Origin of the sequence: Gordonibacter pamelaeae, assembly GCF_003340385.1 — a bacterium.
In the GTDB taxonomy this organism is placed as follows: domain Bacteria; phylum Actinomycetota; class Coriobacteriia; order Coriobacteriales; family Eggerthellaceae; genus Gordonibacter; species Gordonibacter pamelaeae.
Genome location: NZ_PPTS01000001.1, coordinates 173,015 through 230,212 on the forward strand (window position 1 = coordinate 173,015; position 57,198 = coordinate 230,212).

At 65.5% G+C, this 57,198-nt stretch carries 51 protein-coding genes and 2 pseudogenes (1 of these 53 running past the window's edge); 35 read left to right on the top strand and 18 right to left on the bottom strand.

Annotated features, from left to right (window positions below):
* The 7 genes from C1877_RS00715 to C1877_RS00750 form a co-directional block, all read right to left on the bottom strand.
* A protein-coding gene (locus C1877_RS00715; protein ID WP_114568091.1) for an Mbeg1-like protein crosses the window boundary here: on the bottom strand, positions 1-1,169 show its 5' portion. Its footprint begins 31 nt before the window's first position; 1,169 of the gene's 1,200 nt are visible here — the first part of the coding sequence; its start codon is at positions 1,167-1,169; its stop codon lies off the left edge, out of view.
* Between the two features lie 184 nt (positions 1,170-1,353).
* Positions 1,354-1,875 carry an Asp23/Gls24 family envelope stress response protein gene (locus C1877_RS00720; RefSeq protein WP_041239138.1) on the bottom strand — a complete coding sequence of 174 codons (522 nt, stop codon included), beginning with the start codon at positions 1,873-1,875 and terminating at the stop codon, positions 1,354-1,356.
* Positions 1,876-1,954: 79 nt separating this feature from the next.
* Positions 1,955-2,524 (bottom strand): DUF2273 domain-containing protein, encoded by a 570-nt coding sequence (locus C1877_RS15550; protein ID WP_049784019.1) that lies wholly within the window; start codon positions 2,522-2,524, stop codon positions 1,955-1,957.
* Between the two features lie 12 nt (positions 2,525-2,536).
* Entirely contained in the window at positions 2,537-3,160 is a 624-nt protein-coding gene (gene amaP / locus C1877_RS00730) for an alkaline shock response membrane anchor protein AmaP (RefSeq protein ID WP_015539170.1), read from the bottom strand.
* A 270-nt stretch (positions 3,161-3,430) separates the two neighbouring features.
* The gene (locus C1877_RS00735; RefSeq protein ID WP_114568092.1) at positions 3,431-4,663 is read right to left on the bottom strand and encodes a molybdopterin molybdotransferase MoeA; all 1,233 of its coding nucleotides are present in this window, start codon (positions 4,661-4,663) and stop codon (positions 3,431-3,433) included.
* Positions 4,664-5,097: 434 nt separating this feature from the next.
* Positions 5,098-5,493: a molybdenum cofactor biosynthesis protein MoaE gene (locus C1877_RS00745; RefSeq protein WP_015539168.1), complete on the bottom strand. Its 396-nt coding sequence runs from the start codon at positions 5,491-5,493 to the stop codon at positions 5,098-5,100.
* Positions 5,494-5,822: 329 nt separating this feature from the next.
* Positions 5,823-6,377 carry a TetR/AcrR family transcriptional regulator gene (locus C1877_RS00750; protein WP_015539167.1) on the bottom strand — a complete coding sequence of 185 codons (555 nt, stop codon included), beginning with the start codon at positions 6,375-6,377 and terminating at the stop codon, positions 5,823-5,825.
* A gap of 358 nt (positions 6,378-6,735) precedes the next feature.
* Here C1877_RS00750 and C1877_RS00755 point away from each other — a divergent pair, with 358 nt between their 5' ends.
* The 13 genes from C1877_RS00755 (at position 6,736) to C1877_RS00810 (ending at position 27,179) form a co-directional block, all read left to right on the top strand.
* Positions 6,736-8,829, top strand: a complete 2,094-nt coding sequence (locus C1877_RS00755) for an efflux RND transporter permease subunit (protein ID WP_114568094.1) — start codon at positions 6,736-6,738, stop codon at positions 8,827-8,829.
* A 104-nt stretch (positions 8,830-8,933) separates the two neighbouring features.
* The gene (locus tag C1877_RS15855) at positions 8,934-10,763 is read left to right on the top strand and encodes a hypothetical protein (protein ID WP_147274484.1); all 1,830 of its coding nucleotides are present in this window, start codon (positions 8,934-8,936) and stop codon (positions 10,761-10,763) included.
* A 433-nt stretch (positions 10,764-11,196) separates the two neighbouring features.
* Positions 11,197-11,346: a hypothetical protein gene (locus C1877_RS15230; RefSeq protein ID WP_015539166.1), complete on the top strand. Its 150-nt coding sequence runs from the start codon at positions 11,197-11,199 to the stop codon at positions 11,344-11,346.
* A gap of 376 nt (positions 11,347-11,722) precedes the next feature.
* Positions 11,723-13,078 (top strand): diaminopimelate decarboxylase, encoded by a 1,356-nt coding sequence (gene lysA / locus C1877_RS00765; RefSeq protein WP_114568096.1) that lies wholly within the window; start codon positions 11,723-11,725, stop codon positions 13,076-13,078.
* A 10-nt stretch (positions 13,079-13,088) separates the two neighbouring features.
* Positions 13,089-14,372, top strand: a complete 1,284-nt coding sequence (locus C1877_RS00770; protein ID WP_041239135.1) for a homoserine dehydrogenase — start codon at positions 13,089-13,091, stop codon at positions 14,370-14,372.
* Between the two features lie 253 nt (positions 14,373-14,625).
* Positions 14,626-19,392: an EAL domain-containing protein gene (locus tag C1877_RS00775; protein WP_114568097.1), complete on the top strand. Its 4,767-nt coding sequence runs from the start codon at positions 14,626-14,628 to the stop codon at positions 19,390-19,392.
* A gap of 218 nt (positions 19,393-19,610) precedes the next feature.
* Positions 19,611-20,027 (top strand): zinc ribbon domain-containing protein, encoded by a 417-nt coding sequence (locus tag C1877_RS00780; RefSeq protein WP_041239134.1) that lies wholly within the window; start codon positions 19,611-19,613, stop codon positions 20,025-20,027.
* A gap of 10 nt (positions 20,028-20,037) precedes the next feature.
* The gene (locus C1877_RS00785) at positions 20,038-20,478 is read left to right on the top strand and encodes a MarR family winged helix-turn-helix transcriptional regulator (protein ID WP_114568098.1); all 441 of its coding nucleotides are present in this window, start codon (positions 20,038-20,040) and stop codon (positions 20,476-20,478) included.
* A 1-nt stretch (position 20,479) separates the two neighbouring features.
* Complete coding sequence (locus C1877_RS00790) at positions 20,480-21,409, top strand: DUF5685 family protein (protein WP_114568099.1); 930 nt, start codon at positions 20,480-20,482, stop codon at positions 21,407-21,409.
* Entirely contained in the window at positions 21,402-22,217 is an 816-nt protein-coding gene (locus tag C1877_RS00795) for a J domain-containing protein (RefSeq protein ID WP_114568100.1), read from the top strand. Before C1877_RS00790 ends, C1877_RS00795 begins: the two co-directional genes overlap by 8 nt.
* Positions 22,218-22,244: 27 nt before the next feature.
* The gene (gene dnaK, locus C1877_RS00800) at positions 22,245-24,014 is read left to right on the top strand and encodes a molecular chaperone DnaK (protein WP_114568101.1); all 1,770 of its coding nucleotides are present in this window, start codon (positions 22,245-22,247) and stop codon (positions 24,012-24,014) included.
* Positions 24,015-24,231: 217 nt separating this feature from the next.
* A complete protein-coding gene (locus C1877_RS00805) occupies positions 24,232-26,346 on the top strand; it encodes a bifunctional diguanylate cyclase/phosphodiesterase (RefSeq protein ID WP_227114998.1) in 2,115 nt (704 codons plus the stop codon).
* Positions 26,347-26,501: 155 nt separating this feature from the next.
* Positions 26,502-27,179, top strand: coding sequence for an HAD family hydrolase (locus C1877_RS00810; protein WP_114568102.1), 678 nt, complete (start codon positions 26,502-26,504; stop codon positions 27,177-27,179).
* Positions 27,180-27,225: 46 nt separating this feature from the next.
* On the opposite strand, the gene C1877_RS00815 is transcribed toward C1877_RS00810, so the two are convergent.
* The 4 genes from C1877_RS00815 to metA all read right to left on the bottom strand — a co-directional run bounded on the left by C1877_RS00815 (position 27,226) and on the right by metA (position 29,069).
* Positions 27,226-27,612, bottom strand: coding sequence for a type II toxin-antitoxin system death-on-curing family toxin (locus tag C1877_RS00815; protein ID WP_015539161.1), 387 nt, complete (start codon positions 27,610-27,612; stop codon positions 27,226-27,228).
* Positions 27,609-27,833, bottom strand: a complete 225-nt coding sequence (locus C1877_RS00820; RefSeq protein WP_015539160.1) for a type II toxin-antitoxin system prevent-host-death family antitoxin — start codon at positions 27,831-27,833, stop codon at positions 27,609-27,611. Before C1877_RS00820 ends, C1877_RS00815 begins: the two co-directional genes overlap by 4 nt.
* Before the next feature lie 101 nt (positions 27,834-27,934).
* Positions 27,935-28,135 carry a hypothetical protein gene (locus C1877_RS00825; protein WP_041239132.1) on the bottom strand — a complete coding sequence of 67 codons (201 nt, stop codon included), beginning with the start codon at positions 28,133-28,135 and terminating at the stop codon, positions 27,935-27,937.
* Positions 28,128-29,069, bottom strand: a complete 942-nt coding sequence (gene metA, locus C1877_RS00830; protein WP_015539159.1) for a homoserine O-acetyltransferase MetA — start codon at positions 29,067-29,069, stop codon at positions 28,128-28,130. Before metA ends, C1877_RS00825 begins: the two co-directional genes overlap by 8 nt.
* Before the next feature lie 263 nt (positions 29,070-29,332).
* Between metA and C1877_RS00835 the strand changes: the two genes are divergently transcribed.
* The 4 genes from C1877_RS00835 (at position 29,333) to C1877_RS00850 (ending at position 33,907) form a co-directional block, all read left to right on the top strand.
* A complete protein-coding gene (locus C1877_RS00835; protein WP_114568103.1) occupies positions 29,333-30,463 on the top strand; it encodes a YkvI family membrane protein in 1,131 nt (376 codons plus the stop codon).
* Between the two features lie 16 nt (positions 30,464-30,479).
* Positions 30,480-31,841 (top strand): aspartate aminotransferase family protein, encoded by a 1,362-nt coding sequence (locus C1877_RS00840; RefSeq protein ID WP_015539156.1) that lies wholly within the window; start codon positions 30,480-30,482, stop codon positions 31,839-31,841.
* A 271-nt stretch (positions 31,842-32,112) separates the two neighbouring features.
* On the top strand, positions 32,113-33,393 hold the full coding sequence (locus tag C1877_RS00845) for an O-acetylhomoserine aminocarboxypropyltransferase/cysteine synthase family protein (protein ID WP_015539155.1): 1,281 nt from the start codon (positions 32,113-32,115) through the stop codon (positions 33,391-33,393).
* A gap of 79 nt (positions 33,394-33,472) precedes the next feature.
* The gene (locus C1877_RS00850; RefSeq protein WP_015539154.1) at positions 33,473-33,907 is read left to right on the top strand and encodes a hypothetical protein; all 435 of its coding nucleotides are present in this window, start codon (positions 33,473-33,475) and stop codon (positions 33,905-33,907) included.
* A 52-nt stretch (positions 33,908-33,959) separates the two neighbouring features.
* On the opposite strand, the gene C1877_RS00855 is transcribed toward C1877_RS00850, so the two are convergent.
* A complete protein-coding gene (locus C1877_RS00855; RefSeq protein WP_015539153.1) occupies positions 33,960-34,817 on the bottom strand; it encodes a ZIP family metal transporter in 858 nt (285 codons plus the stop codon).
* A 33-nt stretch (positions 34,818-34,850) separates the two neighbouring features.
* On the bottom strand, positions 34,851-35,633 hold the full coding sequence (locus tag C1877_RS00860) for a YbjC family protein (protein ID WP_147274485.1): 783 nt from the start codon (positions 35,631-35,633) through the stop codon (positions 34,851-34,853).
* A gap of 338 nt (positions 35,634-35,971) precedes the next feature.
* Here C1877_RS00860 and C1877_RS00865 point away from each other — a divergent pair, with 338 nt between their 5' ends.
* Positions 35,972-36,250, top strand: a complete 279-nt coding sequence (locus C1877_RS00865; RefSeq protein ID WP_015539152.1) for a hypothetical protein — start codon at positions 35,972-35,974, stop codon at positions 36,248-36,250.
* A 61-nt stretch (positions 36,251-36,311) separates the two neighbouring features.
* Here C1877_RS00865 and C1877_RS00870 read toward each other — a convergent pair whose 3' ends face one another.
* Positions 36,312-36,623 (bottom strand): type II toxin-antitoxin system RelE/ParE family toxin, encoded by a 312-nt coding sequence (locus C1877_RS00870; RefSeq protein ID WP_015539151.1) that lies wholly within the window; start codon positions 36,621-36,623, stop codon positions 36,312-36,314.
* Positions 36,620-36,904 (bottom strand): prevent-host-death family protein, encoded by a 285-nt coding sequence (locus C1877_RS00875; RefSeq protein ID WP_015539150.1) that lies wholly within the window; start codon positions 36,902-36,904, stop codon positions 36,620-36,622. Before C1877_RS00875 ends, C1877_RS00870 begins: the two co-directional genes overlap by 4 nt.
* Positions 36,905-37,376: 472 nt before the next feature.
* Between C1877_RS00875 and rplM the strand changes: the two genes are divergently transcribed.
* The 12 genes and pseudogenes from rplM to C1877_RS00935 all read left to right on the top strand — a co-directional run bounded on the left by rplM (position 37,377) and on the right by C1877_RS00935 (position 48,191).
* Positions 37,377-37,811, top strand: coding sequence for a 50S ribosomal protein L13 (rplM, locus tag C1877_RS00880; protein WP_041239130.1), 435 nt, complete (start codon positions 37,377-37,379; stop codon positions 37,809-37,811).
* A 3-nt stretch (positions 37,812-37,814) separates the two neighbouring features.
* Positions 37,815-38,207 carry a 30S ribosomal protein S9 gene (rpsI, locus tag C1877_RS00885; RefSeq protein ID WP_041239129.1) on the top strand — a complete coding sequence of 131 codons (393 nt, stop codon included), beginning with the start codon at positions 37,815-37,817 and terminating at the stop codon, positions 38,205-38,207.
* A 99-nt stretch (positions 38,208-38,306) separates the two neighbouring features.
* Positions 38,307-38,846 carry a GNAT family N-acetyltransferase gene (locus tag C1877_RS00890; protein ID WP_015539149.1) on the top strand — a complete coding sequence of 180 codons (540 nt, stop codon included), beginning with the start codon at positions 38,307-38,309 and terminating at the stop codon, positions 38,844-38,846.
* 254 nt (positions 38,847-39,100) lie between these two features.
* Positions 39,101-39,724, top strand: a pseudogene (locus tag C1877_RS15560) (MFS transporter); the annotation flags it as partial.
* 236 nt (positions 39,725-39,960) lie between these two features.
* Positions 39,961-40,542, top strand: a complete 582-nt coding sequence (locus tag C1877_RS15565; RefSeq protein ID WP_114568104.1) for an MFS transporter — start codon at positions 39,961-39,963, stop codon at positions 40,540-40,542.
* Between the two features lie 517 nt (positions 40,543-41,059).
* Positions 41,060-42,070, top strand: coding sequence for a radical SAM protein (locus C1877_RS00905; RefSeq protein ID WP_015539146.1), 1,011 nt, complete (start codon positions 41,060-41,062; stop codon positions 42,068-42,070).
* 102 nt (positions 42,071-42,172) lie between these two features.
* On the top strand, positions 42,173-43,102 hold the full coding sequence (locus tag C1877_RS00910; RefSeq protein ID WP_083809255.1) for an ABC transporter permease: 930 nt from the start codon (positions 42,173-42,175) through the stop codon (positions 43,100-43,102).
* A 4-nt stretch (positions 43,103-43,106) separates the two neighbouring features.
* Entirely contained in the window at positions 43,107-43,934 is an 828-nt protein-coding gene (locus C1877_RS00915) for an ABC transporter ATP-binding protein (protein ID WP_015539145.1), read from the top strand.
* Positions 43,935-43,991: 57 nt separating this feature from the next.
* Positions 43,992-45,050, top strand: coding sequence for an ABC transporter substrate-binding protein (locus C1877_RS00920; RefSeq protein ID WP_015539144.1), 1,059 nt, complete (start codon positions 43,992-43,994; stop codon positions 45,048-45,050).
* Positions 45,051-45,053: 3 nt separating this feature from the next.
* Complete coding sequence (locus C1877_RS00925; RefSeq protein ID WP_147274486.1) at positions 45,054-46,259, top strand: ABC transporter permease; 1,206 nt, start codon at positions 45,054-45,056, stop codon at positions 46,257-46,259.
* Position 46,260: 1 nt separating this feature from the next.
* The gene (locus C1877_RS00930) at positions 46,261-46,920 is read left to right on the top strand and encodes an ABC transporter ATP-binding protein (RefSeq protein WP_015539142.1); all 660 of its coding nucleotides are present in this window, start codon (positions 46,261-46,263) and stop codon (positions 46,918-46,920) included.
* A 32-nt stretch (positions 46,921-46,952) separates the two neighbouring features.
* A complete protein-coding gene (locus C1877_RS00935) occupies positions 46,953-48,191 on the top strand; it encodes an MFS transporter (RefSeq protein ID WP_114568106.1) in 1,239 nt (412 codons plus the stop codon).
* 3 nt (positions 48,192-48,194) lie between these two features.
* Here the strand turns inward: C1877_RS00935 and C1877_RS15240 are convergent.
* Positions 48,195-48,398, bottom strand: a pseudogene (locus tag C1877_RS15240) (DUF4418 family protein); the annotation flags it as partial.
* Between the two features lie 23 nt (positions 48,399-48,421).
* Between C1877_RS15240 and C1877_RS15415 the strand changes: the two are divergent.
* Both C1877_RS15415 and C1877_RS00950 read left to right on the top strand, forming a co-directional pair.
* Positions 48,422-48,682 carry a hypothetical protein gene (locus C1877_RS15415; protein ID WP_220149881.1) on the top strand — a complete coding sequence of 87 codons (261 nt, stop codon included), beginning with the start codon at positions 48,422-48,424 and terminating at the stop codon, positions 48,680-48,682.
* Between the two features lie 221 nt (positions 48,683-48,903).
* On the top strand, positions 48,904-50,991 hold the full coding sequence (locus tag C1877_RS00950) for a glutamine synthetase III family protein (protein WP_041239126.1): 2,088 nt from the start codon (positions 48,904-48,906) through the stop codon (positions 50,989-50,991).
* 56 nt (positions 50,992-51,047) lie between these two features.
* On the opposite strand, the gene C1877_RS00955 is transcribed toward C1877_RS00950, so the two are convergent.
* Both C1877_RS00955 and C1877_RS00960 read right to left on the bottom strand, forming a co-directional pair.
* Positions 51,048-52,349, bottom strand: a complete 1,302-nt coding sequence (locus C1877_RS00955; RefSeq protein WP_015539139.1) for a sensor histidine kinase — start codon at positions 52,347-52,349, stop codon at positions 51,048-51,050.
* A complete protein-coding gene (locus C1877_RS00960) occupies positions 52,343-53,035 on the bottom strand; it encodes a response regulator transcription factor (RefSeq protein ID WP_015539138.1) in 693 nt (230 codons plus the stop codon). Before C1877_RS00960 ends, C1877_RS00955 begins: the two co-directional genes overlap by 7 nt.
* Positions 53,036-53,208: 173 nt before the next feature.
* Between C1877_RS00960 and C1877_RS00965 the strand changes: the two genes are divergently transcribed.
* The 3 genes from C1877_RS00965 to C1877_RS00975 all read left to right on the top strand — a co-directional run bounded on the left by C1877_RS00965 (position 53,209) and on the right by C1877_RS00975 (position 56,901).
* Positions 53,209-54,138, top strand: coding sequence for a polyphosphate polymerase domain-containing protein (locus tag C1877_RS00965; RefSeq protein WP_015539137.1), 930 nt, complete (start codon positions 53,209-53,211; stop codon positions 54,136-54,138).
* Positions 54,131-54,826 carry a DUF4956 domain-containing protein gene (locus C1877_RS00970; RefSeq protein WP_114568108.1) on the top strand — a complete coding sequence of 232 codons (696 nt, stop codon included), beginning with the start codon at positions 54,131-54,133 and terminating at the stop codon, positions 54,824-54,826. Before C1877_RS00965 ends, C1877_RS00970 begins: the two co-directional genes overlap by 8 nt.
* Before the next feature lie 263 nt (positions 54,827-55,089).
* Complete coding sequence (locus C1877_RS00975) at positions 55,090-56,901, top strand: carbohydrate-binding domain-containing protein (protein WP_244909760.1); 1,812 nt, start codon at positions 55,090-55,092, stop codon at positions 56,899-56,901.
* Positions 56,902-57,198 lie beyond the last annotated feature (297 nt).

A 57,198-nucleotide genomic window follows, 5' to 3' on the forward strand; every position in this document is an offset into this window, starting at 1 on the left:
GGCTGCGATGGTGCCCGCGAGCCGGGCCAGAGCACGGAGACGCCCTGCGCGAGGCGCCGCGCGGCGATCTCGGTGAGGGGCTTCAGCGCGGCGAGCAGCGTGGCGCGGGCGCCGGGGTCCATGTTCTTGGCGGCCTCCGGCACGAGGGCGAGCGCCTTCGTGCCGCCGCAGAGCAGGTCGGAGGCGTCCCGCGCGCCCGACGCTTCCACGGCTTGGAAGAACGCGTCCACCACCACGGCCGCCTCTTCGTCGCTGAACTGCGCCAGCCATTCGGTGAGCACGGCGTCGGCGAGCTGCGCGCCGTCGGTGAGCCCCTCGAGGTAGAGGAAGTCGTCGCCGGCCACCTCCCACGAGAACACGCTGTGCTGGTCGATGCCCTTGGCGGTGCTCCTCACCACACGTGGCGGCACGTGCGACTCCATGAGCAGGCCCACGACCGAGTCCTGCGGCACGGTGCGGTGGATGCGGCCCTCGAGCGGCGCCCAATCGGCGGGTGCGAACGTGCCTGCCTTGAAGCCGGGCCCGTCGTGGCTGTACACCAGCTCGATGCGCCGCTGTACGGCGGGCGGCGCCTTGAGCGCCGCGTATACGGCCAGGTTGCCGCCCTTCGAGTGGCCGCCCACGTACACGCGCTTCGGTGCGCGCGGCGCGACGGCCTGCAGGTAGCGTGCAGCCTGCTCCTGTGCGGGGACGGGGGCGGTGTAGGCCATGTTGAAGTTCTCGCGCCAGCCGGTGAACGACGTGTCCGTGCCGCGGAAGCCCACGTAGGCGAAGTCCTTCCGATGGACGAACGTCATGGCGGCGAACTGCGTCTGGCGGTCGGTGTCGAACAGGCTCAGGTAATCGCGGACGCGCATGTCGCGGAAGCGCGGGCTTGCGGCCAGCGCCAGCAGGTTCTCCTTCACCCTATGGGGGTCCAGACCGGTGAACATGGAGGGGTACAGCTCGGCGCGCAGGGCGTCGGCGAAGCGCACGGCCGAGCGCGCGGGGGACAGCAGGTTCTCCACGATGGTGCCCAGGTCGAGGAACGACGAGCGCTCGCGGAGCGCCGGCACCACCCCCTCGGCGCGCACCATGCAGAACTGGGACAGCACGGCCGAGTCCACCGGGTTGAACGGCTTCTCGTCGAACGGGGCGAACTCCGTCGCCAGGTAGTCGAGCAGGTTCATGGGCGCCTTCCTCCGCACGTGGGCGTGTTCACCCCATTGTAGCGCTTCGGCTCGCAGCGGGGACGGGTGGGACGCGCGGAAGGGGCGGGGTGCCGGGCAGTACAAGGCCCGCCTACCCGAAGGAGAGGCGGGCCTTCGCCGCATGCGGACGGGGCGCGTGCGGCAACACGACGCGCGGGAGTCTCTACTGGTCGTTCGAGTAACCGCTCTGCCCGTCGTCGGTGTTGTTGCCGTTCTTCTGGTCGTACTCGTCCTGGGTCATGACGTCGACCACGTTCACGGTCATCTCGATGACGTTCAGCCCCGTCATGTCCTTGATATCCTGGCCGACAACCTTTTTGATCTGGTCGAACACATCGGTGGCGGACTTGCCGTATTCCAGTACGATGTCCAGGTCGAGCTTCGTGTTCTTGTCGTCGACGACGTCGGCGTCCACGCCCTTCGTCTTGTCGTTGCCGCCCAGGCCCTCCTGCACGCGGGAGAGCAGGTTGCCCTTCATGTCGATGATCCCGTCGATCTTCTGGGCGGCCTTCGAGGAGATCTTCTCCACGACGTTCTCGTCGATAACGAGCTTGTACTGCGGCTCGGCCGGCACGCTGTCGGCCTGGTAGGAGCTGGCGCTCGCGTCCTGCCCTTCCATCGACGCGTACGGGTCGTACGTGCTCTTGGCGGAGGAGGAGGGCTTGGTCATGGTTGCTTGGGACATGGTGGTTCCTTTCTATCGTCAGGTGGTTGAAACCGGTTAGGGTGGCGTGACGGACATGCGGCCGGGCACGCCAGGGCTGCTAGCTGCTGATGCGTTCCAGGATGCCCTTCATGCGCTCGCGGGTTTTCTGGTCGCCGTCGCGGTAGCGGCCGATGACCACGCCCACGGCGGCGAACACCGCGAGCAGCACCGTTGGCCAGAAGCCTACGATGAGGATGAGCGCCGCGGCGACGAAGCCCACGATGCCGTAGAGCACCGTATGGCTGTGCTTCTCCAGGTAGGGTGCCGTGGCAGCGCGCATGCTGGCGAACATGACGGTCTTCCCTTCCTGGGCCTTCGCGGCCGCGTTCGTGATGACGTCGGAGGGCGTCTGCGCCTCGGGGCCCGGCGTCTTGTCCGCGCTCATGGTGGTGCCGGCGCCGGGGACGCCCACCTTGCGGGCGTCGGGGTTCGGTTTGGCCGGGTCGCCCTTCGCCGCCTTGGCCTGCTGTTGGGGCTGGTAGGCCTTGGCCGCGCCCGAGGCGGTGGAGCCCTGCTGCGCCGCGCTCTGCTTGGGCCGGCTCTGCTTGGCGTTCGCCTTGCCCGCGCCCGCCTTGGACGGGTTCTTCGTCATCGGGGCCGGATGTATGCGTATGGCCGATTGCGTCATGGTCGCACCTCCTTACTTGCCCACGGCATGGGCCGGCACCGGCTGCGTCTGGTGCTGGCGGTGCGTGTCTTCCGAGTACTTCGTGGCCTGCTGCGTGAACGCGGGCGTCACCACGTCGGCGTCGCCGGCGAAGGTGATGCGCACGGAATCCACCGGGTAGCCGGTGAACGCCTCGAGGGTCGAGGAGATCTCGTTCTGCAGCTTCGCGCCCAGCTCGCCCAGCTCGGCGTTGCGGCCGGGATCGATCTTGGCATGGATGGCCATGCGCGGATCGTGCTTGTTGGTGATATCGACCTTCACGTTGTCGGTCGACAGGCCGTGGTGCGCCTCCACCACGTGCTTCACCGTGGACTGGATGGCGTTCTGCGTGATGGCGATGCTGCCGTTGTCGCGCTCGATCTCAAGCTGCGAGTTCTTGCCCGGCGCGGTGAGCGCGCGGATGAGCACCACGAGCAGGCCCACCGCCGTGATGCCCAGGAGCACGGCTTCCACGACGTAGAACCAGGGCATGGCCATGAGCCACGCGATGGCGGGGAACAGCGGTTCCCACGCGAACCACAGGGCCGCGAGCACACCGATGCCGAGTACGGCAGCGACGACGAACACGATCATGCAGAAGCGCTTGAACTTTCCCATATATGCCGCCTTTCTTTCTCGTGCGCGCATCGCGGTGAGCGGCGCGCGGTCGGATGGAGTGCGACTACTCTAGGGGAAAGGATGGATGGCGGTAACCGCTTGTACGGAAGTGCGGCCGGACGATTGCCGGGCCGTTAAGGCGGGGCGCAAGACGTTCGCGCCCCGTCGGAATCGACCTGCAGGCGGACCTTGCCGATGCGCGCTCTTTGCGCGTCGAGCGGAGGGACAGCGCTTTGTGCTTGCCGACGAGAGGGTCCGCTGCGGGGCTTCTTAGCCGATAAGCTCTTCGCCGCGCAGCAGCTCCACGTCCACGAGGCTGCCGGCCTCGAAGCCGCGCTCGCCGATGGGGGAGACGCGCTGGGCGTTGCTGGCCATGCAGGCGGCCAGGTCGCCGGCCTTGAAGTTGAGGAATTCGGCGGTGTAGCCGGTGGGGTTCGCCGGATCGCCGTCGCGGGTCAGGTTCACGCGGGCGATGTTCGCCATCTGGGGCGGCCCGCCCACCGCGGCGGCTGCGCGGGCCTGCACGACGGGCGCTTTGCGCACGGGCACGCCCAGGAAGCGCGCGACGACGGCCTGCAGGCACCATTGCGTGCCGTAGTAGGCGGCCATCGTGGGGCCGGGCAGGTCGATGATGGGCTTGCCGTCGGCCACGGCCATCATGAGCGGGCGGCCCGGCACGGCGGCGATGTAGTGGTGCACCACGCGGCCGCGCGCCTCGATCATGCGCACGTTGAAGTCCTCCTCGCCCACGGCGGACCCCCCGTTGACCACCACGGCATCGGCTACGGCCAGCGCTTCGGCGAACGCCCGCTCAAGGGCGGCCTCGTCGTCGTGGACGATGGGGAAGACGAGGGGATCGGCGCCGTACTCGATGAGCATGTGCTTCACCATCAGGCTGTTCGTGTCTACGTTCTGGCCGCGGTGCGGCGCGATGCCGGCCGGCACGAGCTCGCTGCCGGTGGGTATGAACGCGATGCGCGGCTTGCGGCGCACGGGCACGAGCGTGATGCCGCCCATGGCAAGCGCCGCCAGGTCGGTCGGGCGGATGGGCAGGCCGGCCTTCATGAGCGGCGTGCCGGCTTTGATGGTGTCGCCCGCCTGGCGCACGTTCGTGCCGGGCTCGACCTGCACGTCGTCATCGAGAACGACCGAGCCGTCCGGCTGGAGGGCGGCCTTCTCTATCATGATGACGGCGTCGTAGGCGTCGGGGAAGTCGTCGCCGGTGTCGGCGCGCACGTAGTCGCGGCCGAGCTCCCAGGTGCTCGTGTCCGGCCGCCCTCCCGCGAACGCCGCCGACCTCACGGCGATGCCGTCGCACGCCGACGCGCGCACCACCGGCAGCGTGTTCGCCGATACCAGGTCACGCGCCGTCACGCGCCCTATGGCCTCGTCCAAGCTCACCAGCTCGGTGGCCGTCGCAGCTGCCGGCGGCTCCCAAGCGGCGAAGAAGTCCGCGAGCGCCTCCTCCCGCGACGGAAACCCCTGCATGATCTTCTCTCCCATGATGGCTCTCCCTGCTCGTGTGGATGTACTGGCCTTTATTATAGTACGTAAGAAATATTTTGATATCAGGATATTTAATCAGGAAGGAGGAACGAGAAAAGGAAGGGGCCGGCGGGGAAGGAGACGGCAAGCGCGCGGATCGGCTTAAAGGCACGCGAAAAAACGGTCATGTGCGAAATGCACTTGCGCACGAAACGCGCTTGCGCACGAAACGCGCTTGCGCACGAAACGCGCTTGCGCACGAAACGCGCTTGCGCACGAAACGCGCTTGCGCACGAAACGCGCTTGCGCACGAAACGCGCTTGCGCACGAAACGCGCTTGCGCACGAAACGCGCTCGAACACGAAAAAACGCGCTTGCGCGCGTTCCTTCGCGAATGTTTCACGTGAAACATTCGTTCGTTATTTGGTTGGCGGAACCGTGGCGCGAGCGTCCTACGCGTAGATCTCCTTCTCCACCACGAGGTCGTTCTTGATCTTGCCGACGAGCTTCTGCAGCGCATCGATGCAGTTCGGGCGGATATCGGCGCCGATCAGCACGTACATGATGGAATCGCCCACGTTGAGCACGCCCTCGTTCAGCCACGTGCGCACGTAGTATACCCCGGGCCACGTGAGCGCTTCCTTCTCGGCCGCCGCGACGCCCTCGGCATCGTACGAGAACTCCACCTGCGCCACGTCGCCCAGGCCCTCCACGCCTTCGCGCACGAGCTTCTTCGGCGTGATGCGCACGATGCCGTTATGGGCGAGGAACATGCCGCACTGCGCGGCCTGCGGATCCTGCTTCGCCTCTTTGAGCCACTGGTCGATGGACGGTTCTTGCTGAGCCATGATTCCCCTTTCTCGGTTTCGATAGCGCCATTATACGCTATCGAGGGCAATAAAAACACAGCAATCTAGTAGGAATATGAAAAACGGAGCTAGGCGCCAATATACGAACGGATGTTTCACGTGAAACATCCGGGAAGGCTGTCGCCGACCTGCGCCACGTAAGGGGGCCGTCGGTTGTGGGGGGGGGCTCGGCCGCTCATGAGGGCGCGTCTCGTTACAAGAAGTCGAAGCGACGTCTGCGGCTCACAGCGGGTCGGGTGCAGCACTGGCGAGGGTGCTGCAGGGCGGCGAGGCTCGGCGCGGGATGCTATAGGGCGGCGAGGCCGTAGCTACAGGGCGGCGAGGCCGTAATCGGTCATCTTCTCTATGAAGCGGGCGATATCCTGAGGGCTGTCGGCCATGTCGTTGCGCACCCACGAGCGGATGACCGCGAGGCAGCCGTTCGCCATGAACGTGTACAGGCGGTCGAGCTCTGCCTCGGGCAGGTCGGGGCGCTGCTGGCGCCATAGGGCGATGCTGCTCTCGCGCAGGGTCTCCACCACGCGCAGGGGGAACTCGGGGTCGCCGTGCTCGCCGAAGATGGCCTGGCACGAGCGCTCGTTGTCAACGATTATGCGGCAGATCTCGTTGCTGAACGCGCTGAGCGACTGGCTGGGCAGCGTGGTGCTCAAGGAGCGCATGATGGTGTGCGCCAGGTCGCGCTCGATCTCCTCGTGCAGGTCGAAGAGGTCGCGGTAGTGCGCGTAGAACGTGGCGCGGTTGACGTTGGCCTGCTCGCACAGCTCCTTCACGGTGATCTTCGCCACCGGCTTCTCTACGAGCAGGTCGAGGAACGCTTCGCGCAGCAGCAGCTTCGTGAGCCGTACCCGATGGTCCTGCTTCATGATCGCCCGCCTTTCGCTCGCCCGGCCCGCCGGTTCCCTTGCCGCCCCGATCGCTCGTCGACCGCCTTACGCCCATTGCTTTCGACCAGTGCTTGCCTGCCCCTTGTCCGTCCGCCGCCCGATTGCTTGCCGGCCGCCTGTCTTTTCGCCGTCATTGTGCAATTTTTCGGTAACGTCCGACATCAGAGGCAAAAGTGTCGATTTGCCGACACATCTGAAAAGATCATCGGTTGAAGATTCGGCATAATGCAATATAACAGTATCAGCGAAAGATAATCAACATGGTGTTGCCAAGCCGGAGCGGTCGCGTCGACTGCTCTGATTGAAGGGTCGCACCGGTGGCAGGAAGGGCGCATCAGTGGAGCGGTTCAGCGCGTTCGTCACGGATCATCGCGCCCCTATCGTGGGGGTGGCGCTGGTGCTTGCCCTGCTGTCGGGCATCGCGGCACTGTTCGTTCCCATCAACTACGACCTGACGTCCTACCTGCCCAAGTCGGCGGAGTCCACGCGTGCGCTCGAGGAGATGGATGCCGAGTTCGACGCAGCCGTGCCCAACGCGCGCGTCATGGTGAACGGCGTAGACGTGGAGCAGGCCCTCGCGTTCAAGCAGCAGCTGGCGGATGCGCCCGGCATAGAGGGCGTGCTATGGCTGGACGACGTGGTTGACCTGGGCACGCCGCTTGAGATGCTGGACCCCGCCGCCGTGGATCAGTACTACCGCGACGGCCACGCGCTGTTCGACGTGACCGTGGCAAACGGCCAGGAGACCGAGGCGCTCCAAGCCATCTACGACATCGTGGGCGAAGACGGCAACGCCACCGGCCAGGCCGTGAACACGGCCGAGTCCAAGGCCATGGCCGGCGGCGAGGTGGCCAATGCGTTCGCCATCCTGGTGCCGCTCATCCTGCTGATCTTGGTGCTGTCCACCACCTCGTGGATCGAGCCGGTGTTCTTCCTGCTAGCCATCGGCGTGTCGGTGCTGCTCAACATGGGTACGAACATCTTCTTGGGCGAGGTGTCCTACATCGCGTTCACCATCGCGCCCATCTTGCAGCTGGCGGTGTCGCTGGACTACGCCATCTTCCTGCTGCACGCGTTCCAGCGGGCGCGCGAGGGAGAGCCCGACCCGGTGCGGGCTATGCGCACGGCCATGAGGCAAAGCTTCTCCGCCATTGCCGCCTCGGCCGCCACCACGCTGTTCGGCTTCGCGGCGCTCGGCTTCATGCAGTTCCGGATCGGCGCCGACCTGGGTATCACGCTGTGCAAGGGCATCGTGTTCTCGTTCTTGTGCGTGGTGGTGTTCCTGCCGGCGTTCACGCTGGTGGCCTACAAGCTTATCGACAAGACGAAGCACCGCCGGTTCCTTCCCACGTTCAAGGGTGTGGGGAAGGTGCTGGCGCCGCTGCGCATTCCCGTGTTCGCGCTCGTGCTGCTGCTGGTGGTGCCGTGCTTCCTGGCGCAGGCGAACACCTCGTTCACCTACGGCATGGGATCGACCGAGGGCAGCCAGACCCGTGTGGCGCGCGACACCGAGGCCATCAACGATGCGTTCGGCCAGTCCACGCCCGCCGTGGTGCTGGTGCCGAAGGGCGACATAGGCCGCGAGCTGGAGCTGGCCGAGCGGCTTGAGCAGATCCCGCACGTCACGAGCGTGCTGTCGTATCCCACCGCCGTGGGCGCGGCCATCCCCACCGGGTTCCTGGACCCCGCCGTCACCGAGCAGTTCTACTCGGAGCACGATGCGCGCATCGTGGTGTACGCGGACACGGAGTCAGAGGGGACGGAGGCCTTCGCCGTGGTGGAGCAGGTGCGCGCCGCGGTACACGACCTGTACGGGGATGCGGGCCTCGTCACCGGCATGGCGGCAAGCCTCTACGACATGCGCACTGTGGTGACGGAGGACAACCAGGTGACGAACCTCATCGCCATTGCGGCCATCCTGCTGGTGCTGGTGCTGACGTTCAAATCCGCCACGCTCCCCGTCATCCTCATCGCCACCATCGAGTCGGCCATCTTCCTGAACCTGGCCGTGCCGTACTTCACGGGCGATTCGCTGAACTACCTGGGCTTTTTGGTTATCAACACCGTGCAGCTGGGTGCCACGGTGGACTACGCCATCCTGTTCACCGACACGTACCGCAAGCATCGGCGCAGCATGCCGCCGCGTCAGGCGCTGGCGCGCACGCTGGGCACGTCGTTCCAGAGCATCCTGGTGTCGGCGAGCATCCTCACCTCGGCGGGGCTCGTGCTGTGGCTCACGTCCACGAACAACATCGTGTCGCTTTTGGGCTTGCTGCTGGCACGCGGGACGCTGCTGTCGTTCTTCCTCGTGGTCACGTTCCTGCCGGCCGCGTTGCTCATATTCGACAAGCTCATCGCAAAGACCACGTGGCATGCGGGCTTCTTCCGCGGCGGCGGGCATTTGGAAACGGAAAAGGAGGCTGGCTCATGAGGCTTCTGAAGAGAACGGCATCGGCGCTGCGTTCGGGGTCGGGCAAGACTGACGATACCGAGAGAAGAGACAGCGACGCGGCAGCTTCTGGCGAAGCGGTGCGTATGGCCGGGCCGCGGGAGGGGCGTTCGGCCCGCTGCGCGCGGAAGGCGCGGGCGCGTTTGGGCGCGGCGTTCTCGCTCGTGCTGGCGGGCACGTTGGCTATCGGGCTGTGCGGCGGCTCGCCTGCGACGATCGCGGCTTTAGCGGCGGAGGGCGGTGCGGCGGCGAGCGCTGCGGCGGCCGGGGCGGCCGTCAACGACACGCCCAAGGAAGAAGTGGTGTACGCGCGGTTGTCTGCGGCGGGAGCCGTGGACAACGTGTACGTGGTGAACGTGCTCAAGCCGAATGCGCCGGGGACGGTGGTCGATTACGGACCGTACACCGCCGTGCAGAACCTCACCGACGCGAGCGGCATCGAGCAGCAGGGCGATGCCGTGTCGGTGGACGTCGCCGAGGACTCGCTGAGCTACCAGGGAGACTTGGGCGCGGCAGCGCTGCCGTGGGACGTGTCGGTGACGTACGAGCTTGACGGCAAGCGCGTGGACGCGACCGACCTGGGCGGTGCGAGCGGCAAGCTGGCCATCATCGTGACTACGAAGAAGGACGCCTCGGTCGACCCGGCGTTCTTCGACAACTACCTGCTGCAGATCACCGTCCCGTTCGTGTCGGACCAGGTGAAGGAAGTGGCGACTGAGGACGGCCAGATCGCGCTCGCCGGCTCGAACACGCAGGTCACGTTCACGGGCATGCCCGGCAAGGACGGCACGTTCAGGGTCGAGGCCCAGGTGAGCGGCTTCACGATGAGCGGCATCACGTTCGCTGTCGTGCCGTTCTCCATGGGCATCGAGACACCGGACACGACGGAGCTCGTGTCCGGGTTCCGCCAGCTTGGCGACGGCGTGGGCGAGCTCAAGGCCGGCGCCGACGGCCTGGCGAGCGGGGCAAGCGACCTCGCGGCGGGCGTGGGCCAGGTAGCGGGCGGCGTGGACGGCCTCGCGGCAGGCGCCGGCCAGCTGGTCGGCGGCGCGAACGAGCTCACAGGAGGCGCGCAGGGCGTGGCTGCGGGAGCGCAGGGGCTTGCGGAAGGGGCTGCGGGACTGAGCGGCGGTTTGGGCGCATATCAAAATGGCTTGTTGGCCCAAGCGCAGGCGCAGCAAGACCAGGCCGAGGACATCGACACATTGCAGCAGGAGTTGCAGGTAGCTATTGGCACTTACACATTTACCTATCAGGCTGTTTACCAGACGTTAATTGATGCGCAGGTGCCGCCCGACCAGGCTAAGCAGCAGGCGCTCGTGGCGGACGCGGTTCGTGCGGCTGCGCAGGGCATTGGCGCCGTGGTCCAGCGCATTGGCACGGCTTCCGGTTCGCTGGGAGCTGCCGATGCGCTTAAGGGTGCTGCTTCGGGCCTTGGGTCCGGCGCTGACCCGCAGAGTTTGATGGGCGGCGCTGCGGCGCTTTCATCAGGCGCCTCTTCCCTCGCTTCCGGCGCCTCCCAGCTCGCCGCCGGCGCGGGCGCCCTTGCCTCGGGCACGTCCGAGCTCGCCTCCGGCGCGAACCAGGCGGCTTCGGGCGCGGGTCAGCTGTCGGCCGGTGCAGGCCAGCTGTCCTCGGGCGCTCGGCAGCTTGCCGACGGAACCGGCACGCTGTACGAGGAAGTGCAGGGCATTCCCGCCAAGGTGCAGGAAGAGATCGACGCCATGATGGCCGACTACGACAAGAGCGATTTCAAACCGGTGAGCTATGCCAGCGCGAAGAACACCAACGTCTCGCTCGTGCAGTTCGTCATGTCCACCGATCCCATCGAGGCCCCGTCGCACGAGGAGCCGGCAGTCGAAGAGCCCGAGCAGGGCATTTGGGACCGCCTGCTTGCCTTGTTCGGGTTGGCATAGGGCTTTCTCGGGTAAGGCCCGCAGCCGTCCTTTGGAAAGGTGCCAGGGCGCTGGAAAGGGCATGATCGAGCAGCGTTCGCCATGGTGGAAAACCCTGCTTGGGATTCGGATGGTTTGGTGGAGAAGCCAGGGCGCCGCGCCCTTACGTGCGGCGCCCTGGCTTTTTCGTGCCTGTTGCGCTGGTTCTTGCAGGTTTGCCGATGGCCAACCGTCCGAATCTTGCACGCCGACCGTCAGAACCTTGCCGATTCGCCGTCCGAACCTTGCGCGGATATCCCCAGAACGCCGTCCGAACCTTGCACGAAAGACGCTGCGAAAAATAATATCTGAACAGGAAATTTACCACCTTCCCACCACCTCTTCGTCAGCGTAGAATGCACGATGCCGGCGGTGTCCGTGTTCGGGTGGCGCTTCCTCGAAGGGAGTGGTGCCTATGAGCATCGTTCTTGAAATCCTTTACGCCATAGCGGCGGTGGCCACGATCGGGAGCTTCCTTCACGATCTGTGGACGGACTATAAAGAACACGGACGAAGCAGGGAGGGATCCAGCAAGGAAGCTGAGATAACAAAAGACCGGGACTAAGCCCGGTCTCCCGCAATACCTGCGCCGCCCGAGCTGGATGGTGTAGCTGCCTAAGTCTCGCCGTCCTGGGCACCGCCGGTAATCCGCATTATAAGGAGCAGCGAGCGTTTCTGCAATATGCTTGAGCAGCCAATTCGACGCACCGGCAAGCGCATCCGCGCGCATTCGCACGTTGCCTCCCCTGCGCGCCCCGGCCTCCGGCTTTCCGCTTCGTGCTCTTCGCCGAGCGCGTCTCGTCCGGCAGCTGCACGTCGCGAAACACGCTGCTCGCCGTGTAATATTCCTCTTTTTAGCCCATCTGAAAACCGCCTCTCCCACGGCAATGCTAGACTGGGTGAATTCTCTCTGCAACACGATGGACACGAAAGGAACGCGCATGTCCCTACCTGCGGCAGACACGAGCAAGCAGCCCGACAACCGCACCACCATGGAGCTGGGCGCGGTGCTTCCCCTCACGGCCGAAGTGCGCGACGAGCACCTGTTCGTCGGTGGCGTCGACATGGTGGAGCTCGCGCGCGAGCAGGGCACGGCGCTCTACGTCATGGACGAGCGCGACATGCGCACGCGCATGGAAACCTACCTCGAGGCATTTCGCAGCCGCTACGGCAACGCCGACGTCGTCTACGCCAGCAAGGCGTTTCTCAACAAGGAGGCCGCGCGCGTCGTGAACGAAGAGGGCCTGTGCCTCGACGTTTCGGGTGGCGGCGAGCTGGCGTGCGCGCTGGCCACGGGCTTCCCGGCCGAGCGCATCTTCATGCACGGCAACAACAAGACGCCGCAGGAGCTGCGCGAGGCCATCCAGGCCGGCGTGGGCCGCATCGTCATCGACAGCCGCATCGAGCTGCGCCGCATCTCGGAAATCGCCGGCGAGCTGGGCGTCGAGCAACCCGTCTATATGCGTATCACGCCTGGCGTGGAGGCCGACACGCACCAGTACATCCGCACGGGCTGCGAGGACTCGAAGTTCGGCTTCACCATGCGCGAGGACTTCGCGTTCAAATGCGTGAAGGACGTGCTCGCCGCGCCCAACGTGCGTCTGGCGGGCCTGCACTGCCATATCGGCTCGCAGATCTTCGCGCTGCACTCGTACCCGGAGGCCGTCGAGGTCATGGTGGACCTCATGGCGCGCATCCGCGAAGCGTACGGCATCGAGCTTTCCGAGCTGGACATGGGCGGCGGCCTGGGCGTGGCCTACACGGCCGACGACAAGCCCGCCTCCATCGACGAGTTCGCCGAAACCATCACCGCGGCCGTGCGCACCGCCTGCGCCAAGCACGGCATGCCCGAGCCGCGGCTGCTCGTGGAGCCGGGCCGCAGCCTGGTGGCCACGGCGGGCGTGACGCTGTACACGGTGGGCATCATCAAGACGCTGCCGAACATCCGCAAGTACGTGGCGGTGGACGGCGGCATGTCCGACAACATCCGCACGGCGCTCTACCACGCCGACTACGAGCCGGTCGTCGCCAACAAAGCGGCCCAGCCGCGCACCGAGATCGTCACCATCGCCGGCAAGCACTGCGAAAGCGGCGACGCCGTGGTCATCGACATGCCCATGCAGCGCCCCGACCTGGGCGATGTCGTGGCCGTGTTCGGCACGGGCGCGTACAACCACACCATGTCGAGCAACTACAACGGCCAGCCGCGCCCGGCCGTCGTGTTCGTGAAGGACGGCGAGGCTCGCGTGACCACGCGGCGCGAAACGTACGAGGACCTCTACAGTCGAGACATTTAGGAGCAGCAACATGACGGTTAAACTTGGACTCGTGGGAACCGGCACCGTGGGCGGCGGGTGCATCGACATCCTGAAGAACCACCGCGAGGAATTCAAGCGCCACTACGGCATTGACGTGGAGTTGGCGCGCGTGTGCTCGCGCAACCCCGAGCAGGCTATCGAGCACGGCGTGGAGGACATCTTCACGCAGGACTTCCACGACATCCTGGACGACTCGGACATCGACATCGTCATCGAGCTCATCGGCGGCACCACCGTGGCGCGCGACGTGGTGCTGGGCGCCCTCCGTGCCGGCAAGAACGTGGTCACGGCGAACAAGGCGCTCATGGCCACGCACGGCGAGGAGGTCATGCGCACCGCCGAGGAAGCGGGCAAGGAGATCGCGTTCGAGGCCAGCGTGGGCGGCGGCATCCCCATCATCGATCCGATGAAGCACTCGCTCATCGCGAACCGCATCGATTCCGTTATGGGCATCGTGAACGGCACGACGAACTACATGCTCACCCGCATGGCCGAGGACGACATGCCCTATGCCGACGTGCTGGCCGAGGCGCAGGCGAAGGGCTTCGCCGAGGCCGATCCCACGGCCGACGTCGACGGCCTGGATGCAGCGGCGAAGATCGCCATCCTAGCTTCCATCGCCTTCAACTCGCGCGTTACCATCGACGACGTGCACGCCGAGGGCATCCGCAACATCACGCCGCTCGACCTGGAGATAGCGAAGGACATGGGCTACTGCGTGAAGCTCCTGGCCCACGCGCACCGCACCGAGGAGGGCATCGACGTGCGCGTGCACCCCACCATGCTGCCGCTTTCGCACCAGCTGGCCACCGTGAACGGCGTGTACAACGCCATCTACGTGGTGGGCGACGCCGTGGGCGAGACGATGTTCTTCGGCGAGGGCGCGGGCTCCGGCCCGGCCGCGAGCGCCGTCATGGGCGACGTGCTGGAGGTAGCGCGCCACCTGCAGGCCGGCATCCCGCCGTTCGTGGGCTGCACCTGCACCGACAAGCTGCCGCTCGTGCCCATGGAAGAGCTCAAGACCAAGTATTACATCCGCTTCGCCGTGGCCGACCGCTCCGGCGTGCTGGCGGCCATGGCCGGCGTGTTCGCCAGCCACGACGTGAGCGTGCACTCGGTCATCCAGCGCGGCAAGAAGGACGGCAACAGCGTGGACATCACGTACGTCACCCACACCGCCCGCGAGAAGAGCGTGCGCGCCGTGCTCGCCGACATCGCCAAGCTCGACGACGTGCTGCGCGAGGAGCCGAGCGTCATCCGCGTGGAGGATTAGCGGCGTGCGGGCGAAACAGCCCGCAAAACCGAAGGTATGCACAAGGGCGGGGTCTGCAAAAGCGGGCCCCGCTTGCGTTGCGGCGCCGGCGCTTTGCCGCGGATTTTTCAGTCGTAAACCTCGTTATTCCTGATAGACGTTGATTTTATGTCTAAGAACGCCCAAAAAATGCTTACAATTGTAAAGAACGGCCCGCAAGCCTTCAAAGGGGAGCTGCCGCGGGCTTTGCTGCGACGGACGGGGAGAGGGGCCTATGGAGCCAGTGGTCGGCAAAGCGGGGACCGGCGTTTACGTTGTCGACAACGAGTACCGCATTGCCTATTTCAACGAGGTGCTGGAGCACTTCTACCCCGATTTGCAGCTGGGCAGCCCGTGCTACCGCGAGCTGTGCGGAAGGACCGCCCCGTGCCCCGGCTGCCCCTTGGGCGCGACCCTCGGAGACAAGACGCTCTTCTTCAACCGGTTGATCCAGACGTGGGTTGAAGTCGAGGCTGCCGACATCGAATGGCCCGGTTTGGGCGCGTGCCACCTCCTCTTGTGCCACGAGATCGACCAAAACGACAAGAGCCTGCCGTTCAAGCTTGCCGGCTCGGCCGGCTACGACGAGCTGTTCGAGCTCAACCTCACGGCCAATGCCTACCGCAGCCTCTACCATATCGAGGGCAAGCACGCCACGTCGGAGCGTACCGGCGTTTTGGACGGCATGCTCGAGGATGTGGGGCGCCGCATGATTCATCCCGATGACCTGGCGGCGTTCAACGAGTTCTGGAACTTGGATACCCTGCGCGCCCGCTTCGCCGACGCCGCGGCGAAGGACGCCAACGGCGGCATGCTGCGAGATCGTTTTCGCAGGAAACAGGCCGAGGGCGGATGGCGCTGGATCCAGCAGCTCGTGGTGCCGCTGCCGTGCAGTCCCGGCGAGGACGAGCTCGCCCTGTGCTTTATCCAGGATATCGAAGGCGAATTGTGGGACGATCCGGCCCTGTTCATGCGGTTCGCCCCTTCTCCCATCGACCCGATGACGGGCTTGCTCACGCGAGTCTCCTTCTTCAGCGCCGCTGCCGAGTTGCTTGCCGCGCATCCCGACCAACCGTATTGCCTCATGGCTATCGACGTCGAGCATTTCAAGCTGTTCAACCAATGGCACGGAGAGCAGGCGGGCGACAGCCTCCTCAAGGAAATCGCCGGGCTCTTGTCGCAGGCCGAACGTGACTACGGGGCGGTGGCGGGCTACCTTCTGGGTGACGATTTCTGCATTGCGATGCCCGATCGGCCCGCTCTGGTAGAGGAGCTGCAAGGCAAGATCACCGACTGCGTGCGCCGCGTCAGCAAGGAGATGGCCTTCCTTCCCTCCTTCGGCTTGTATGCCGTCGTCGACCCCGCGTTGCCGGTCAGCACCATGTATGACCGCGCGCTCGTGGCACTCGATTCGGTCAAGGGCAACTACGCCCAGTTCACGGGCTGGTACGAAGAGGACATGATGGAGAAGATGGAAGAGGACCACACCCTTCTCCTCGAGGTCCAGCGGGCGCTGTCCGAGGGCGAGTTCGTGTTCTATGCCCAGCCGAAGTGCAACATAGCCACCGGTAAGATAGTCGGCCTGGAGTCGCTCGCCCGCTGGATGCATCCCGAGCGTGGCGTGATCCCGCCGGCGCGGTTCATGCCCGTGCTCGAGCGCAACGGTTTGGTCACGGCGCTCGACCTGCATATATGGGAACAGGTATGCAGGGCTTTGCGCTCCTGGATCGACGCTGGGCGCACGGCCGTGCCCATATCGGTCAACGTGTCGCGGCGCGATGTTTACGCCGTCGACGTGGTGGACGCCCTCAAGGGGCTCGTTGCTAAGTACCGGATCGACCCGAAGCTGCTCTCCGTTGAAATCACCGAGAGCGCCTACGTCGAGGACTACCAGATTATCTCCCGGCTGGTGGACGAGTTGCGCGCAGCCGGGTTCGCGGTGCACATGGACGATTTTGGCAGCGGGTACTCGTCGCTCAACATGTTGAAGGACTTGAACGTCGACGTGCTCAAGCTGGACATGAAGCTGCTCGACGTGGAGGGGAGCCAAGCGCGCAAGGGCAAGAGCATCCTGGAGTCCATCATCACGATGGCGCGCTTGGTGGATCTGCGGGTCATTGCCGAAGGCGTGGAGACCGAGGAGCAGCGCGACTTCCTGATGAGGGCAGGCTGCCTGTACGCCCAAGGCTACTACTTCTACCGCCCGATGCCGCCCGAGGAGTTCGAGCCGATCATCGCCAATCCGGCGAACGTCGACTATCGCGGGCTCCAGGCCGACCGCATCGAGCAGCTTCAGCTGCGCCAGCTGTTGAGCGACAGCGTGCTAAGCGATGCCATGATGGACGACATCCTCGGGGCCATCGCCTTCTACGACGTGCACGACGGCGAGGTTGAGCTGGTGAGCGCCAACCAGCAGTACTGCCGCCTGACGGGGATCAACCCCATCGATCTGGAAGAGCGTCGCCACCGCATTACGCGCCTGGTGTACGAGGACGACTGGCTCGATTTCCTGGAAGCGTTCGAGGAGGCGTACCGGAAGGCGCCGGCCGGCGCGAAGGTCGACATGCGCCGCCTTAAGCCCGACGGCTCCACGGCCCATATTCATCTAAGAGTGTTCTACCTGCGTAAACGCGATGGTCACCGCTTCTATTACGGTTCGCTCGCCGACGTGACCGAGCAGGTGCGCCAGGCGCGGCAGCTTGAATCGTCCCAACGCGCGCTGTCGGCCGTAGTGGGGGTCTCGAACGCCGACAGGGCGTTCATGAGCTTGGCCGAGGAGAACCGCCGCACGGCTTCGGCCATCTTCGCGCAGATGTCGCCCGGCGGCATGATCGGCGGATACTGCGAGGACGGATTCCCCCTTTACTTCGCCAACGCGGCAATGGTGGAGCTGCTGGGGTACGAATCCTACGACGAACTGGCGGAGGCCATCGACTGGCACGTGGGCAACACCATCTACCCCGACGACCTGGCTGCCGTGCAGGAGGATATCGGGCCGGAGTACTATCCGGGGCTCGAGTACACCACCACCTACCGCATGCCGAAGAAGGACGGGACATGGTTCTGGACGCTCGACAAGGGCAAGGTGGTGGAGGCGGAAGACGGCCGCTTGGCCATTGTGAGCGCCTGCACGGACATCTCCGAGGTCATGGCGGCCCAGCAGCAGTTGGCCGAGCGCAACGAGCTGCTTCTGGGCCAGAACCGCGAACTCGCGTTCTTGAACGAGGATATGCCCGGCGGCTACCACCGCTGCGCCGACGCGCCCGGTTTCGAGTTCCTGTACGTGAGCGATCGTTTCGTGGAGATGTTCGGATACTCCCGCAAGGAGCTCAAGGAGGTCTTCGACGACAAGTTCCAGAACATGGTGCATCCCGATGATCGCGATGCCGTGGCAGCGGGAGTTGCCGCCATGCGCGAGGGTCGGGCCGACGATGCCGAGCAGCTGGAATACCGCATGAAGTCGAAGCATCGCGGATACCTGTGGGTGGTCGACCAGAGCCGTTACCTGCGCTACGAGGGCGTCTCGTTCTTGCAGGGCGTTGTCGTCGACGTGACCGAGACGGTTGAGCTGCGCAACGCCATGCGCATGCTCGTCGATCACACGCTCAACGACATCGTGCTCGTCAGCTGGACCGACCGCGCGCATGCGCGCTTCGAGGTTATCGCCGACGGCATCTCGCGCAAATGCGGCTATGCGGGCGATGCGCTGGCCCGCATGCTTGAGCAGCGCTTGTGCGCCGAAGATTCGCGCACGGGCCGCAGGATGTTCGACGAGGTTGCTGGCTCGATCGAGGCGGGCGCGGATTCCACCTTCGTCGTGGAGGCCGCTCACCCTGCCGTTCCCTCTATCTGGATCCGCTGCGAGGTACGGCGCGTGGAGGGTTGGGACAAGGGAAGATGCGGCGAAGAAGGCAGGGGCTACCAGGCGCTTTGCCTTATCACCGATGTGACCGCGCTCAAAAAACGCGAGCAGGAGCTCTGGCTTGCCCGCCGCAAGCTTGAGGGCGTGCTGCGCCTGGCCGGCATCAACAGCTGGGAGTGGGACCTCGGAAAGAATCGGCTGATCGTGATGGACAACGAGCTGTCGCGCCGTTCGTTCGGCCGAATAGGGCGGCGGCATGGGGGCTGCCTGGTGTTCGACGGTCCCTTCAACGAGGAGGCCGGCTGCAGCTGCATTCCCGAAGAGCACAGGGAGGAATTCTTCGCGTTTTTCGACCGTATCGAGGCGGCGGGCGACCACGAGCTCCTGGAATCCGAGATCCCGTTCATCCTCGACGACGGGTCGGTGGTGTGGTTCGAGACGAAGTGCGAGACGGTTCGCGACAGCCAGGGCGAGCTCGTAGAGGCGGTGGGCTACTACGCCGATGTGACCGACCGGGTAGATGCGCGCTGCAAAAGCGAGGCCGACAGCGAGGCTATCGAGAGCCTGCGCGAGCAACGGCTGAAGCTGGTCAAAATGGCCGAAACCGATGCGCTGACCGGGCTTTACAATCGCCAGACCGCCATACCGCGTATCGAGGAGCGCCTAAAGGCACGAGGGTGCGGGCACCAGGGCGAGCCGTGCGCCCTGATCATGTTGGACATGGATCGTTTCAAGCAGGCAAACGACGTGTTCGGGCATGCGTACGGCGACGAGGTGATAGCCACGATGTCCGCCGCGCTCAAGGCGTCGTTCCCCCGGGATATCGTGTGCCGCATGGGCGGCGACGAGTTCATGGTTTGGTGCGAGCACGCGAGCGTGCGTACCCTTGAGGAAACGCTGGAAAAAACGCTCGCCGCCATGGAGATCCAACGTATCTCGGGCGGACGGGAGTTCCTGTTCTCAGTGTCTGCCGGCTATGTGCTGGCCCCCCAAGACGGTATGACGTTCGACGAGCTGTACCAAAAGGCCGACGCCGCCCTGTTCGCGGCGAAGATGAGGGGCCGACGCTCGTTCGCCCGCTTCGAGGAGAGCATGAGCGGGGTGCGCTATGAGTTGGCCGAAGAGGGCGGCTTGGCGTAAGGGTCGTGCAAGGAGGCGGCGTGGACGGCACGGCGGCAGTCCGCCGCCGCCGGCTCCTGCCCGGCGTTGCAGACCTGTGGCCGTCTTGTGACCGTAACGTTTCGATTGGGTGACGGCGCGACGAATCGGCGCGAATAGTCTTATTTTATAACTAAATGGATTTCGCCGCCCGAGGGCGCCCGAGAGGCGGGCGGGGGAGGCGAAGGGAAAGGCTCAACGTGAGAGGTTTCTTCGAACGCCTGCAGTGGAAGATGGCCGCCTGGATGCAGGGTCGCAACGGCGTCGACGGATTGTCGAACTTCCTCATGGGCGTGGGTATCATACTGCTCATCGCCTCGGTGATTCCGGGGCTCGACTTGCTGTCGTGGCTGGTGCTGGCGGTTCTCGCGGTGGCGCTGTTCCGCAGCTTCTCGAAGAACATCGCGGCGCGCTCGAAGGAGAACGCGGCGTTCGAGCAGGCTGTTCAGAAGCCCAAGCGCTGGATTGCGCTTCAGCGCAAGGCGTGGGCGAACCGCAAGACCACGCGTTACTTCAAGTGCAAGGGCTGCGGTACCGTGCTGTCCGTGCCGCGCGGCAAGGGCACGCTGCGCGTGGTGTGCCCGAAGTGCAAGACCGAGACGACGAAGAAGTCGTAAGGGACCCCCGGTGGACATCAACGAGTTCAAGCGCGCGTTCTTCGACGTGGCCTGTGACATGCAGAAGCTGCTGCACGACCTGGTGGCCCCGGCATGCCAGCGAAACGGGCTCACGCTCCAGCAGATGCACGTGCTGGTTGAGCTGGTGAGCGCGCCGGGACAAACGTCCACCCAGCTTAGCGAGCGTGCGGGCATCCTGCGCACGAACTTCTCCAGCGTGTGCCACAAGCTGGAGGAGCGGGGCCTGGTGGAGCGCCGCCGCAGCGACCGCGACCGTCGCGCCTTCGAGCTGCGTGCCACCGACGAGGGCCGGGAGCTGCTGGCCCGTATCGACGCCGACATCAGGCGCTGCTACGGCCCGGCATTCGAGAACGAGCCGCCGGAGACGTTCGACGCCATCCTTGTCGGGTTCCGGGCGCTCAACTCGTTCGCTGCGAAGCTGGAGCGCTAGCATGTTCGGTTACGTGATGCCCCGCATGGAGGACCTGACGCAGGAGGAGCGCGAGCGCTACCATGCGGCGTACTGCGGCGTGTGCCGTGCGCTGGGCGAGCGGTTCGGCCAGCGCTGCCGGGTGGCGCTCACCTACGACATGACGTTCCTGGCGCTGCTGCTGGGCTCGCTCTACGAGCCGGAGGAGCGGCAGGGCAGCAAGCGCTGCGCGCCGCACCCGGTGCGCCCCCATGCGTACCTCGGCTCGGAATGCGTCGACTACGCGGCCGACATGACCGTGGCGCTGGTGTACCACAAGTGCCTGGACGACTGGCGCGACGACCGAAGCGGCTGGGCGCGCACCTACGCCTTCCTGCTGGAGAAGGCGTACCGCGAGGTGGGCGCGCGCCATCCGAAGGCGTGCGCGGCCATCGAGGAGGGGCTGGCCGACATCGGGCGCCTGGAGGAGACCGCCGCCGCGGCCGTATCTTCCGGCAACACGACCGCGGCGCCGCCGCCCGACGCGGCGGCCAACCGGTTCGGCGCGCTGCTGGGCGAGGTGTTCGCCTGGCGCGACGATTTCTGGGCCGCGGGCCTGCGCAGCCTGGGGGCGAAGCTGGGCAAGCTCGTGTACGTGATGGACGCGGCGCTGGATAGGGAGGACGACCGGGCATCGGGCAGCTACAACCCGCTCGTGGCGCTCGATGCGCAGCCGCAGGATGTGCGCGAGGACTTGGAGCTGCTGGCCGCCGACGCCGCCGCGGCGTTCGAGAAGCTGCCGCTCGAGCGCGATGTGCGCGTGCTGCGCAGCGTGCTGTACGCGGGAGTGTGGCAGAAGTACTACGCGAAAGAAGCGAAGGAAGCAAAGAAGGCGAAGAAGGCAGGGCAACCGGGCCAGGCGAAGGAGCCGACGCACGTGCAAGAAGAACATCAGGAGGCGTATCGTGGCTGAGAACCCCTACGACGTGTTGGGTGTGAGCCGCGACGCCTCGCTCGACGAGGTGAAGAAGGCATACCGCAAGAAGGCGCGCGAGAACCACCCCGACCTCAACCCGAACGACCCGGCGGCGGCCGAGCGCATGAACAAGATCAACGAGGCGTACGACCGCATCGTGAACCCGGAGAAGTACGCGGCGCGCGACCGGCGCGCGGCGGCGAGCAACCCGGGCGCCGGCTACGGCGCGGGCGGCGCAGCGGGAGGCGCAGGTTATGCCGGCGGCACGGGCACGGGAGGTGCCGGCGGTGCGGGCGGCACCGGGCAGAACCCCTATGGCTCCGAAGGTCCCTACGGCTGGACGGGCGGCTTCGGCTTCGACTTCGACGATCTGTTCGGGTTCGGCGGCCCGGGCGGCGGCGCCCGCGGGCCCATCCACCCCGAGGCGTCGGCTGCCGACGGGCCCGCTATCCGCAGCGTGATCGACGCCATCAACGCCGGCCGGTTCCAGCAGGCCATCGACCAGCTGAATGCCGTGACGAGCGATGGCCGCAACGCGCGCTGGTACTACCTAAGCGCTCTGGCCAACGACGGCGCCGGCAACTCGCTCATGGCACTGGAGCAGATACGCCGCGCCGTGCGCCTGGACCCGAACAATCCGGACTACCAGCGCGCCCAGCGCCAGTTCCAGCAGGCCGGGCAGACCTACCAGCAGGAGGGGCAGGCCCAGGGATTCAGCATGGGCATCGACCCCATGACCCTCTGCTGCGGCATCTGGTGCTGCGGCCCGGCCCTCTGCCGCCTGTGCGTGCCCTTCGGGTTTTAGAGTATAGCTAGCGAAAGGAAGCGAAGCATGACAGCGACGATAGGCATCGATCTGGGAACCACGAACAGCTGCGCGGCGACGGTGGAGGGCGGGCGTCCCGCCATCGTGCCCAACGCGGAAGGCGAGCGCACCACGCCGAGCGTGGTGGCGTTCTCGAAAGACGGCGAGCGCCTGGTGGGAGCTATTGCCGCCCGGCAGGCGGCCGTGAACCCCGACCGCACCATCGCGTCCGTGAAGCGCCGCATGGGCAGCGACTGGCGCGCTGCCATCGACGGCAAGGCGTTCACGCCGCAGGAGCTGTCGGCCATGATCCTGCGGAAGCTCCGCCGTGATGCCGAGGCCTTTCTCGGCCAGGACGTGACGCAGGCCGTCATCACCGTGCCCGCCTACTTCGATGACGCGCAGCGCCAGGCCACGAAGGACGCCGGCAAGATCGCGGGCCTCGACGTGCTGCGCATCATCAACGAGCCCACGGCCGCGGCGCTGGCCTACGGCCTGGACAACGGCACGCCGCAGAAGGTGATGGTGTATGACCTGGGCGGCGGCACGTTCGACGTGTCCATCATCGAGATCGGCGACGGCGTCATCGAGGTGCTGGCCACCTCCGGCGACAACCACCTGGGCGGCGACGACTTCGACGAGCGCGTGGCGAGCTACCTGCTGGACGCCTTCCAGCGCGAGCACGGCGAGGACCTGCGCCGCAACCCGATGGCCGTGCAGCGCGTGCGCGAGGCGGCCGAGCAGGCGAAGAAGGAGCTCTCCTCGCTCGATTCCGCTCACGTGAACCTGCCCTTCATCGCGCAGAACGCGGCCGGCCCCCTGCACCTCGATGCCGTGGTCACGCGCGCTGCGTTCGACGATATGACGCGCGACCTGGTAGAGCGCACGACCGGGCCCGTGCAGACCGCGCTCAACGATGCGGGCATCGCTGCCTCGGAGCTCGGCTGCGTGCTGCTGGTGGGCGGCTCCACGCGCGTGCCGGCCGTGCAGGCGCACGTGCGCAAGCTCACGGGCCAGGAGCCGTCGGCCTCCATCAACCCCGACGAGTGCGTGGCCACCGGCGCCGCCATCCAGGCCGCCACGCTCTCCGGCGCTTCCACCGGCCTGGTGCGCGCGAACAGCCTGCTGTTGCTGGACGTGACCCCCTTGAGCCTGTCCATCGAGACGGTGGGCGGCGTGGCCACGCGCCTCGTGGAGCGCAACACCACGCTGCCGGTGCACTACTCGCAGGTGTTCAGCACCGCCGCGGCGTTCCAGACGAGCGTGGAGGTGAAGGTGCTGCAGGGCGAGCGCCCCATGGCCGCCGACAACAAGGCCATCGGCACGTTCCGCCTCAAGGGCATCAAGCGGGCGCCTGCCGGCGTGCCGCAGATCGAGGTGACGTTCGACATCGACGCGAACGGCATCCTCACCGTGTCGGCGAAGGATCTGGACACCGGCAAGCAGCAGTCCATCACCATCGACGACTCGGGCCGCATGTCCGACGACGAGGTGGACCGCGCCATCCGCGACGCCGAGCAGTACGCCGAGCAAGACGAGGCGCGCCGCGACGCCATGCTGGCGCGCGAGGAGGCCCAGCGGCTGGCAAACGAGGCCGACCAGGCGCTCGCACAGAAGGGCAAGCAGCTGGAGAAAGACGAGAAGAAGCAGATCAAGGCCGATGTGGCCGCCGTCCGCAAGCTCTTGTCCAAGAAGGTGAACAAGGTGGACGAGGCCGATGTGGCCGCGCTGCGCGCCGCCGCCGCGCAGCTGGAGCGCTCGAGCGCCCGCGCCCGCGACCTGGCCCGGCAAGCCTAGCCATCCGCAGAGACGCTGCCGCGGCTCGCAAGCCAGGTTAAAAGCGTATAAGAGCAGGCCGCGCCTGACCGGTGCGGTCTGCCTTCCCGCCTTTCGCTGCCTTCTCGGTTTTCGCGAAACGCCTACCTCTATAATAGTAAATAGTGCGTTCTTTCTTCCCGTTGTATCGTGCGGGCAGGTAATACGCCTAACCGGATGCAGACTAGGGAGATGGATTTTGCGGCAAGAGGCTCTCCACACCATGCTCGATGGGCTTTCCGAGCTTATTTACGTGTGCGATACGGAAAACTACCAGCTGCTCTACCTCAACGAGGAGGGCCGCCGTATCTACGATATCGATGCGGCGGACGATGGGCGTCTGTGCTACCAGGTGCTGCAGGGACGCGAGGAGCCGTGCCCGTTCTGTACGAACGAGCAGCTGTCGCATGACTCCTTCTTCGAATGGGAATTCACAAACCCCTTGACCAAGCGCCATTATCTGCTGCGCGACCGTCTGATGAGCTGGGATGGGCGCCCAGCGCGCTTGGAAATCGCCTTCGACGTGACGGATCGAAAGCGCGAAAGCGAGGCGTTCAAGTTTCTGGCCGATGCCGGCACCATGGTGGTCGATTGCATCAGGGTGCTCGAGGGGGAGCACGTCTTGGAAGCCGCCCTCAACGATGTGCTGCGTATTCTCGGCACGTTTCTCGAAGCCGACCGCGCCTATGTTTTCATGCGCGAGGACGACTGCATGGTGCGCACGCACGAGTGGCGCAGCCTGGGGGTTGCGCTGCAGAAGCCGCTCATGCAAAACGTGCCCAGGAACCTTGCCGACGAATGGATCGAGCGGTTCACCGTGGGCGATGCCGTGATCATCGAAGATGTCGAAGCGCTCCTCCAAGCGCAGCGAACTGACGAATACGAGGTTTTGAAGAGTCGGGGCATCTTCTCGCTTGTGTCGGTGCCGCTTGAGGTGGACGGCGCCTTCGTGGGCTACCTCGGTGTCGACAACCCCCGTCGCGTTGGCGACCTCACCTTCGTCAAAGCGCCGCTCGTTGCGTTCGCGGGGTTCGTGTCTGCGCGCATGAAACGCGAGAGCGCGCAACGCTTGGTGGCCGAATTGACCTGGAACGATTACCTGACTTGTGCAAGTTCGCGCGCAGCGTTCTACCGCGACCTCGACCGCGGCACGTTCGAGCGTGTCGGCCTTGCGCTGGCTGACGCCGATTTGCTGGCGGTCGTCAATCGGGAGCAGGGGCGCTCCGTTGGTGACGAGATGCTGCGCCGCATGGCCGCATGCCTGCGGGAGGTGTTCGGCGACGCCGTGTACCGCATTGGCGACGACGAGTTTTGCGCCGTGTCGACCGCTATCGACTACGATCGCTTTGCCGAATTGACCGAACGTGCAATCCGGCGGTTTCTTGAAGAGAGCATTCCCGCATCGCTCGGCTCCGCCTGGCACGAGACGTGCACGGACATCGTCGGCTTGCTCGATGTGGCCGGCGACCGTATGCGCAGCGCGAAGCGCGGCCGCCACCGCGCCGTCGACCTGGGCATCGACCTGACGTCGGATGTGGTGGCAAGCAGCCTGCTTAGGCCGGGCGGTGCGCAAGAAGCCGTAGAGGCGGGCCTGTTCACAATCCACCTCATGCCGCAGGCGTCCGGCAAAACGGGCGAGGTTGTGGGCGCCGAGGCCCTCATCCGTTATCGCGACCCCGAACGCGGCAGGGAGGTGCTGCCTGCGTCGTTCATCCCCGCATTGGAGGACATGGACGAGATGGGGGCCCTCGACTTCTTCGCGCTGTCGAAGTCGTGCGAGACCGTGGCGCGCTGGCAGCAGGAAGGGCGCCCGGCGATGCCCTTGGCGGTGAACTTCTCGCGTCGCACGATCGATGACGAGGGCTTCGTGGATCGCGTGGCGAGTACGGTGGCATCGTATGGTATCGATCGGTCGCTCATCGAGATAGAGATCACCGAGTCGGCTCGCGAGGAGAACGAGGCGTTGCTGCGGGCCGTGACGGAAGGGCTGCACGACTTGGGTTTCCGGGTGGCCATCGACGATTTTGGCGTGGACAACGCCAGCTTCCAGCTGTTCTTCCAGCTTGGGTTCGACGTGCTGAAGTTGGACAAGTCGCTCGTATGGGGCCTCGACACCACCGATCGCACCATGCAGGTGATCTGCAGCCTGGTAAGGCTGTGCGACGATCTGGGCATCGAGACGGTTGCCGAGGGGATCGAGACCGGCGAGCAGCACCAGGCCTTGCAGGAGGCAGGCTGCACGCGCGTGCAGGGCTACCGGGTGGGACGGCCGCAGCCTATCGAGGAGTTCGAGCGACGGTTTCTCGCTACCTGAGCGACTCTGCGGCGCACTGACGCGGGTGCCGTGCCGTCCGTAAAGGTTCCGCAAATTCGCCGCAGGCCCTCTCTGCCCGGAGGGAGCCTTCTGCTAAGCTGGCACGCGACGGAAAACGCGACGGGGCCGCGGCCCCGGTACCTCGGGAGGCTTTCATGGAACCTGGACGCATCGGCGTCATCTTCGACTGCGACGGCACGCTGCTCGACTCGATGGACGTGTGGCGCGAGGTGGAGGACGAGCTGGCGCGCCGCGCAGGCGCCCAGCTGACGGATGCGGACAAAGACGAGCTCACCACGCTCAACATCCCCGAGGCAGGTGCGTTCTTCCATGACCGGTTCGGTTTGGGCGCCGCTGCGGACGACGTCGTGCGCATGATGGACGAGCTCATGCTGGACTACTACCGCAACCGCGCGCACGAGCGTCCTGGCGCCTTGGTCTTCGTGCGCGCTCTCGTGGAGCGCGGCGTGCGGGTGAGCGTGGCCTCGTCCAGCCCGCAGAAGTACCTGCAGGCGGGCCTTGAGCGGGCGGGCTTCGCGCCGTATGTGGGCCTGGTCGTCTCGGTGGACGACGTGAGCTCCTCGAAGCGCGAGCCGAAGGTGTACGACCATACGCGCCGTCTCATGGGAACGCCGCTGGAAACGACCTGGGGATTCGAGGACTCTGCCTACGCCCTGCGCACCCTGCGCGGCGCCGGCTACCGCACCGTCGGCATCTACGACCGCGACGACGCCGGCACCCACGAGGAGCTGCGGGCAAACGCCGACGCCGTCATCGACAGCTTCGAAGAACTGGACGCGGAAACGTTCATCAGCTGGAACGAAGTCCGCTAAGCTAGAGCGCTCCCGGCGCCTTCCGGGAAAAGCGCCGGAACGTCGACTAAAACTGTTTCTCGATCCAGGCAACCAGCTCTTCGTAGCCTAGGGTACCGTCGGCTACTCCATAAACCGTCCTCAACAGCTCGTCGTGGCGCGGTTTGAACTTGATATCGTTCAGCCTGAGAAACATGCCTATACAGGCACCACCCGTGCGTTTGTTGCCGTCGGCAAAAGGATGGTTGTTAACGATGCCATAAGCATAACGGGCAGCTTTTTCGGCTGCCGATGGGTAGAGGTCAACACCGTCGAAGGTTTGCCGAGGTTGCTCTATCGCGGCGTCGAAGAGTCCTTCGTCCCGAAGTCCGTCGAGGCCTCCGAACGTTGCGATCAGGTACGAGTGGATCGCTCTCACGTCTTCGTGCGTGAGATACTCCCAATGCGCGCTCATTTTGCAAGTTCGGCGAACACGTCGGCATATTCGTCGATGAACTCTTTCCCTAATCGTACGGCTTTGCTTTCCATAGCTTCCTCCTTCACCTCGTCGATCGGTATGATCTGGGCGATGGGGTGGCTGTTCTTGATGACGGTTACGCTTCCTGCCGCCCGGGCCTTCTCCATCACGCCGTTGAAGTTGCGGGCGACTTCCGTCGCGGTGACGCTGATGGGCATGGCGTCCTCCTCGGTCCGGCTTTCATTGTGGTCAGTATAACATGAATGCAAATAATTTTACAAATATAGATGCAAAATATTTTACATAAAATTATGCGTAGTTACCGCCACGGATCCTCCTGGTACGTTGGCTCCGGGTCTGCGGGGCGGTCGGAGTAGGGGTCGTAGCCGTCGTCGTCCTCGGCGGCGGGGCGCAGGAAGGGGTCGCTGGTGGGTTCCGGCTTCGACGGCTCCGCGGGGGCGACCGGCGTCGTCACCGGCCGCACGCGGTAGCGGGGTTGCGGCTCGCGCTCGTCAGCCACGGTCGTCGTCCTCCTCGGTTCCCACTTTTGCCAGGTCGTACGGCGTGGTCTGGTACACGTAGTAGTTCAACCAGTTCGTGTAGAGCAGCTGCGCGTGGGCGCGCCAGGTGGCGCGGGGCTCCTGCGCAGGATCGTCGCCCGGGAAATAGTGGCGCGGCAGGGGCATGTCCAGGCCCTTCGCGATGTCGCGCTCGTACTCCACCATGAGCGTTCCGGCATCGTACTCCGGATGCCCGAACACGAAGAAGTGACGGCTGTCGGTGCTCTTGGCCAGGTAGACGCCTGCCTCGTCGGACACGGCAATAAGCTCCAGGTCGGGATGCGCCTCGATATCGGACGCATGAACCTCGGTGTAACGCGAATGGGGCGCTCTGAAGAAGTCGTTGAAGCCGCGCACGAGCGGCGAAGACGGCTTCACCACCTCGTGCTCGAACACTCCGAACAGCTTCTCCGGCAGCTCGTACTTGGGAATGCCGTAGTGGTAGTAGATGCCAGCCTGCGCACCCCAGCAGATATGCAGCGTGGAGTGCACATTCGTAGCGGACCACGCCATGATCTTCGCAAGCTCGTCCCAGTAGTCCACGTCCTCGAAGTCCAGCAGCTCCACGGGCGCGCCGGTGATGATCATGCCATCGAAGTGCTGGCCTTTGATCTCGTCGAACGTGGTGTAGAACGTTTCCAAATGCTGCTCGGACACGTTTTTGGACTCATGGCTGGCCGTTTGCAGCAGGCTCACCTCTATCTGGAGCGGCGTGTTGGACAGCTTGCGCATGATCTGCGTCTCGGTGACGATCTTCGTGGGCATGAGGTTGAGCAGCAGCACTTTCAGGGGACGGATGTCCTGGTGCATGGCGCGGAACTCGGTCATCACGAAGATGTTCTCGCCTTCGAGGACGTCGGTCGCGGGCAACGCGTCGGGTATTTTGATAGGCATGGCAGGCCTCGCCTTCCGTGTCGGGGGCACCTGGAATGTTCGTACCATGATACCTGTTGCGCAGATGACCGGCCTATCTGAATTATCGGTAGCGCGTTATCGCCGCCACACGCGACGAGACCAGGAGACGTGGCTGGCGAAGGGCAGAGAAGCGATGGGAATATCGTCGTGCCTGATCGCGTGCTCGCGCGGTCGGGCATCTTGTACAAGAATCCTCAGGGCAAAAAGCAAAACGGGGTTCAGGCAAGGAGAGAGAGGGTTTTATGGCGTCAGAGCAGAAGGAGCGCGCGGTGCGGCCGATCACGGTCGTGAAGTTCGCCGGCGCGGTCATCGCCACGTTGATCGGGTCGGGGTTCGCCTCCGGGCAGGAGGCCATGCAGTTCTTCGCCGCGTACGGCACGAACGGCATCATCGGGTGCATCATCGCCATCCTGCTGTTCGCGGGCATGAGCGGCGTGCTCCTGGGTTACGGCTTCAAGCACAAGGGGGCGAGCGATTTCTCGGCGTTCCGCTACTTCTGCGGCAAGTACCTGGGCACGTTCCTGGAGTGGTTCACCATCCTGTTCTGCTTCCTCGTGGGCATCATCATGGTGTCGGGCGCGGGCGCCACGCTCAACCAGTACTTCGGCGTGCCGCAGATCGTGGGCAGCGGCCTCATGGCGGCCATCGTGCTGCTGAGTGCGCTCTTCGGCCTCAAGCGCATCGTGGACATTCTCGGCTCCATCGGGCCCGTGACCATCGCGTTCCTCATCATCCTGGCCATCTACACGCTCGTGGTGCACGGCGGCGGCCTGGCCGACGCCAACGCGGCTGTGGAGGCGGCAGGCGACAGCGTGGTGTACGGCGTGGGCTCCGGCAGCGCGTGGTTCGCGCTCGGCGCGTTCATGTACGTGGCTTACAACATCCTGGCGGGCGTGCCGTTCATGTCCGAGATGGGCACCGGTGCGCGCTCGCGCAAGGAGGCCGTGCTGGGCGGCGCGCTGGGCGGCGCGGCGCTCGGCGTGTGCGCGCTTTTGCTGAACCTGGCGCTGCTGTCGGTGTTCGGCGAGGCCGTGCAGTACGAGGTGCCGGTGTTGTTCCTGGCGCAGCAGATCTCGCCCGTCGTGGGCCTCTTGTTCGCCGTCATCCTGCTGGCCGAGATCTACAACACGGCCGTTCCCATGGTGTGGACCGTGGCCAACCAGTTCGTCGATGAGAAGCAGGACAAGCGCAAGTACCAGTTCCTCATCGCGCTTCTGTGCGCCGTCATCTTCATGGGTGGGCAGCTGCCGTTCGGTATGCTGGTGAACCTGATCTACCCGTTCGTGGGCTACTTCGGCGCGCTGTTCATCGTGGTGGTCATCGTGCAGATGATATGCTGGCGCATCGACCGTGCCCGCGGGATCACGCGCTAGGGCGAGGGAGGCGAAGATGGCTGAGACGAGCGAAACCCCCGCCCGCACGCAGGATTACGTGGAGCGCGACCGTGCCTGCATGGGCCCCACGGCGCGCATTCCCTACTACGACCTGGTGGTGGATCACGCGCGCGGCGCGCTGCTCTACGACGTGGACGGCAACGAGTACATAGACCTCCTGGCCGCCGCGACGTCGGCCAACGTGGGCCACTCGCACCCCGCGGTGGTCGAGGCCATCTGCGGGCAGGCGCAGAAGGTCATCCAGTGCTCGCCCGCCTACTTCTACCACGCGCCCGAGGTGGAGCTGGTGGAGAAGCTGGCCGCCATCGCGCCGGGCGACACGCCGAAGAAGGTGGTGTTCGGCACGTCGGGCTCCGACGCCAACGATGCCATCATCAAATTCGCGCGCGCCTACACGGGGCGGCCCTACGTGGTGTCGTTCCAGGGCGCCTACCACGGCTCCACCTACGGCTCGATGACCCTCTCGGCGCTCAGCCTGGGGATGCGCCGCAAGATGGGGCCGATGCTGCCGGGCATCTACCATATCCCGTACCCCGACGTGCAGCGCGCAGGTGTGGGGCACTTGAGCGAGCAGGAGCAGGCGGAGTTCTTCCTGCGCCCGCTGCGGGAGATGTGCGAGACGTACCTGCCGGCCGACGAGATCGCCTGCATCGTGATGGAGCCCATCGCGGGCGACGCCGGCATCATCGTGCCGCCGCAGGCCTACGTGGACGCGCTCACCGCGTTCTGCCGCGAGAACGGCATCCTGTTCGCCGTGGACGAGATCAACCAGGGCATGGGCCGCACGGGGAAGTGGTGGGGCATCGAGCAGTTCGGCGTGGAGCCCGACCTCATGTCGGTGGGGAAGTCGTTGGCCAGCGGGCTGCCGCTGTCGGCCATCGTGGGCAAGGCGGACATCATGGACAGCTTGAGCTTCCCGGCGCACATCTTCACCACCAGCGGCAACCCGGTGTGCTGCGCGGCGGCGCTCGCCACCATCGATGTCATCGAGCGCGAGGGCCTGCTGGCGCGCGGGGCCGAGCTGGGCGCGTACGCGAAGGAGCGCTTCGAGGACATGGCCGCGCGCCACGCCATCGTGGGCGGCGTGCATGGCATCGGGCTCAACCTGGGCATCGACATCGTGGACCCCGCGACGGGCGAGAAGTGCGCGCTCGACGCGCTCAAGGTGGTGTACCGCGCGTTCGAGGAGGGCGTGGTCATCATCTGCATGGCCGAGTCGGTGCTGCGCTTCCAGCCGCCGCTCGTCATCGAGCGCGAGCAGCTGGACCGCGCGCTCGACGTGCTCGACCGCGTGATCGGCGAGGTAGAGGCCGGGCTCGTGCCCGACAGCATCGTGCCCGAGGGCAAGGGCTGGTAGAGTGCCTGCGACGCCTGGATGTTTCACGTGAAACATCCAGGCGTTTGAGAACATGCGTGCTTGTCGTTGCTTCGGCCAACACGGCTCCAGGTGCCGAAGGGTGTTCTTAGGCTAGAGTTTTTTCGCTTTCATATCATGTCTGATACCGATAGCTCAATTATCGTAATATACGATAACGAACTATCGGAAACTCGTACCTACCGCGGGGCAACGCGCTGCCTCTATAATGTTCCGGACACAGCGACCCCCCCAGATCCAACGAGGAGCATCCATGAGCGAAACCATCGGCACCACCTGCGTGCAAGGCGGCTACCGTCCCGGCGGCGGCGAGCCGCGCCAGGTTCCCATCTACCAGTCCACCACCTGGAAGTTCGACACGAGCGAGCACATGGGCCGCCTGTTCGACCTCGAGGAGTCCGGCTACTTCTACACCCGTCTCGCCAATCCCACGAACGATGCCGTGGCCGCGAAGATCGCCGAGCTGGAGGGCGGCACGGCAGCCATGCTCACGTCGTCGGGCCAGGCGGCCAACTTCTTCGCCGTGTTCAACATCGCGGGCTGCGGCGACCACGTGGTGGCCAGCTCCGCCCTCTACGGCGGCACGTACAACCTGCTGGCCAACACCATGCGCCGCATGGGCCTCGAGTGCACGTTCGTCGCGCCCGACTGCACCGACGAGGAGCTGGAAGCCGCGTTCCGCCCCAACACGAAGGCCGTGTTCGGCGAGACCATCGCGAACCCGGCGCTCGCCGTGCTCGACATCGAGCGCTTCGCCGCCGCCGCGCATGCGCACGGCGTGCCGCTCATCGTGGACAACACGTTCCCCACGCCGGTGAACTGCCGTCCCATCGAATGGGGTGCGGATATCGTCACGCATTCCACCACCAAGTACATGGACGGCCACGGCGCGAGCGTGGGCGGGGCCATCGTGGACGCCGGCCGCTTCGACTGGCTGGCGCACGCGGACCGCTTCCCCGGCCTCACGCAGCCCGACGAGAGCTATCACGGCGTGGTGTACGCCGAGCGCTTCGGGCTGGAAGGCGCGTTCATCACGAAGGCGACGGCCCAGCTCATGCGCGACTTCGGCTGCTCGCAGTCGCCGCAGAGCGCCTACCTGGTGAACCTGGGGCTGGAGAGCCTGCACCTGCGCATGGCGCAGCACAACCGAAACGGCCTCGCGCTGGCCGAGCATCTGGCCGCGCACCCGAAGGTGGCGTGGGTGCGCTACCCGGGTCTGCCGGGCGACTCCCAGCACGAGCTGGCGCAGAAGTACCTGCCCGGTGGCGCGAGCGGCGTGGTGAGCTTCGGCGTGGCCGGCGGGCGCGCGGCGGCCGAGACGTTCATGGCCAACCTCAAGCTGGCGCAGATCGCCACGCACGTGGCCGACGCGCGCACCTGCGTGCTGCACCCGGCCAACGCCACGCACCGCCAGATGAACGACGAGGAGCTGGCCGCCGCCGGCATCACGCCCGACCTCATCCGCCTCTCGTGCGGCATCGAGGCCACCGAGGACCTGATCGCGGACGTCGATCAGGCGCTCGCGGCGGTGTGAGCGGAGGGCGTGGTACGATAGCGACCAAGGAAAGCCCGCGAGAAGAGTCGTAGCGAGAACTCGATCACGGAGGTGCCCTATGAGCCGCACGAAGCTGTACGCGCGTATCGGAATCGGCGTGGGGACGGTGGCGCTTCTGGCGTGCGTGTTCTTCGTCGCTGCGGCCATAGGCGACCTCGGCCGCCTGCGCCAGGGTATCGAGAAGGGCTTCGATCTGCGCGGCGCCTACCAGCTTCCCGAAAGCCGCGGCGAGTACCTCTCGTTCCAGGTGTTCGACGAGGAGCGCACGTGGGAGGCATGGAGCGGCGGCGATGCGACGGCGGTCAGGGGCACGATCGGTGCAACCAATGATCCGAACTGCTATCTTCTGCTCGACGAGGATGGCGTCGAGGTCGGGTGGGTGCACCTTGCCTTCGCCGACCGCGATGGCGCCGGCACGCTTTACGTGCGCTATGGCGACGATGGCCTCGTGGAGATGCGCAAGGTGAGCACCGTCCCGCTTTACTTCAAGTGAGAGCCAGGGGACAGCGGCGCTTAGGCGGCGGGATGTCTCGTGCGTTCGCCGCCTAGTAGTAGATGATGAGCAGTCCCAGCAGGATGCCCACGATGACGAAGAACGTGGGCAGCTTGCTGCGGTACATGAGCACCGACTGCGGGATGATCTCGCCGAACACCACGTACAGCATGGCGCCGCTCGCGAAGCCGAGCGACAGCGACAGCCCCAACGGCCCGATGTCGCCCAGCCAGTAGCCCAGCCAGGCGCCCAGCACGGTGGGAAGGCCGCAGGCGGCCGTGGCTGCGACGGCGCGCACGCGCGACATGCCGCCGTTGATGAGCGGCACCGACACGGCCATGCCCTCGGGGATGTTGTGCAGGCCGATGAGCACGGCCATGATCATGCCGGTGCCCAACAGCAGGTTGTCCGATGCCACGAAGCTCGCGCCGATGGTCATGCCCTCGGGCACGTTGTGCAGCGCAATAGCGCAGGCCATGACGATGCCGGCCACGAACAGGGCCATCTTCGAGTCATCGCGCTTGCGGTGCTCTGCCAGGTGGTCGGCATGGATGAGCTCGTCGAGGTCGTCATGCGTCTTCGGGTGCGACTTCCTCGCCACATGGGGCACCTCGTGCCGCGTGCGCCGGTCGATGACCAGGTTCAGCCCGTACACCACGGCCACGCCCGCGATGACGGCGCCCGCCGCCACGAGCACAGCCTGGCTGGTGAACGTCTCTGCCGCCTCGACGGATTCGGTGAGCAGGTCGAAGCATACGATGGAGAGCATGATGCCGCCTGCGAACGACAGCAGCAGGCTCACGGTGCGGTTCGATTCGCTTCTGAACAGCGCGCCCACGATGCCGCCCAACCCCGTGCCGCCCGCTCCGGCAACGAGCGTGACGACGGTGATGAACACGAACGGGTCCATGATTCCCCTCTACCCCTGAAGGCGCACCGGCGGTTATGCCGCCTTCGGCAGCTCTTCCTGCGCGCCGTTCTCGCCTTCGCCTGGCTCTTGCTCGCCGGGGCCGTCGGCGTTCGCGTCGTCGCCCACCCTTACGACGTTCGCCAGCGCTGCTGCGACGGCCGCGGGGTCGGCCTTCGACAGGACGTCGGTGCCGTCTTCGACCGTGCATCCCGAGCAGCCGCGCGTGCGCTTCGCATCGAGCGCGTCCTGCACGGTGCCGGAGTAGATGGTCCCCGAGTTCTTGAGGTACTGGCAGTCGGGGTTGAAATGGTACACCTCGCCGAACGGCGTCCAGTAGGCCAGCCCGTCGTCGGAGAGCACTGCCGCGCCCGCCTCGGCCTGGTCGAGGTCCTCCTGCGTGGCCGGATGGTAGTCGATGCCGCTCGCCACGGCGGCGACGAGCGCGATGGCCGCCACGATGGTGCCCACCTTCTTCGTGCCCTTGTCCAAGTCCTTGTTCGTCAGCATCAGCAGGATGACGGGAGCGAACGCAATGGCGGCGACGATCACGCCCAGGTCGGTCTGCACCCAGTAGGCCAGCTTGTTCTCCTTGGCGGCCGGCGCGAGGTGGTTCGCGTGCTTCCACAGCTGCGAGCCTATGACCACCAGAATCAGGTCGACCACGAGGAAGATGATGAGCCACGTGGCCGGCGTCGGGCCGGGCAGGAACAACGTGCCGTTCATCACGAGCACGGCCATGACCTCGCACACGATGCCCAGCACCCACAGCACCGCGGCGCCGATGCGGAAGGGAAGCGCCGACCCGTTGCGGGCCACGTGCATCTCCTCGCGCACGGCCTGGTTGGCCTCGGCGCCCGAGCCGCCTTGGTGCGGGTGCGCGATGGCCTTGCCGGTCTTGGCGTCGACGAACGTGCGCTCCTTCGGCTCCTTCTTGGCGGGATGCTCCGCCGCAGGTGTGCTCTTCGCGGTTTCCGCTTTTTCGGTACCTTCCCGGTCGTGCTTCCTCGTTGTTATAGATCCCCGTTTCCTTGTGTTTCAAGAGATGGTTGAACTGGGCCTTTGCCCGTATCCTTGCGTGCACCCCATTATAATTCCCACAGCGAGAGGGCAGGTTTTCCCCGTGGGGGTGCAAGCATTAGTTGAAAGAGGAAGCCATGGGCATGGACGTGCAGCAGATCGTGGGGCAACTGGTGAAATCGGCCGCAGAAGACCCGGACAGCCTCAAGCAGCTCGGCGTGGACCCGGCCGCCGCCATCAAGGGCGCCACGGGCCTCGATCTGAGCGACGAGGAGGTAACCGACGTGGTGAAGGCCGTCGAGCCGCTGCTGGAAGGCAAGGAGCTCAACCTGGACGCCGTCATGAAGGCCGCCGGCGACTTCCTCGGCGACGCCGATATCCTCGGCAAGCTAGGCGGCTTGTTCGGCGGGAAGTAGGGACTTGCCGCGGCCTGCTGTGCCGCAGCGCAGCGACGATGCCGCAGCTCAACAGGGCGGTTCAATTACCGAAGTGGATGCGGTTGAAGTCCGACTTAGCGTATACCACGCGTTCCTGCACAGTTCCGCTCTCTTCGTCTATCCAATAGAATACGACGTACTTCCCCGCGGGACAAAGGCGCCGAAGCGCGTCGGTGAAACCGTATGCCCGTTCCGCAAAACGCTCGGGAAGGGTTGACAGCTCGTAGACGATGTCGTCGATGATGTGATCGGCGCGCAAGCAAGCTTCGTCGACCGATTCGGCGTAGCGCATTTCGTAGAAGGAAATGTTGGCGAGGTCCTCGAGAGCGCTATTCTCAAAGCACCACTTCATAGGTCATGGTCGGCCACTTTCTCTGCAACGCGCTTGCGGATCTCCGTCTTGGCCTCCTCCGGCGTGTACGTGCGGGGGTGGCGCTTGTTGTGCTCGATGGCCTCGTCGATCATGAGGCCCACGTACTGGTCGTAGTCGAACGTGGCCGCGTCGATAACCACGAGCGACGCGCGGCCGTTCTTCGTGAGGTAGATGGGCTGGCCGGTCTCTTTTGCCAGCGCCTCGATGCCATTGTAGTCGCGGCGGATGTCGGTGGAAGAGCGGATGATCGGTGCTGCCATGCTGGTCTCCTAACGCGCGGATGCTCGAATAAGCATATTATAATATGATTTAAAGCAAAGAAAATATAACGTTTTATAAAACAATCAGCACGCAATGAAACAAGACGAACGTGAAGTTCGACCGAAAAACTTTTGAATCTTTCTGCAGATCGCGACGAATGCGGAGGTTTTCCGTTGACTTCGCGAAGGGCTCCGGCATACAATGCAAAGGTTCGCTTTCAAAAGCCCCGTGCATGCAGCGAAAACGGAGACGCAGACAAAGGAGTCCAGGCCCGAGTCGCGTGTCGGCGTAGGAACCCGACGGTCCGTCCCACCTGCACTTTTGAAAACCGACGTGCCGCTTCCGCACTGCGGACGACCACCGGAAAGGCCCGGCCTCGAAGGGAATCGCCCGGACGCGTGGAGAGCGGCGAACCCGGCGGGCGCGTTTGCGCGCGCACGGCGGAATGAAGGATTATTTGGAGGAAGCTAAGTGAAGACGTATTACGCGAAGCCCCAAGAAGTTGAGCGCGAATGGGTCTTGATCGACGCCACGGACCAGGTTCTGGGCCGCGTCGCCGTGAAGGCCGCGCACATCCTCAAGGGCAAGCACAAGCCGCAGTACACCCCGCATGTCGACACCGGCGACTTCGTTGTCATCATCAACGCGGACAAGATCCGCGTGACGGGCAACAAGGCCGAGGACAAGCGCTACTACCGCCACAGCGGTTTCCCGGGCGGCTTGAAGTCCGAGACCTTCAACGAGGCCATGGCCAAGCATCCCGAGCGCGTGATCGAGCATGCCGTGAAGGGCATGCTGCCGAAGAACACGCTGGGTCGCGCCATGGGCAAGAAGCTCAAGGTCTACACCGGTGCGGAGCATCCGCACATGGCTCAGCAGCCCCGCGAGATCAAGATGGAGGGTTAAACAATGGCAGGTGAAGCTTTGTACTACGGCACCGGCCGTCGTAAGAACGCCGTCGCTCGCGTGCGTCTCGTTCCCGGCACCGGCAAGGTTACCATCAACGGCCGCGAGGCCCTGCAGTACTTCGGCCGCGAGGCGCTGGTGAACTACGCGCTCACGCCGTTCAAGGTGACGGACACGATGGATCACTTCGACGTCATCGCCCGCATCGACGGCGGCGGCATCTCGGGCCAGTCCGGCGCCCTGCGCCACGGCATCGCCCGCGCCCTGCTTGCGGCCGGCGACTACCGCGCCGAGCTCAAGAAGGCCGGCTACCTCACGCGCGACGCCCGTATGGTGGAGCGCAAGAAGTACGGCCTGAAGAAGGCCCGCAAGCGCCCGCAGTTCAGCAAGCGCTAGGATCGCGCTGTCGAGCAGCACGTTTTCTGCAAGCCCGCTTCCCTTCGCTGGGAGGCGGGCTTTTTTACCTCACGGGGGCACGACGGAGAAGGATCGCGCATGGCAACGGTTCGAAAGGCGAGGGCCGACGAGGTCGGCCAGGTGCTGGATTTCTACACGCGCATGATCGACGCGATGCGCGGCACGGAGTTCGACGTGTGCTGGGAGCATGACGTGCATCCGACGCAGGCGTTCCTGCGCGCTTCGACCGAGGCGGGCGAGGTGCTGGCAGTCGTGGCGCCCGAGGGCGGGGCCGCCGGGTCGTGCTTCGCCGCCGCCCTGGTGCTGAACGCCGAGGCCGATCCCGGCTACGGCCAGGCGCGTTGGCAGGTGGATGCCGCGCCCGACGAGGTGCTGGTGGTTCACGTGTTGGCCACGCTGCCGGAGTTCCACGGGTGCGGCTTCGCGCGCCAGCTCTTGGAGGGCGCCATCGCGGCAGCACGCGAGGCGGGGGCGAGGGCGCTGCGGCTGGACACCTTCACCGACAACGTGCGCGCCCAGCGGCTCTACGAGTCGTGCGGCTTCGCGAACTGCGGCGTCTACGAGGACTTCTATCCCCACCTCGGCCGTGCCGGCGTGCTGTACGAGTTCGCGCTGTAGCGGCGGGCGCCTTCGAGCCGACGGGAGCCTCCGCCGTTTGCCTCGCCTTCGGTCAAAGCGCCCTGCGTAGCCGAATCCACGAACTTCACACTTACGAACGGGCCTCCCCATCTGCTAGGATGGGGAGCGATACGAACGTCTGCGCCTGTCTCTTTCGGAAAATTTTCCTCACACCTCGCGAAAACCAGCCATCCTCGGCCGCCTGCGGCCCTGCCTTCGCGCGCCGAGCCTTCCAGAAAGGGGTATGCAGCTTCATGTCGAACACACCTATCCGCCACGCCGGAGCCGTCCTGTTCGCGGTCGCGTTCGCCACGCTCCTTGCCACGTTCAACGAGACGTTCCTCAACGTGGCCCTCACGCCCATCATGGACGACCTGGCGGTGGGCGCCGGCACCGTGCAGTGGGTCACGACCGCCTACATGCTGGCCGCCGCCATCATGGTGCCCGTGACCGGGTTCCTCTACCGCAGCGTTCCCACGAAGCGCCTGACGATGGTCGCGCTTGCGCTGCTGCTTGCCGGAACCCTGATCGGGCTCGTGGCGGGAAGCTTCGCCGCGCTGCTCGCGGGGCGCGTGGTGCAGGCGCTCGGCACGGGCATGATCGTGCCCATCGGCATGAACCTGACGCTGGCCGTGGCGCCGAAGGGCAAGCCGGGCACGTACATGGGCGTGGTGAGCGCCATGACCACGCTCGGCCCGGCGTTCGGCCCGATTGTCGCAGGGCTCGTGCTGTCGGTGGGCGACTGGCACCAGCTGTTCGCAGTGTTCGCCGTCATGGTGCTGGCTGCGGCAGTGCTGTCGGCCGCCGTGGTGCCGAATGCGGCCGAGCTGACGAGTCCGCGGCTCGACGTGGCTTCCACCTGCCTGATCAGCCTTGCGCTCGTCGGCCTGCTATACGGCCTGTCCACGGTGTTCTCGGGCGGCTTCGCGATGGCGGCGGTCGCGCTTGCCGTGGGCGTGGGCTGCCTGGTTGCGTTCGTCGTGCGCCAGGGCCGCGTGGCCGAGCCGCTCGTCGACCTGCGTCCGTTCTCGAGCCGCGCGTTCGTCATGGGCCTGGCGGTGATCGTGATCGCGCTCATGACGGTGTTCTCCATGACATCATCCTGCCGTTGTTCATGCAGGGCTCGCTCGGGTTCTCGGCGTTCGACGCCGCGCTCACGTTGCTGCCGGCGTGCGTGCTGTCGTGCGTGCTGGCGCCGCTGGCGGGCAAGGTGTACGACCGTGCGGGATTGCGCGTCATGCTCCCGGTGGGCCTGGGCCTCATGGCCGTGTTCGCGTTCGCGTTGTCGCGCTGCACGGAGCAGGCTACGTCTCCCGTCATCGTGCTGTGCTACGCGCCCGTCATCGTGGGCTGTGCGCTTTCCATGGGCCCGGCCCAGAGCTATGCGCTGTCCAGCCTGAAGCCGCAGCTGTACCCGCACGGCGTGACCATCGTGTCCACGTCGTTCCAGATTGCGGGATGCGTGGGATCGTCCCTGTTCGTAGGCGTACTGTCCAGCGTTCAGGCCGCGCAGCTCGCGGGCGGCGCGGCGGACAGGCTCGCCACGGCCGCGGGCTTCCAGGCCGCCTGCCTCGTGGCCATGGCCGTCGCGGTGGCGGGCTTCGCGCTGTCGCTCGCGCTCGGGCGCCTCGAGAAGCGCCGCGTTGTCCAGCAGGCTGCCGCACCGACGGCCGCGCCCGCGGCGTCCGAGGCGTAGCGGCTCGTTGGCACTACTCCGCTGCCGCGCAATCCAGGGAGGCGTCTGCTGCCAAGTAGGCGCGTAAGAAGCGGAGAAACGGAAAGGACCCGACGCTGCGCAAGCTGCGCCGGGTCCTCTCGACAAGGAGGGAGGTTGGCTCGACAGGAGGGGTCGGCGAGCCTGCGTCTTCAAACTGCAGAGCCTCTCTTAGGGGGAGAGATCGAAGGCTCTGCAGTCGTGCTTCAGACAATATCTATTGTAAGACATAGTCTAGTACTAGTACATACCCATCTCAATCTCCACTGTTCGATCATAAGCGCAGACGGGGCTTGCTCGCTGCGCAGCCATCTCTCTCGCCTCCTCCTCAGGCTCCCACACTCTTGGATAGCCTAAATCTATTAGTAGATATTGTCTAATACTAATATATGTCTTACAATTGCGTAACGCTTATATAAACCGCAAACAGGGATTTGCGCTAGTCGGCGGGCGGCGCGAGGGGCGCCGGACTATCCGCCGCAGGCAAGAGGAGGCAGTCATGCAGGTGTTCGACCAGGAGATCTACGACATCGTCGAGAAGGGCCTCGAGGGCAACGGCCTGTCCGCCGAGAACGTGCTCGCGCTCTACGAGGTGGAGGAGACCAGCAAGGAGGCGGCCTATATCCGCTGGGCTGGCCAGGAGCTCTCGATGATCGCCGCCGACGGCGTGGCCGAGATCCACGCGCAGATCGGCCTCAACTCCACTGTGTGCCCGAAGAACTGCAAGTTCTGCTCGTTCGCTGCCTGCAACAACGTGCGCAAGGGCAAGTACGAGCTGCCGAAGGAGGACGTGCTGGAGTACGCGAAGCTCTACGTTGAGGAGGGCGCGAACCTCATCCTCATGCTCACCACGGCCAGCTACAGCTTCGACAAGCTGGTGGACATGGTGGGCAGCGTGCGCGAGGTCATCCCGGCCGACATGCCGCTGCTCGTGAACACTGACGACATGCAGCTCGACCAATGCCGCCAGCTCAAGGCCGCCGGCGCGAACGGCGCTTACCATGCCGTGCGCATGCGCGAGGGAGAGGATACCGAGATCCCTGTGGAGAAGCGCTTCGAGACGTTCGCCAATCTGCGCGAGGCCGGTCTCACGCTGTCCACCTGCGTAGAGCCGGTGGGCCCGGAGCACACGCCCGAGGAGCTCACCGAGGCCACCATGCGCTGCATCTCCACGAACCCGCTTTCGGCCGGCGTGGGCAAGCGCATCGGCGTGCCCGGCACGCTCGTGTACGACCGCGGCATGCTCACCGACGTGGCCAACGCGAACATGGTGGCCGTCTACCGCCTGGCCACGGGCCGCGACCTGCGTCTGAACTGCTCGGCGAACACGGTTATGACCGCTGCCTCCGGCGCGAACCTCGCCTGGGCCGAGGTGGGTACGAACCCGCGCGACACCGTGGAGCGCACCGAGCACGGCGGTCGCGGCAGCAACATCGCCCAGCTGCGCAAGATGTTCGCCGCCTCCGGCTGGCAGGTCCTCGACGGCCCCTCGAAGGGCTGGATGCGCTAAGTGTCCGCCGCCCTTGAACAGAGTTTCCATGAGCGGCAGCGGACGGCACCTACCCGCAAGACGGTGGAACGCCGCCTGGCAACAGGCCGTGAGTTCGTGAAGATGCTGCTGCCTGTTGGTGCCATCTGCATCGCCTACGGAGTGACGGGCACGTTGCCGAACGTGTACCCGGCCGACTACGTAGAGGGGTACTACCCGTTGTTCCTTCTGGTTATGCTGGGTGTCTACCTTGCGGTCATGGCGACGGCCTGTTTCGTTCCCAAATTACGGCGTTACGCGGTGCATTACGCATACCTTGTAGCAGCCGTGTTCTTGCTGGTGGAGTTACTGGACGTACTCACCCTCAAGACCGGCTATCTGCTGCTGCCGTTCGCCCCCAGCCCCGATCGCATCCTCGAAGCGGTGCCGAAGAACATTGAGGCGTACGCGACGAATCTGACGGCTTCGATGATGCTGCTAGCCGAAGGGGTGGTCATCGGCTTGGTCACGGGGTTCGCCACCGGGTTGCTTATGGGCTGGTCGAAGATCGCGAACTATTGGTTCGCACCGTTGCTGAAGGTGATCGGCCCCGTGCCCTCGGCGGCGTGGCTGCCCATCGCCGTGGTGCTCATGCCCTCGGCGCACTTGGCGGGCGTGTTCCTCATCTCGGTGGCCATCTGGTTTCCCTTATCGCTCATGCTCTCGTCGGCAATCCGCTCCACCGACAAGCGAAAGATCGAGGCCGCCCGCGTCATGGGTGCGAGCGAGCCGTACATCCTGTTCCACGTGGCGCTGCCCGCCGCGGTGCCCGATATCTTCACGGCGCTGTTCATGGGCTTGTCGTCGAGCTTCGGCGCGCTCATCATCTCCGAGCAGCTGGGCGTGAAGGCCGGCTTGGGATGGTACATCAACTGGGCCACCCAATGGGGCGAGTATTACAAGGTGTTCGCATCCGTGGGCATCTTCATCATCATATTCTACCTTCTCATCAACGTGCTGTTCAAAGTGCGCGATCGCGTGATGACCTGGCAGAAGTCTGTGGTGAGATGGTGAGGGCATGAGAAAGGGAAAGCACATCGACCCGCGGCCCGAGCTGCCGTTGTTCGCCTCGTCGGGTTCGCACGAGCTGGTGGCCGAAGGGGTGACGCAGACGTTCCTGGACGAGGGCGGCAACGAGGTGTGGGCGCTCGATGACTTCTCGCTCACGGTTTCGGGACCAGAGATCGTGGGCATCATCGGCCCCTCGGGCTGCGGGAAGTCGACCTTCCTTCGCTTGGTGGTGGGGCTGGACGAACCGTTGGCCGGCAGCATCTCGTTCGATAGTGAAAACATAGCCGGCCCTTCGGCATCGCGCTCGATGGTGTTTCAGAACGCGAACCTTTTCGAGTGGCTCACCGTGGAGGAGAACATCGCATTCGGTCTGCGGGCCACGCGCACCTATGACGAGTGCAAGTACAAGATCCCACGTCTGGTGAGGATGATGGGCCTGGACGGGTTCGAGCGGTCGTATCCGCCCCAGATATCCGGCGGCATGACGAGCCGGTGCGCGCTGGCGCGGTCGTTCGTGCAGAACCCTGCGCTCATCTGCTTCGACGAGCCTCTTTCAGCGCTCGACGCCTTCACTCGCGCCGCGCTGCAGGACGAGATACTGGCCATGCAGGCCATCGCGCATACATCCATGATCCTCGTGACGCACGACATCGAGGAGGCCGTGTACCTGTGCGACCGCGTGGTCGTTATGACGCCGCGGCCGGGGCGGCTGCAGGGGGAGCTGGTCATCGACCTGCCGCATCCCCGCGACCGCGTGTCCCCGGAATTCGTGGAAAAGCGACGCCAGCTGCTCGCGATGCTCGACGGTTCCACCTCGGCCCCGCCAGGCGCTTGAGAAAGCTTCAGGCCATTGAGATGGCGTACCTAGATAGAGCAAAGGAAGGGAAGCGATATGAGCTTGACCAGAAGGAACTTCGTGAAGCTGAGCGGCGTGGCCGCCGGAACCGCCGCGCTCGGCGGCCTGCTCTCCGGCTGCGGCCAAGTGACGAGCGCGGGCGACGGGGCAAAAGAAGGAAAGGGCAGCGCCAAGCCCGACAACCATGTGGTCTTGGGCTATTGGGGCGGCACGTGCGAGGCTCCCATCTACATCGGCATCGAGAAGGGCTACTTCAAGGAAGCTGGCCTGGAGCCGGAGGCGCTGCTCATCACGTCTGATGTGACGGCCCTCATGGCCAACGACGAGCTGGATTGCTTCGAGCTGACCCCGGACAAGTTCAAGCCCATGGAGCAGGGGCTGGAGCTGGCTATCATCGACTCGCTGCACAAAGGCTGCATCCAAGGCGCAGCCTCGCCGGAATCGGGCATCAAGACGGTGGAGGATCTGGAAGGGAAGAAGGTCGCCGCCGCCATGGGCTCCATCCCGCAGATCCAGATAGCCTCGCAGATGGTGCTGGCTGGCAAGGATCCCAGCAAGGTGGAGTGGCTCACGTACCCGTCTGCGCAGATGGAGGCCGCTATGAACGCAGGCGAGGTAGACGCGTTCGCCCAGTACGACCCATGGGCCGACATCGCGGTGTCAAACGGCGCCACGAAGTTCTTCTCCGACACGTTCGACGAGGGCCTGAAGGACTATCTGTGCTGCTTCGTGGGCATGTCCACGAAGACGCTCAATGCCCGTCCCGAGATCGGCCCCATGTTGTCCGAGGGCTTCGCGAAGGCAGCCGAGTTCCTCGCGAACAATCCGGAAGAGGCGGCCGACATCATCGTCAAGGGCGGCTATGTGCCCGTGAACACCGATGCCGGCTTCACGCGCGACATCATGTTGGAGGAGATCAAGGCCTACACATGGAGCTCGGGCGACCGCAAGCTCATCGACGATAGCTTCCACGAGATATGGATGCAGATAAACCGCGCCGGTGCCATGGAGGATGCGCCGACCGATCCGGAAGAGCTGAACAGGTACATCGACGAGACGCTGTACAACAAAATGGTGAAGTACCAAGGGAAATAGCACGTGAGAAGGCTCATTGCACACAGTTTGAAGATGCGCAAGGTGCTCACTGCGTCCGTCGTGCTGGCGGTTGCGGTGAGCGTCATGGCGCTGTTCGCGCTCGGGCTCACGTACGGCGGCGTGCAACAGGGCGTGAGGGCTTCTGCCGAACGCGGGGGTGCGCAGATCATGGTGGTTCCCCGCGATGCCGCGGCCGATGTGTCCGACACGGCGCTGCTGTTCACGGGCGCGCCTGCACCCGTATACTTTCCGGTCTCGACGGCGGAGGCCATCGGAGAGGTGGAAGGCGTGGGCCGTGCTACCACCCAGTTCTTCAGCCAGACGCTCAACGAGAGCTGTTGCTCCACGGCAGGTGCGACGCGCCTTATCGGCGTGGACTTCGCCAGGGATTGGACGGTGCAGCCGTTCTCGGGACGCGACCTCTCGGTTGGGTTGGCCGACGACGAGGTTATCCTGGGCGCGGATGTGGGCGGCGACGTGGGGGATCGGCTCTCGCTGCTGGGGCGCACGTTCACCATCGTAGAGAAGCTCGAGCCGAGCGGGGCCGATCTCGACGATTCCCTGCTCCTCGCCATCGACACGGCGCGCTCTCTTTCAGAGGAGAACCTGGGATTGTCCTATCTGTGGGATAAGTACGGGGCCCCGGGCGACCTCGTATCGTGCGTGTTGGCAGACCTGGACGGCACTGCCGACGCGAGTGTTGTGCTCAACCGCATCAACGCGTTGGACGGCGTGTACGCCTTCCAACGGTCTGAGGTGGTCGAGGCGTCGCAGAAGCAGTTGGAGACGGTGTTCCTTATCCTGCTGGGCGCGGGCGTGCTCATGCTGGCTTCCACCTTGGTGCAGCTGTTCGCACGCTTCTACTCGTGTGTGTGGGAGCGCAAGAGCGAGCTGGCGCTGTACCGCGCCATGGGGGCGAGCAAGGGGCAGTTGCGCGCGCTCATTGGGGGAGAGGTCGCTGCCATCGTGGGTGCGGGGCTGGTATCGGGGCTTGCGTGCGGCGCCGGGCTGTACGTCGTGCTGATGGATTTGCTGCAGGACGGCTCGGCCTTCCCGTTCATCTCGCCGGACCCAGGCGAAACCGGGGCGCTTGCTGCAGTGCTTGCGGCGGCGTTTGCGCTGCTGGCCTTGGCGGCCATCGCGGCGCCGCTTGCGCAGATCGGCCGGCTTGATCCGTCGCTCGCCATGCAGCAGGGGGATATCGATTAACATGAGCAAGCTGAAAGTGGAGGACCTGGGCAAGTCCTACGACGGCAACGTCATCTTGGAGAACATCTCGTTCGCGGCGGAGCCGGGCGATTCCATCGCCTTCGTGTCGCCCTCTGGGTCGGGCAAGTCGACGCTGCTGTCCATGCTGGGGCTGCTGCTGTCGTCCACCACGGGCACCGTTGTCGTGGACGGGCAGGACAGCGATGCGCTGGGCGACAAGGAGCTGTCGCGCCTGCGCCGCGAGACGTTCGGCTTCGTGTTCCAGCATACCCAGCTGGTAGGTTCGCTGCGTGCCGTGGAGAACGTCATGGCGCCCGCCAACTTCGCCGGCAAGCTGCCGTTCGACGCCCGCGAGCGCGCCGAGCAGCTGCTGGGCGGCCTGGGGTTGGCCGACCGCCTCATGCACTACCCCTACCAGCTGAGCATCGGGCAGAAGCGCCGCGTGTCCGTGGCGCGCGCCCTGCTCTTGGACCCGCCCATCGTCATTGCCGACGAGCCCACGAACGACCTTGATGCCGACAGTTCCTCCAGCGTTGCCGACACGCTGTTCGAGCGCGCCGCAAACGGTGGTATCCTGCTGTTCGCGACGCACGACCGCGAGCTGGCCTCGCGCGCCTCGCGCGTCATGCATCTGGAAGGGAAGACGTTCGTGGAGCGGTAGCGCCCGGCGTCGGGTTCAGGGGGACGGTGCCGGTGAAGAATTTCGACCGCGGGGTGTACCGCGCGGTTCTCAAGGTGAGGGAGGCCTACGCGTTCGACGCGGGCGGCATCCTCATGCGCGTGTACGCCTACATGGCCACCATCGGGTCCATCTCCATGTTGACGCTGGCGGGGTATTCGTTCTTCCTCGCGGGCACGGTGTCGTCCACCATCGCGCTGGCCACGTTCCTCATCTCGCCGCGCGTCTCCAAGCTGGTGGACGAGCGCGGCCAGCACGCGGTGGTGCCGAAGGCGGCGGTGGTCACGCTCGTGGGGCTTGCCCTCATGCTGGCAACCGTGAGCCTGGGCGGGCCCATCGCGCTGTGCTACGTGGCCGCCGTGCTCATGGGGTTCATCCCCAACGCCCAGGCGCTCACGCGCGCCCGCTGGACGTACCTGGTACGCGCGGGACGGCTGGGCGAGGACGCCCCCACGCTGAAGACCGTGTTCTCCTACGAGGGCATCATCGACGACGTTGCCTTCATGGTGGGGCCGGCGGCCTCCATCGCCCTGGCCGCGGCCCTCTTTCCGGCGGCCGGCATGCTGGCGGGCGGCGTGTGCTTCGCCGTGGGCGTCGTGGTGCTCACGCTCTCCCGATCGACCGAGCCCACGGTGGGAAGCGTCGGCGCCGGGGAGCCCCCGAAGCACCGTCGCAGCATCATCGCCACCTCGTCGGTCGTGCGCGTGCTGTTTGCGCTCATGTTCTTCCTCGGCGCGTTCTACGGGGTGTTCGACACGGCCACCGTGTCGCTGGCCGAGGACGTGGGGAACCCGTCGGCCGCCAGCGTCATCCTCATCGTGGCCGCGTGCGTGTCCATTGCGTCCGGGTTCCTGTTCGGCATGATCCGCCTGACCATTCCGCAGTACGCCCAGCTCGCGGCCGTGAGCTTGCTGGTGGGGTGCGCCTACGGCACCATGGTGTTCATCGGGTCCATCGAGTCGCTGTTCGTGGTGTCCACCGTGGCGGCGATGTTCTACGCGCCGTTCTTCATCACGGCGAACGCCACCTGCGAGCGCATGGTGCCGGGCGACCGCCTGACCGAGGCCATCACCTGGATGAACTCCGGGAGCATCTGCGGCCTGGCGTTCGGGCCCACCCTGGGCGGCGCGCTCATCGACCAGCTGGGAACCACGGCCAGCTTCGGCTTCGGCGCCGTGCTGGCCGTGATGGTGCCCGTCATCGCGTTCGCGTGCCTGCCCCTGCTGAAGCGGCACGAGCGGCAGCCTCGCTAGCCGCTACAGCTTCATCTTTGGCAGCTCGGCGCCCTTTGGGTCCGCCTTGGCTGCCTGCACGATGCCCACGACGAGGGCGATGCCGGCGGCAACCCACAGCACGAGCCCCGTCTGGTGGCAGGACATGTCGGGGTTGGCGCACAGGCCGATGCCCGCGGGGGTGGTCAACAGCACGGTCGCCGCGGCCACGGCGACCGTGGCGATGCCGGCGAAGCGGCGCCCCCTCCTTCGTGCGGCCTGCCAGCGCCAGCAGCGCCGTGACCACGCCCGCCGCGCCCACGAGCGTCGTGGCGACGAACGTCCAGTGGCACTTCATGGGCACGGTCCCTCCGGCTGCCGTCTCCACCGGCTTCGCGCAGCCGCCCATGAGCACCGACACCGCGACGACGGCCGCCATGGCCATCACCCCCACCACCGCCAAAAGCATCCATGCCCGCCTGCCCATGTCGCAGCCTCGCTTCCCTATTGTTTTCGAGCACTTATTATCATAACGCAAATAGTTGACTGACACTACGATAAACGGCGAAGTGCAGGCGGGAGGCGCCCACGCCCGTAACCTCTCCGAAACAATGAGCCGTTAGTTTGATGACGGCATGCTGAAAGTGCGTTTCCCCTGCGAAGCATGGTATCGTATACGGCGATTGAATCCGCGCGCACGCGGCGCGACGGCCCCGGTAGACGCCGGGCCGGCAAGGTGAGGAGCTAAAGCCCTATGGCACGAGTTTCGGATACGTACGGCTCGATGGTGTTCAACGAGCACACGATGCAGGAGCGTCTGCCCTCGGCGACGTACAAGAGCCTGCTCAAGACCATGAAGCAAGGCGAGCCGCTGGAGATAGAGGTGGCCAACGTCGTGGCCCACGCCATGAAGGAGTGGGCCATCGAGAAGGGCGCCACGCACTTCACGCACTGGTTCCAGCCGCTCTCCGGCATCACGTCCGAGAAGCACGACAGCTTCCTCGACCCGGTGAGCGACGGCCGCGCCATCATGAGCTTCTCCGGCAAGGAGCTCATCTCGGGCGAGTCCGATGCGTCGTCGTTCCCGTCCGGCGGCCTGCGCGCCACGTTCGAGGCCCGCGGCTACACGGCGTGGGACCCCACCTCCTACGCGTTCGTGAAGGACGAGGTGCTGTGCATCCCCACCGCCTTCTGCTCCTACACCGGCGAGGCGCTCGACAAGAAGACGCCGCTTCTGCGCTCCATGAGCGCCATCGAGGAGCAGGCGAACCGCGTGCTCGCGCTGTTCGGCTGGGAGCCGCAGCGCGTCGTGCCCACGGTGGGCGCCGAGCAGGAGTACTTCCTCATCTCCGAGAAGGACTACGCCAAGCGGCAGGACCTCGTGATGTGCGGCCGCACGCTGTTCGGCTACGCCCCGTGCAAGGGCCAGGAGCTGGAGGAGCACTACTTCGGCGCCATCCGCCCCACGGTGAACGAGTTCATGAAGGAGCTCGACGACGAGCTGTGGGCCCTCGGCGTGCCGGCGCGCACGAAGCACAACGAGGTGGCCCCCGCGCAGCACGAGCTGGCGCCCATCTTCACGAACGCGAACCGTGGTGTGGACGAGAACCTGCTCACCATGGAGAAGATGCGCCTTCTGGCGTCGCACTACGGCCTGGTGTGCCTGCTGCACGAGAAGCCGTTCGAGGGCATCAACGGCTCCGGCAAGCACAACAACTGGTCGCTGTCGGCCAGCAAGAACCTGTTCGACCCGGGCGAGAGCCCCATGGACAACCTGCGCTTCCTCGTGTTCCTCACCGCGGTGATCCAGGCGGTGGACGACTATCAGGAGCTGCTGCGCATGTCGGTGGCCTCCGCCGGCAACGACCATCGACTCGGCGCCGACGAGGCGCCCCCGGCCATCGTGTCCATCTTCCTGGGCGACGAGCTGGACGCCATCGTGGATGCGCTCGTGGACGACCACGAGTACGAGAGCGCCGAGAAAGTGGCCATGGACCTGGGCGTGGACGTGCTGCCGAACTTCCTGAAGGACAACACCGACCGCAACCGCACCTCGCCGTTCGCGTTCACGGGCAACAAGTTCGAGTTCCGCATGCCCGGCTCGAACGTGAACCTGTCCGACGCGAACATGATCTTGAACACCGCCGTGGCGAAGAGCTTCAAGGACTTCGCCGACGCCATGGAGGGCAAGGAGGGCGACGAGTTCGAGACGGCAACCATCGCCTACATCCGCAAGACGCTCAAGGCCCACCGGCGCATCATCTTCAACGGCAACGGCTATGCGGAAGAATGGGAGCGCGAGGCCGAGCGCCGCGGGCTGGCGAACCACCGCACCACGGCCGATGCGCTGCCGTGCTTCGTGGACCCGAAGAGCATCGCGCTGTTCGAAGGGCTCGGGGTGCTTTCCGAGGCCGAGGTCCGCAGCCGCTACGAGGTGAAGCTGGAGAAGTACAACAAGCTGCTGAACATCGAGGCCCGTACCATGAAGCGCATGGTGCGCCGCGCCTACCTCCCCGCCATCAACGACTACGCCGCCGAGGTGGCGCGCGGCATCACGGCCGTCCGCGCCGCGGCCGCCGATGCCGAGGTGGGCCAGCAGGAGGCCCTGCTGCACAAGCTGCTCGCCGGCGTGAAGGAGATCGACGCCCAGCTGCAGGCGCTCGACGCCGCGCACCACGCCGCCCTTGGGCTGCCCGACCAGCAGCAGCGCGCGAACAAGTACGCCCACGAGATCGTGCCCATCATGGAGAAGCTGCGCGCCGCCGTGGACGAGATGGAGGTCGTCACCGACCGCGACCACTGGCCGGTGCCCACCTACAACGACATGCTGTTCTACGTGTAGGGTTCCGCGGGTCGAGCTGCAAGCAGGTGCCGCGCCCATCGGACGGGCGAGCGCGATCAGCTTTCCGCTGTTGGCAGCGTGAGCGTGAACGTCGTGCCGCTCGTCTCGTCGCTCTCGGCGGAAAGCGTGCCGCCATGTTCCTCGGCGATGGCGCGAGCGATGGCCAGGCCCAGGCCGTGCCCGCTATCGTCGCACGTGCGGGCCTTGTCGGCACGGTAGAAGCGGTCGAACACATGCGGCAGGTCCTCGGGCGCGATGGCGGAGCCGGTGTTGCGCACGGCGAGCTCTACCTGGCGCGCGGTGCGGCGCAGCTCGGTGTCCACGCTTCCGCCCTCGTCGGCGTACTTGCAGGCGTTGTCCAAGAGCGTGCCCGCGAGCTTGCGCAAAAGGGGCGCGTTGCCGCAGACGGCCACGCCCGGCTCCAGCTGGGAGCGCAGCTCCACCTTGCGCTCGAACGCCACGGACTCGAACTGCAGCAACTCGCCTTCCACAAGGTCGGTCAGGTCGAGGCGCTCCATGGGAGGCTTCTCCGCGCCTTCGTCCGTCTGGGCGAGCAGCAGCAGGTCGCCCACCAGGCTCTGCATCTGCTCGGCTTCGTGCTGGGTGCTCTCCACCCACTGGCTTTGGCTGGCCACGCTGCGCTCGGGACGCTCGAGGAGGATAGACGTGTTCGCCAAGATCACCGTGAGCGGCGTCTTCAGGTCATGGGACGCGTCGGCCACGAATCGGCGCTGTTGAACCCATGCGCGCTCCACCGGCCGCAGCGCCCAGCGCGAGAAGAACACGCTTATCACGAGGAACGCTGCGAGCGCCGCCACGCCAACGCCCGCAAGCGTGAGGGCGAGCGTCTGCCAGCCGTTCGCCGCGCTCATGTCGGCGAACGCAAGATAGACCGTCCCGGCTGCGGCGCGCTTTTCGTAGAACAGCCCGAGGCCGTCCAAGCTGCCGAATCCTTCAGGCGCGTCGGCTAGCTGCTCGGCGGCTTGGGCAAGCACGCCATCGGCGAGCGAGGCTGTCGTGCGCGTCTGCACGGCCTCGAGCGCGTTGCCGTTGCTCACCGAGAACACGGCTACGGGGGTTGCCGGGTCCGACCCGCCCCGCTTGCCGCCGATCTCGGGCGGGGTCGCGCCTTCGCTCGCCGTGCCAGCGGGAGCCTGCCCGCCCAAGTCGTCTCCGCCGCCGAACGGCCCGCCAGCCGTCTCGCCTGCGTGCGCAACGGCCGCGTCGAGCGCCTCCTGCACGCGGGCGACGCTTTGCTGGTGGTCGATCACGCAGATGGCAGTGAACACCACGGCCAGCACCACGGCCACGGTGGCCATGTTGAGTGCGACGAACTTGAGGCGCAGCTTCTTCAGCATGATGTGTCCTCCTCCGCGTTGACGGAGAAGCGGTAACCGGCGCGCCGCAGCGTCTCGATGCGTGCCGATGATCCCAAGAACTTCATCTTCTTGCGCAGAAACGACACGTATGCCTCCACGTTGTTGTCCTCCGCAGTGGATTCGACGCCCCACACCTTCTCGATGATCAGGTCTTTCGATACCACGGCCCCAGCGTTGGCTATGAGCACCTTCGCGAGGCAGAACTCCTTGTAGCTAAGGTGGATGGACTTCGCGCCGCACGAGAGGTCGTGGCTTTCCAGATTGAGTTCGAGGTCGCCGGCGGACAGCTTCTCGAACAGCACCTCGCCCTGGCGCCGGGTGAGCGCGCGCAGATGCGCGAGTAGCTCTGCGGGGGCGAAGGGCTTGGTCATGTAGTCGTCTGCGCCGCTGTCGAGGCCCGTGATCTTGTCGGGTACCGCGTCGCGCGCGGTGAGCAGCAGCACGGGCGTGCTCACGCCCGTGCGACGCAGGTCGGCCACCACGGAAAATCCGTCTTTCTTCGGCAGCATGACGTCCAGCACGATCACGTCGTACCTTCCGACTTCGGCCCAGGCCAGACCCGTCGCGCCGTCATGCACGACATCGGTGCCATAGCCGTTTTCCTCAAGGATGTGGGCGAGCGCCCGCGCCAGCCGCACGTCGTCCTCGACGATGAGAATCTGCATGCCCGGAACCGCCTTCCTCGCGCTGTGTTCCCTCCATTGTATCGCCGTTGCTGAAACCTCCCTGAAAGAACCGGGGGATCATCTCATGCCCTGAAGGGTGCAGGCAGCCTTTCAGGGTTCTTTCAGCGTGGGCGGCTAGGATGATCGGCATGCTTGAAGGAAAGGAACCCTAAATGACTGCATTCACCGATGTGTTCGAGCGGAAGGAAGTCAAGTACCGCCTGGACGCCCGCCAAGCCGAGACGATGCGTCGTGCGCTCGAAGGGCACATGGAGCCTGACGCGTACGGCCGCACGACCGTGCGCAGCCTCTACCTCGACACGCCCGAGCGCACCCTTATAGAACGCTCGCTCGACAAGCCGCTCTACAAAGAGAAGCTGCGCCTGCGCTGCTACGGCGCGCTGGCCGACGACGGGCTCGTGTTCGTCGAGATCAAGAAGAAGTTCGAGGGTATCGTGTACAAGCGCCGCGTGGGGTGCTCCTATGCGGCGGCGCGCGCCTACTTGGGCGGCATGCCGTACGAGGACGCATGCGCCCGCTTCCCCCTGGCCGATCCGGTTGCGGCGGCCGAGTCGTGCGCGCCGCGCAGCCAGCAGATTGCCGCCGAGATCGACCAGCTCATCGCGCGTCACGCACCCCTTGCGCCCTCTATGCTCATAAGGTGCGAGCGCGTCGCCTACGCCCCGGCGCCCTTGCCTCCTGCCGACGTGCCTCGGGATCTGCGCATCACGTTCGATGAGCGCATCGCCTACCGAGACCTGTTCGCTCCGGGCTCCTCCATGACCCCGCTTTTGCGCGCGGGTGAGGCTGTCATGGAGGTCAAGGCCTCGGGTCCGTTTCCGCTGTGGCTCGTGGAGGCGCTCGATGCGAGCCGTGCGTACCCGACGTCGTTCTCCAAGTACGGCGCCGCGTACTGCGCGTGCGAGCCGACCCAACGGCCTGTGGCGGAGGTGCTTGAGGCCAAATGCAGGGACGTGCGCGCGGCGCAAGCAGCCGTCGGCCAGCAAGCCGAGCGGCTTGCGGCGTCTCTTCATGGCAGCCGTCCGCGACGCTTCCGCGCACCGATCATGACCTCTGCGAAGAAGGGAGGTCGCTGTGCTTGATTCGGCTTTGACCTCAATATTCGGAACAGCCGAATCGCTCGTGGCGGGCGTGTCGACCATCGACTTCCTGCTGTGCTGCGCCGCTTCCATCGTGCTGGGCGCGGCGGTGGCGGCCATCTACATGTTCCGCCACACGTACTCGAAGAACTTCGTGGTGACGCTCGCGCTGCTGCCGCTCATCGTGCAGATGGTCATCACGCTGGTGAACGGCAACCTGGGCGCGGGCATCGCGGTGATGGGCGTGTTCAACCTCGTGCGCTTCCGTTCCATTCCCGGCAGCGCGAAGGACATCGGCAACGTGTTTCTGGCCATGGCCATCGGCTTGGCTACGGGTATGGGATTCATTGCGCTGGCGGTGCTGTTCACCGTCATCGTGGGCATTGTGAACGTGGTGTACGTGCTCTCGCCGTTCGGCAAGCAGAAGGCGCCCGAGAAGACGCTCAAGATCACCATCCCCGAGGACCTTGAGTACGACGGCGTGTTCGACGATGTGCTGGCGCGCTACACTGACGAGCACGAGCTCGTGGAAGTGCAGACCACCAACATGGGCAGCCTGTTCCTGCTCGAGTACGCGGTGAGGATGAAGGCGCCCGGCATCGAAAAGCGCATGATCGACGAGGTGAGGTGCTTGAACGGCAACCTCAAGGTGGTGCTGGGGAGCGCGGCGGCTAGTAAGGATGTGCTGTGATGAAGAAGATCCTATCGAAACTCTCACGTGGGCGGCGCGGGGCAACGCCCAGTCGCTCGGACAGTCCTCGCTGCGCTGCGGAACTCGCTTGGTGGGCGTCGCCCCGCGCCGCGGGTCGTAGCATCTCTGTTGTCGCGTTATGCTCCTTACTCGCCGGGACGCTTGGGGGGTGTTCGGGTCCGACGATTTCCGAAACTGATGGGTCTGACGTTGCTGCTTCCTCTTCCACTTCCACTTCGACCGAGGCGGCTTCTTTTGAGGAGGTGGCGGCTGCGTTCGATGTGGCGGCGCTCGACTTGGAGTATTCCAACCGGGACAAGGATGCTTCCTATGACGACGCTTCGGCCACGCATATCGTGCTGAGCGGGGCGACGGCTACGGTCGATGGGGACGGGGCTTCGGTCGAGGGGTCGACGGTGACCATCTCGGCGGAGGGCACCTACGTGGTGTCGGGCTCGCTTGATGACGGACGGTTGGTGGTGGAGGTTGCCGATACTGACAAGGTTCAGGTGGTGCTCAACGGCGCGAGCATCCACAACGAGGACGGGCCGGCGTTCTATGTGAGGCAGGCGGACAAGTGCTTCGTCACGTTGGCGGACGGCACGACGAACACGCTCACGGACGGGACGGACTACGTGCTGGAAGACGGCTCCGACGGGCCCTACGCCACCCTGTTCAGCCGGGCCGACCTCACGCTGAACGGTTCGGGCACCTTGACGGTGACGAGCTCCTACCGTCATGCGGTGTGCTCGAAGGACGACCTCGTCATCACGGGCGGCACCTATGTGGTGGATGCGGTGGAGGACGCCCTGCGCGGGCGCGACTGCGTGAAGATCGCGGACGGTGACTTCACGCTGACCGCCGGCGGCGACGGCATCAAGTCGAACAAGGATACCAAGGCGACCAAGGGCTTCGTGTCCATCGACGGGGGCACGTTCACTATCCAGGCTGGCGACGACGGCATTCAGGCGCAGACGTACCTGCGCATCGCGGGCGGCCAGCTGGACGTCACGGCCGCCGATGACGCGCTGCACTCCGACCTCGAGGGCATCGTGGCGGGCGGAGCGCTCACGATAGAGGCGGGCGACGACGCGTTCCATGCCGAGACGAAGCTCGTCATCGATGGTGGCACCGTCGATGTGACCAGCTGCTACGAGGGTTACGAGGCCGAGAAGATCTACGTGAACGGCGGCGAGACGCATATCGTGGCCAGCGACGACGCGGTGAACGCGGCGGCTGCCGACCTCTCCGGTGATGAGGCCGACGCGACGGCAACTACGACCGATGCCAGAGCGGCCGAGAGCTTCGACCCCGCCGCAACGGGCGAGATGCCCGACGGAGCCGAGCCCCCCGCCATGGACGCCGGCGCGATGCCACAGGACGGCGCTATGCCCGGCGGCATGGGCGGTGCCATGGGCGAGCGCGAGCAGAACGGCGGCATGCCCGACAACGCCTTCGCCGAGGGCGGCGCGCCCACCATGGGCGACGAGAACTGCCTTATCCAGGTCAACGGCGGCTACACCGTGCTCGACGCGGCAGGCGACGCGGTGGACAGCAACGGCTCGGTCGAGGTCACCGGCGGCGTGCTGCTGGTCAACGGTCCCATGAGCGGCGGCGACGGCGCGTTCGACTACGACCTCACGGCCACGGTGACGGGCGGCACGGCGCTCATGGTGGGCTCCACCGGCATGGCCCAGAACTTCACGAGCGGCGAGCAGCCCTTCGCCTTCATCACGGCCAGCGGCAACGCGGGCGACAGCGTCGCGGTCGCCAACGCCGACGGCACGGTGGTGGCGTCGCTCATGGCGGCGAAGCAGTTCGGCATGGTGCTGGTCTCGAGCCCCGCATTCGAGGAGGGCGGCAGCTACTCGCTGGTCATCGGCGGCCAGGTGAGCGGCGCGAACGCCGACGGCTACGCAGATGTCGGCACCGTGAGCGGCGGCACGACCGCCGAAATCACCGCCTCCACCACGGCTTCCGGCGGCATGGGAGGCCTCGGCATGGGAGGCGGCGGCATGCCCGCCGGCCAAGGCGGCGACATCCAGCGCGGCATGCGCGGCGGCGCCCTGCAGTAAGGCCGGCCGGCGCACGGCACGGGACTCCGTCCCGTGCCGTGCCAACGTTCCGTCCGCGCTAGTCGGCTCTCGGCGCTCCGGCTGTCGGTGCTTCGCCCTCCGCTCGCAAACGCCCCCTCGCCCCTCGGCCTGCTTTCGGTGCCGGTTTTCTGTCGCTTCGCCGGAAACCGCGGCGCGCTTTAGCCTATTGGAGTACAATGAGCGAACGATCAAGAACGATACCCGCACGTCAGACCGCATGGGCTCGTTCGCCCGCCCGATTGCCGGCACGGCCGGGAGCGGGGCGAACGATTGCAT

Excerpts from the sequence above, each read along its gene's own strand:
- C1877_RS00720 (WP_041239138.1), bottom strand. The coding sequence starts at position 1,875 with ATGTCCCAAGCAACCATGACCAAGCCCTCCTCCTCCGCCAAGAGCACG.
- C1877_RS15550 (WP_049784019.1), bottom strand. The coding sequence starts at position 2,524 with ATGACGCAATCGGCCATACGCATACATCCGGCCCCGATGACGAAGAAC.
- amaP (WP_015539170.1), bottom strand. The coding sequence starts at position 3,160 with ATGGGAAAGTTCAAGCGCTTCTGCATGATCGTGTTCGTCGTCGCTGCC.
- C1877_RS00735 (WP_114568092.1), bottom strand. The coding sequence starts at position 4,663 with ATGGGAGAGAAGATCATGCAGGGGTTTCCGTCGCGGGAGGAGGCGCTC.
- C1877_RS00745 (WP_015539168.1), bottom strand. The coding sequence starts at position 5,493 with ATGGCTCAGCAAGAACCGTCCATCGACCAGTGGCTCAAAGAGGCGAAG.
- C1877_RS00750 (WP_015539167.1), bottom strand. The coding sequence starts at position 6,377 with ATGAAGCAGGACCATCGGGTACGGCTCACGAAGCTGCTGCTGCGCGAA.
- C1877_RS15855 (WP_147274484.1), top strand. The coding sequence starts at position 8,934 with ATGGCCGGGCCGCGGGAGGGGCGTTCGGCCCGCTGCGCGCGGAAGGCG.
- C1877_RS15230 (WP_015539166.1), top strand. The coding sequence starts at position 11,197 with ATGAGCATCGTTCTTGAAATCCTTTACGCCATAGCGGCGGTGGCCACG.
- lysA (WP_114568096.1), top strand. The coding sequence starts at position 11,723 with ATGTCCCTACCTGCGGCAGACACGAGCAAGCAGCCCGACAACCGCACC.
- C1877_RS00770 (WP_041239135.1), top strand. The coding sequence starts at position 13,089 with ATGACGGTTAAACTTGGACTCGTGGGAACCGGCACCGTGGGCGGCGGG.
- C1877_RS00775 (WP_114568097.1), top strand. The coding sequence starts at position 14,626 with ATGGAGCCAGTGGTCGGCAAAGCGGGGACCGGCGTTTACGTTGTCGAC.
- C1877_RS00790 (WP_114568099.1), top strand. The coding sequence starts at position 20,480 with ATGTTCGGTTACGTGATGCCCCGCATGGAGGACCTGACGCAGGAGGAG.
- dnaK (WP_114568101.1), top strand. The coding sequence starts at position 22,245 with ATGACAGCGACGATAGGCATCGATCTGGGAACCACGAACAGCTGCGCG.
- C1877_RS00810 (WP_114568102.1), top strand. The coding sequence starts at position 26,502 with ATGGAACCTGGACGCATCGGCGTCATCTTCGACTGCGACGGCACGCTG.
- C1877_RS00815 (WP_015539161.1), bottom strand. The coding sequence starts at position 27,612 with ATGAGCGCGCATTGGGAGTATCTCACGCACGAAGACGTGAGAGCGATC.
- C1877_RS00820 (WP_015539160.1), bottom strand. The coding sequence starts at position 27,833 with ATGCCCATCAGCGTCACCGCGACGGAAGTCGCCCGCAACTTCAACGGC.
- metA (WP_015539159.1), bottom strand. The coding sequence starts at position 29,069 with ATGCCTATCAAAATACCCGACGCGTTGCCCGCGACCGACGTCCTCGAA.
- C1877_RS00835 (WP_114568103.1), top strand. The coding sequence starts at position 29,333 with ATGGCGTCAGAGCAGAAGGAGCGCGCGGTGCGGCCGATCACGGTCGTG.
- C1877_RS00840 (WP_015539156.1), top strand. The coding sequence starts at position 30,480 with ATGGCTGAGACGAGCGAAACCCCCGCCCGCACGCAGGATTACGTGGAG.
- C1877_RS00845 (WP_015539155.1), top strand. The coding sequence starts at position 32,113 with ATGAGCGAAACCATCGGCACCACCTGCGTGCAAGGCGGCTACCGTCCC.
- C1877_RS00850 (WP_015539154.1), top strand. The coding sequence starts at position 33,473 with ATGAGCCGCACGAAGCTGTACGCGCGTATCGGAATCGGCGTGGGGACG.
- C1877_RS00855 (WP_015539153.1), bottom strand. The coding sequence starts at position 34,817 with ATGGACCCGTTCGTGTTCATCACCGTCGTCACGCTCGTTGCCGGAGCG.
- C1877_RS00865 (WP_015539152.1), top strand. The coding sequence starts at position 35,972 with ATGGGCATGGACGTGCAGCAGATCGTGGGGCAACTGGTGAAATCGGCC.
- C1877_RS00870 (WP_015539151.1), bottom strand. The coding sequence starts at position 36,623 with ATGAAGTGGTGCTTTGAGAATAGCGCTCTCGAGGACCTCGCCAACATT.
- C1877_RS00875 (WP_015539150.1), bottom strand. The coding sequence starts at position 36,904 with ATGGCAGCACCGATCATCCGCTCTTCCACCGACATCCGCCGCGACTAC.
- rpsI (WP_041239129.1), top strand. The coding sequence starts at position 37,815 with ATGGCAGGTGAAGCTTTGTACTACGGCACCGGCCGTCGTAAGAACGCC.
- C1877_RS00890 (WP_015539149.1), top strand. The coding sequence starts at position 38,307 with ATGGCAACGGTTCGAAAGGCGAGGGCCGACGAGGTCGGCCAGGTGCTG.
- C1877_RS15565 (WP_114568104.1), top strand. The coding sequence starts at position 39,961 with ATGCAGGGCTCGCTCGGGTTCTCGGCGTTCGACGCCGCGCTCACGTTG.
- C1877_RS00905 (WP_015539146.1), top strand. The coding sequence starts at position 41,060 with ATGCAGGTGTTCGACCAGGAGATCTACGACATCGTCGAGAAGGGCCTC.
- C1877_RS00910 (WP_083809255.1), top strand. The coding sequence starts at position 42,173 with ATGCTGCTGCCTGTTGGTGCCATCTGCATCGCCTACGGAGTGACGGGC.
- C1877_RS00915 (WP_015539145.1), top strand. The coding sequence starts at position 43,107 with ATGAGAAAGGGAAAGCACATCGACCCGCGGCCCGAGCTGCCGTTGTTC.
- C1877_RS00920 (WP_015539144.1), top strand. The coding sequence starts at position 43,992 with ATGAGCTTGACCAGAAGGAACTTCGTGAAGCTGAGCGGCGTGGCCGCC.
- C1877_RS00930 (WP_015539142.1), top strand. The coding sequence starts at position 46,261 with ATGAGCAAGCTGAAAGTGGAGGACCTGGGCAAGTCCTACGACGGCAAC.
- C1877_RS00950 (WP_041239126.1), top strand. The coding sequence starts at position 48,904 with ATGGCACGAGTTTCGGATACGTACGGCTCGATGGTGTTCAACGAGCAC.
- C1877_RS00955 (WP_015539139.1), bottom strand. The coding sequence starts at position 52,349 with ATGCTGAAGAAGCTGCGCCTCAAGTTCGTCGCACTCAACATGGCCACC.
- C1877_RS00960 (WP_015539138.1), bottom strand. The coding sequence starts at position 53,035 with ATGCAGATTCTCATCGTCGAGGACGACGTGCGGCTGGCGCGGGCGCTC.
- C1877_RS00965 (WP_015539137.1), top strand. The coding sequence starts at position 53,209 with ATGACTGCATTCACCGATGTGTTCGAGCGGAAGGAAGTCAAGTACCGC.